Annotated in this window: 35 protein-coding genes and 1 tRNA gene (2 of these 36 only partly in view); 6 read left to right on the top strand and 30 right to left on the bottom strand. The window is 72.0% G+C overall.

Going from position 1 to position 42,519, the window contains the following annotated elements:
• From EDC34_RS05500 to pilG, 5 genes are all read right to left on the bottom strand, one after another.
• Nucleotides 1-3,072 carry the 5' portion of an Hpt domain-containing protein gene (locus tag EDC34_RS05500; protein WP_132982859.1) on the bottom strand. Its footprint begins 2,865 nt before the window's first position, so 3,072 of the gene's 5,937 nt are visible here — the first part of the coding sequence; its start codon is at nucleotides 3,070-3,072; its stop codon lies off the left edge, out of view.
• Between the two features lie 80 nt (nucleotides 3,073-3,152).
• Nucleotides 3,153-5,168: a methyl-accepting chemotaxis protein gene (locus tag EDC34_RS05495; RefSeq protein WP_114959734.1), complete on the bottom strand. Its 2,016-nt coding sequence runs from the start codon at nucleotides 5,166-5,168 to the stop codon at nucleotides 3,153-3,155.
• Nucleotides 5,169-5,201: 33 nt separating this feature from the next.
• On the bottom strand, nucleotides 5,202-5,732 hold the full coding sequence (locus EDC34_RS05490) for a chemotaxis protein CheW (RefSeq protein WP_114959865.1): 531 nt from the start codon (nucleotides 5,730-5,732) through the stop codon (nucleotides 5,202-5,204).
• Between the two features lie 271 nt (nucleotides 5,733-6,003).
• Nucleotides 6,004-6,369 (bottom strand): response regulator transcription factor, encoded by a 366-nt coding sequence (locus EDC34_RS05485; RefSeq protein ID WP_114959735.1) that lies wholly within the window; start codon nucleotides 6,367-6,369, stop codon nucleotides 6,004-6,006.
• A gap of 18 nt (nucleotides 6,370-6,387) precedes the next feature.
• A complete protein-coding gene (gene pilG / locus EDC34_RS05480; protein WP_114959736.1) occupies nucleotides 6,388-6,789 on the bottom strand; it encodes a twitching motility response regulator PilG in 402 nt (133 codons plus the stop codon).
• 167 nt (nucleotides 6,790-6,956) lie between these two features.
• Here pilG and gshB point away from each other — a divergent pair, with 167 nt between their 5' ends.
• Together gshB and EDC34_RS05470 are read left to right on the top strand one after the other, a co-directional pair.
• On the top strand, nucleotides 6,957-7,922 hold the full coding sequence (gshB, locus tag EDC34_RS05475; protein WP_114959737.1) for a glutathione synthase: 966 nt from the start codon (nucleotides 6,957-6,959) through the stop codon (nucleotides 7,920-7,922).
• Nucleotides 7,919-8,806 (top strand): TonB family protein, encoded by an 888-nt coding sequence (locus EDC34_RS05470; protein ID WP_114959738.1) that lies wholly within the window; start codon nucleotides 7,919-7,921, stop codon nucleotides 8,804-8,806. The genes gshB and EDC34_RS05470 overlap by 4 nt, the downstream gene beginning before the upstream one ends.
• Nucleotides 8,807-8,842: 36 nt before the next feature.
• Here the strand turns inward: EDC34_RS05470 and EDC34_RS05465 are convergent, their stop codons facing one another.
• The 4 genes from EDC34_RS05465 to mrcB form a co-directional block, all read right to left on the bottom strand.
• Nucleotides 8,843-9,325, bottom strand: coding sequence for a hypothetical protein (locus tag EDC34_RS05465; RefSeq protein WP_132982858.1), 483 nt, complete (start codon nucleotides 9,323-9,325; stop codon nucleotides 8,843-8,845).
• Nucleotides 9,326-9,392: 67 nt separating this feature from the next.
• Complete coding sequence (gene tsaB, locus EDC34_RS05460) at nucleotides 9,393-10,079, bottom strand: tRNA (adenosine(37)-N6)-threonylcarbamoyltransferase complex dimerization subunit type 1 TsaB (protein WP_114959740.1); 687 nt, start codon at nucleotides 10,077-10,079, stop codon at nucleotides 9,393-9,395.
• Nucleotides 10,076-12,067: a DNA repair helicase YoaA gene (yoaA, locus tag EDC34_RS05455; RefSeq protein ID WP_240311066.1), complete on the bottom strand. Its 1,992-nt coding sequence runs from the start codon at nucleotides 12,065-12,067 to the stop codon at nucleotides 10,076-10,078. Before yoaA ends, tsaB begins: the two co-directional genes overlap by 4 nt.
• A 7-nt stretch (nucleotides 12,068-12,074) precedes the next feature.
• The gene (gene mrcB / locus EDC34_RS05450) at nucleotides 12,075-14,534 is read right to left on the bottom strand and encodes a penicillin-binding protein 1B (protein WP_114959742.1); all 2,460 of its coding nucleotides are present in this window, start codon (nucleotides 14,532-14,534) and stop codon (nucleotides 12,075-12,077) included.
• A gap of 111 nt (nucleotides 14,535-14,645) precedes the next feature.
• Between mrcB and EDC34_RS05445 the strand changes: the two genes are divergently transcribed.
• Nucleotides 14,646-16,736 (top strand): glycosyltransferase, encoded by a 2,091-nt coding sequence (locus EDC34_RS05445; RefSeq protein ID WP_114959866.1) that lies wholly within the window; start codon nucleotides 14,646-14,648, stop codon nucleotides 16,734-16,736.
• A gap of 276 nt (nucleotides 16,737-17,012) precedes the next feature.
• Here EDC34_RS05445 and EDC34_RS05440 read toward each other — a convergent pair whose 3' ends face one another.
• Nucleotides 17,013-18,509, bottom strand: coding sequence for a hypothetical protein (locus EDC34_RS05440; protein ID WP_114959743.1), 1,497 nt, complete (start codon nucleotides 18,507-18,509; stop codon nucleotides 17,013-17,015).
• The gene (locus EDC34_RS05435; protein WP_114959744.1) at nucleotides 18,506-20,665 is read right to left on the bottom strand and encodes a RelA/SpoT family protein; all 2,160 of its coding nucleotides are present in this window, start codon (nucleotides 20,663-20,665) and stop codon (nucleotides 18,506-18,508) included. Before EDC34_RS05435 ends, EDC34_RS05440 begins: the two co-directional genes overlap by 4 nt.
• A 111-nt stretch (nucleotides 20,666-20,776) precedes the next feature.
• Between EDC34_RS05435 and EDC34_RS05430 the strand changes: the two genes are divergently transcribed.
• Nucleotides 20,777-22,558: a chloride channel protein gene (locus EDC34_RS05430; RefSeq protein WP_114959745.1), complete on the top strand. Its 1,782-nt coding sequence runs from the start codon at nucleotides 20,777-20,779 to the stop codon at nucleotides 22,556-22,558.
• A 19-nt stretch (nucleotides 22,559-22,577) separates the two neighbouring features.
• Here the strand turns inward: EDC34_RS05430 and hrpA are convergent, their stop codons facing one another.
• Nucleotides 22,578-26,531, bottom strand: coding sequence for an ATP-dependent RNA helicase HrpA (hrpA, locus tag EDC34_RS05425; protein WP_425477449.1), 3,954 nt, complete (start codon nucleotides 26,529-26,531; stop codon nucleotides 22,578-22,580).
• Between the two features lie 104 nt (nucleotides 26,532-26,635).
• On the opposite strand from hrpA, the gene EDC34_RS05420 reads away from it, so the two are divergent.
• Both EDC34_RS05420 and recQ read left to right on the top strand, forming a co-directional pair.
• Nucleotides 26,636-27,172: a Dps family protein gene (locus tag EDC34_RS05420; RefSeq protein WP_114959746.1), complete on the top strand. Its 537-nt coding sequence runs from the start codon at nucleotides 26,636-26,638 to the stop codon at nucleotides 27,170-27,172.
• Nucleotides 27,173-27,253: 81 nt separating this feature from the next.
• Nucleotides 27,254-29,068 carry a DNA helicase RecQ gene (gene recQ, locus EDC34_RS05415; RefSeq protein ID WP_114959747.1) on the top strand — a complete coding sequence of 605 codons (1,815 nt, stop codon included), beginning with the start codon at nucleotides 27,254-27,256 and terminating at the stop codon, nucleotides 29,066-29,068.
• Between the two features lie 130 nt (nucleotides 29,069-29,198).
• Here recQ and EDC34_RS05410 read toward each other — a convergent pair.
• The 18 genes from EDC34_RS05410 to aspS form a co-directional block, all read right to left on the bottom strand.
• A tRNA-Lys gene (locus EDC34_RS05410) sits at nucleotides 29,199-29,274 on the bottom strand.
• 53 nt (nucleotides 29,275-29,327) lie between these two features.
• Entirely contained in the window at nucleotides 29,328-30,038 is a 711-nt protein-coding gene (gene queC / locus EDC34_RS05405) for a 7-cyano-7-deazaguanine synthase QueC (protein ID WP_114959748.1), read from the bottom strand.
• Entirely contained in the window at nucleotides 30,035-30,172 is a 138-nt protein-coding gene (locus tag EDC34_RS12225) for a hypothetical protein (RefSeq protein ID WP_162797677.1), read from the bottom strand. The genes queC and EDC34_RS12225 overlap by 4 nt, the downstream gene beginning before the upstream one ends.
• Nucleotides 30,169-30,855 carry a 7-carboxy-7-deazaguanine synthase QueE gene (queE, locus tag EDC34_RS05400; RefSeq protein WP_114959749.1) on the bottom strand — a complete coding sequence of 229 codons (687 nt, stop codon included), beginning with the start codon at nucleotides 30,853-30,855 and terminating at the stop codon, nucleotides 30,169-30,171. Before queE ends, EDC34_RS12225 begins: the two co-directional genes overlap by 4 nt.
• Before the next feature lie 9 nt (nucleotides 30,856-30,864).
• Nucleotides 30,865-31,662: a tol-pal system protein YbgF gene (gene ybgF / locus EDC34_RS05395; protein WP_165921017.1), complete on the bottom strand. Its 798-nt coding sequence runs from the start codon at nucleotides 31,660-31,662 to the stop codon at nucleotides 30,865-30,867.
• Nucleotides 31,662-32,195: a peptidoglycan-associated lipoprotein Pal gene (gene pal / locus EDC34_RS05390; protein WP_114959869.1), complete on the bottom strand. Its 534-nt coding sequence runs from the start codon at nucleotides 32,193-32,195 to the stop codon at nucleotides 31,662-31,664. The genes ybgF and pal overlap by 1 nt, the downstream gene beginning before the upstream one ends.
• 101 nt (nucleotides 32,196-32,296) lie before the next feature.
• The gene (gene tolB / locus EDC34_RS05385) at nucleotides 32,297-33,616 is read right to left on the bottom strand and encodes a Tol-Pal system beta propeller repeat protein TolB (RefSeq protein ID WP_114959750.1); all 1,320 of its coding nucleotides are present in this window, start codon (nucleotides 33,614-33,616) and stop codon (nucleotides 32,297-32,299) included.
• Between the two features lie 126 nt (nucleotides 33,617-33,742).
• Nucleotides 33,743-34,687 carry a cell envelope integrity TolA family protein gene (locus tag EDC34_RS05380; RefSeq protein ID WP_114959751.1) on the bottom strand — a complete coding sequence of 315 codons (945 nt, stop codon included), beginning with the start codon at nucleotides 34,685-34,687 and terminating at the stop codon, nucleotides 33,743-33,745.
• A 10-nt stretch (nucleotides 34,688-34,697) separates the two neighbouring features.
• Nucleotides 34,698-35,138: a protein TolR gene (gene tolR / locus EDC34_RS05375; RefSeq protein ID WP_240311067.1), complete on the bottom strand. Its 441-nt coding sequence runs from the start codon at nucleotides 35,136-35,138 to the stop codon at nucleotides 34,698-34,700.
• Between the two features lie 3 nt (nucleotides 35,139-35,141).
• Nucleotides 35,142-35,930 carry a protein TolQ gene (tolQ, locus tag EDC34_RS05370; protein ID WP_114959752.1) on the bottom strand — a complete coding sequence of 263 codons (789 nt, stop codon included), beginning with the start codon at nucleotides 35,928-35,930 and terminating at the stop codon, nucleotides 35,142-35,144.
• Nucleotides 35,930-36,346 carry a tol-pal system-associated acyl-CoA thioesterase gene (gene ybgC / locus EDC34_RS05365; protein ID WP_114959753.1) on the bottom strand — a complete coding sequence of 139 codons (417 nt, stop codon included), beginning with the start codon at nucleotides 36,344-36,346 and terminating at the stop codon, nucleotides 35,930-35,932. Before ybgC ends, tolQ begins: the two co-directional genes overlap by 1 nt.
• Nucleotides 36,339-37,373, bottom strand: coding sequence for a Holliday junction branch migration DNA helicase RuvB (ruvB, locus tag EDC34_RS05360; protein WP_114959754.1), 1,035 nt, complete (start codon nucleotides 37,371-37,373; stop codon nucleotides 36,339-36,341). The genes ybgC and ruvB overlap by 8 nt, the downstream gene beginning before the upstream one ends.
• Nucleotides 37,374-37,576: 203 nt before the next feature.
• Nucleotides 37,577-39,505, bottom strand: coding sequence for a potassium transporter Kup (locus tag EDC34_RS05355; protein WP_114959755.1), 1,929 nt, complete (start codon nucleotides 39,503-39,505; stop codon nucleotides 37,577-37,579).
• 37 nt (nucleotides 39,506-39,542) lie between these two features.
• Nucleotides 39,543-40,127, bottom strand: coding sequence for a Holliday junction branch migration protein RuvA (gene ruvA, locus EDC34_RS05350; RefSeq protein WP_114959756.1), 585 nt, complete (start codon nucleotides 40,125-40,127; stop codon nucleotides 39,543-39,545).
• Between the two features lie 169 nt (nucleotides 40,128-40,296).
• A complete protein-coding gene (ruvC, locus tag EDC34_RS05345) occupies nucleotides 40,297-40,872 on the bottom strand; it encodes a crossover junction endodeoxyribonuclease RuvC (RefSeq protein ID WP_114959757.1) in 576 nt (191 codons plus the stop codon).
• Between the two features lie 31 nt (nucleotides 40,873-40,903).
• Nucleotides 40,904-41,623, bottom strand: coding sequence for a YebC/PmpR family DNA-binding transcriptional regulator (locus tag EDC34_RS05340; protein WP_114959758.1), 720 nt, complete (start codon nucleotides 41,621-41,623; stop codon nucleotides 40,904-40,906).
• 33 nt (nucleotides 41,624-41,656) lie between these two features.
• Nucleotides 41,657-42,190, bottom strand: coding sequence for a GNAT family N-acetyltransferase (locus EDC34_RS05335; protein ID WP_114959759.1), 534 nt, complete (start codon nucleotides 42,188-42,190; stop codon nucleotides 41,657-41,659).
• Between the two features lie 120 nt (nucleotides 42,191-42,310).
• On the bottom strand, nucleotides 42,311-42,519 hold the end of the coding sequence (aspS, locus tag EDC34_RS05330; protein ID WP_114959760.1) for an aspartate--tRNA ligase. The gene runs 1,603 nt beyond the window's last position; 209 of the gene's 1,812 nt are visible here — the last part of the coding sequence; its start codon lies off the right edge, out of view — the gene reads right to left on this strand; it ends in the stop codon at nucleotides 42,311-42,313.

Below are 42,519 nucleotides of genomic sequence, written 5' to 3'. Positions count from 1 at the left end.
CTCCTGACGCGCCGCCTCTTCCGCGGCCTGACGCTCGGCCTCCTCGCGCGCGGCCTGCTCGGCCGCGAGCCGCTCGGCCTCCTGACGCGCCGCCTCTTCCGCGGCCTGACGCTCGGCCTCCTCGCGCGCGGCCTGCTCGGCCGCGAGCCGCTCGGCCTCCTGACGCGCCGCCTCTTCCGCGGCCTGACGCTCGGCTTCCTGACGCGCCGCTTCTTCCGCCGCCTGGCGCTCGGCTTCTTGGCGCGCCGCCTCTTCCGCGGCCTGGCGCTCGGCCTCTTCGCGCGCGGCCTGCTCGGCCGCAAGCCGCTCGGCCTGCTGACGCGCCGCTTCTTCCGCGGCCTGGCGCGCGGCCTCTTCGCGCGCGGCCTGCTCGGCCGCAAGCCGCTCGGCTTCCTGACGCGCCGCCTCTTCCGCGGCCTGGCGTTCGGCCTCTTCGCGCGCGGCCTGCTCGGCCGCAAGCCGCTCGGCTTCCTGACGTGCCGCTTCTTCCGCGGCCTGACGCTCGGCTTCCTCGCGCGCGGCCTGCTCGGCCGCGAGCCGCTCGGCTTCCTGACGTGCCGCTTCTTCCGCGGCCTGACGCTCGGCTTCCTCGCGCGCGGCCTGCTCGGCCGCAAGCCGCTCGGCTTCCTGACGCGCCGCTTCTTCCGCCGCCTGGCGCGCGGCGTCCTCGGCTGCCAGCTGGGCATGATCGACGAACGGCAGGCTGGCTTCCGGCAGGGTGTCGCGCAGAGCCGCCATCCGCGCCGCCAGCGCGGCATACACCGGCACCTGCATCGGGGTCACCTGCAGCGCAAGGGTCGAGGCGCGCACCGCCTCGGCCACCTCGGCCAGCGCGGCCAGGCCAGCGGCATCGGCCGGCTGCTGCGCGGCCAGCAGGCGCTTGACGTAGCCCTCGGCGGGCGCGGTGAACGCGGTCACCGTGGGCACCTCGCTCATCGCGAAGGCGCCGTTGAGGGTGTGGATCGCGCGCAGCAAGGTGCTGTCGGCCCGCGCCTCGCCCGCACGCGCACCGGCCAGCCAGGCCTGCATGGTCTCCAGATGGCCGCCGACTTCGGCGCCCAGGATCTCCAGCAGCACCGGGTCCACCAGCACCACCGCCGTTTCCGGCTCGGCGGCCGCGGCGGGCACCGGCTCCTCGGCCGGCGCGGCGGCGGCATCGGCTTCGACCACGGCCACCGGGGCCGCCTCGATCAGGACATCTTCGCCGGCCGCCAGGCGGTCGGCCACGGCCTCCATCGCCGGGATATTGGCCGCGACCGCGGCCCCGTCGCGCAGGGCCGCATGCAGCGCCGGCAGCAGCTCGCGCGCCTGGCCGACGAAGGCCACCACCGCCGGGCTGGCCGGACGCGAGCCGTCCAGCACGCGGTTGAGCATGTTCTCCACGTGCCAGGCGAATTCGCCCAGCACCTTGGCGCCGACCAGCCGGCCGCTACCCTTCAGGGTGTGGAACACGCGCCGGATCGGGCGCAGGGCCTCGGCATCCTCGGGCGTCAGGCGCCAGGCTGGCAGCAGGGCATCGAGGTTGGAAATCTCGTCCTGGAACTCCTCCAGGAAGATCTCGCGGATCTCGTCGTCGATCTCGTCGCCGGCGGATTCGAACCCGGCCGCCATCGCGGCGCCGGCCGGCACCACGTCCACTGCCACCGCGGTGGGTTTGGCCGCCTCCGACGCTGCACTGGCCTCTGCGGCGAGGCCGGCGGCGATCTCGGCATCCGCATCGGTTTCGGCCGAAGCATCGGCATCGGGAGCGATCGCCGCATCGGATTCGGCACTTGCCGCCGGCGCAGGTGCGGCCGACTCGACCGGTGCCGCGGCTTCGACCGCAGCCGGCAGCGGCCAGTAGCGCAGCGCTTCCAGGCTGGCGCGGGTCTTGTCGAGCAGGTCCAGGCGCTGGCCGAGCGGGTCGTGCAGCGACTCGAGGAAATATTCCATGCTGGCCAGCGCATCGGCCAGGGTATCCAGCGTCTGGCCGCCCGGCACTTGCCGGCGCTCGACCAGCTCGCGCTGGGTGAACTGGCGTAGCGCGTCCAGGTAGCCCGCCGGAACCGGCTGCTCGAGGATGCGCAGGGCGCCGGCGACTTCGGTCAGCAGGCGCGGCACCTGCTCCAGGGTGGCGTGGTCCCAGTCGGTCTCGACAAAGGCGACGAACGCGTTGCGCACTTCCGAGAAATTGCTGATGGCGGCGCGGGTGAGCGCGCCCATGACCTTGCGCGATTCCTGCGCCAGCAGATCGCCGGCCTCGGCATCGCGGCCGCCTGCGCCGAGGTGGGCCACCTGGTCATCCAGCGAATGGTCGATGTAGATCAGCGCGCCGGCCACGTCCATCAGCGCGCCTTCGTCGAACGGACGCGCGCCGCTGGTGATGGCGTGCACGATGCGGCGCTGCTCTTGGACTACGCCGCGGGCGCTGTCCAGGCCGAGCATGCCGAGCGTTTCGCCGATCCGGTCCAGCGCCTCCACCTGCGGCTGCAGTTCCTGCACGTTGCCGTGCCCGGCGCGCAGGAACAGGTCGAGCGCGTCCTTCACCTTCAGCAGGTCTTCCTTGATCGCCGCCGCCACGGTGTCCAGCAGCGCGCGGTTGCGCCCGGCCAGGCTGCCGCGCGCATGCTCGAGTTCGGCCTCGGTCGGCGCCACCAGCAGTGTCGGCAGGGCGTCCTGACCGAGCTCGGACGCACCGCGCGCAACGCGCAAGGCGTTGATCAGCGGCAGCAGCACGATCGGGATGTCGCGGTGGCCGCCCTGCAGGCGCTCGAGGTAATCCGGCAGTTGCACCACCCCGCGCATGAGCACGGCCAGCGCCTCGTCGCGCGCGGGCACGCCGCCGGCGTGCAGCGCCGCGGCCAGCTGCTCCATCTCGCCCGCCACCATCGCCGGGGCCTGCAGCTCGAGCATGCGCAGGGTGCCCTGCACCTGGTGCAAGTGGTCGATGCAGGTCTGCATCGGTGCCGGATCGCCGGGCGCCTCGGCGAAGGCCTCGAGTTCGATCCGCGCCTGTCGCAGCGCCTCGTCGATCTCCGGCTTCACCCAGCCGAGCGCGGTGTGGTCGATGGCATCCCGCAGCGCCGTGGTCATGACGCCGCTCCGGTGGAGCCCGGCGATGCGGTGCTGGCCTGGAGGGTGTTGTTCATCCGGGTCCTCGTCTCAGCCCGGCGTCAAGCAGGCAGCTTGAAGTCGGCGACCGAACGGCGCAGGTCCGCCGCGAGCTGGGCCAGGTTGCCGATCGACTCGGCGGTCTGGCTCGCGCCTCGCGCGGTCTGCGCGGTGATCGACTGAATGGTGTTCATGGTCTGGGTGATGTTGGACGCCGCGCTGGACTGCTCCTGCGCCGCCACCGAGATGCCTTCGATGAGGCTCGAGAGGTCGGACGACACCTTTTCGATCTCGCCCAGCGCGGTACCCGCGTCCTCGGCCAGGCGCGCACCGGCGACCACTTCCGAGGTCGTCTGCTCCATCGACGACACCGCTTCGTTGGTGTCGGCCTGAATGGTCTGCACCAGCGACTCGATGCGCTTGGTCGCGCTGGAGCTGCGCTCCGCGAGGCGCTGCACTTCGTCCGCCACCACCGCGAAACCGCGGCCCGCCTCGCCGGCCGAGGCCGCCTGGATGGCCGCGTTCAGCGCGAGGATGTTGGTCTGCTCGGAAATATCGTTGATCAGTTCCACGATCGAGCCGATTTCCTGCGAGCTCTCGCCCAGGCGCTTGATGCGCTTGGAAGTCTCCTGGATCTGGTCGCGGATGCTGTCCATGCCGGCGATCGTCTGCCGCACCACGCCGGCACCGTTGGTCGCGATCTGCACCGAGCGGCGCGCCACCTCGGCGGAGTCGGCGGAGTTGCGCGACACCTGGTTAATGCTGGCCGCGATCTCGTTGATGCGGTCGGTGGCGGAGTTGATCTCCTGCGCCTGGTGCCCGGCGGCCTCGGCCAGCTGCATGGCGGTGGCCTGGGTTTCCTGCGCGCTGGCCGCCACCTGCACCGAAGTGTCGTTGATGGTGGCCACCAGGGTGCGCAGCTGCTCCACCGCGAAGTTGATCGAGTCCGCGATCGCGCCGGTCATGTCCTCGGTCACGGTCGCCTTCACGGTGAGGTCGCCTTCCGCGAGCGAACCCATTTCGTCCAGCAGGCGCATGATCGCCTCCTGGTTGCGGTCGTTCAGTTCCTTGGTGGTCTGGTAGCGGATGCGCTGGGCGCGGTTCAGGGCCCACAGCAGGCCGCCGATCGAGAACAGCGCCAGCGCGCCGGACAGGATGCTGACCCATACGCCACCGATGATGCTGGTGTCCTTCAGCGAACCGAACGAGGTGAACGCCGCGAACAGGCTCTCGCTGTCGCCCAGCAGCTTGTCCGAGCCGCCGGCCAGCGCCGCGGCCGAGGCCTGCGCACCGATCAGCCTGCGCGAGTCGCCGACGATCGCATCGAGGTCCTTCTTCATGCCCTGCCACAGGGTATTGGCCTGGGCCAGCGGGCCGATCGCGCCGACCGCGGTGACCTTGGCGATGTCCTGGCCGCCGTTGAGCAGCACGTTCATCTGGCGATCGAACACCGCCGCGTCGCGCCCCAGCGCGTCGGCCGCCACCTGGGCGCCGTCGCCGCCGGCGCGCAGTTCCGCGATCCGGCGGGCCATGGTGGCCGAGGTCACCACCTGGTTCAGGGCGGTGAACACCTGCGCCGAGCTGGCGCCGCCCGAGGCCAGGCCGCGCACCACTTCGTTCAGCTGCGCCTGCAGCTGCGGCACCTTGGCGGTGAAGCTGTCGGCACGGCCGGCCAGCGCCAGCACCGCCTGCTGCGATCCCAGCACCTCGTCCGCGCGCTTGGCCAGCGGGGCCCAGGTGGCGTTCACTGTGCCGATCGGGCCGGCCACGTCGGGCGAATCGCCGAAGCGGTCGTTCAGCCACTTGATGTCGGCGTCCACCTCGCCCTTGGTGGCCTTGAGTGCATCGAACGCCTGCGCATTGCCGTCGATCGCCTCGCGGGCCTGGTTGGCCAGGCGCTGCGAATTGAGCTGCAGGCGCGAGGCCGCCGTGCTGGCGCCACCGAGGCGCGAGGCCTTGGTAGTGGCGTACAGGGTATTGCCAGCGAACACCAACAGCGAGCCGACCAGCAGCCAGATCCAGAAGTTGGTGCTGAGATTGCGGCCCTTGCCGGCGGCGGAATCCATCAAATTGCTCATGCGTGCGACCTCGGCTTGCTTGGTGTCCGCTGTTCAGGCGGCGGCTTGGCGGAATTCGGGGGTGCGGGACAGGCGTTCGAGGCTGAACACGCCCCAATCCTGGTCGTTCATGCGGTAGGCGCGATCGACGAAATGGGCGTAACGCCCGTCCATCAGCGCGCTGGCGTCGATCGCCTGCGCCTCGACGAAGCTGCGCTGGCCGTACAGTTCGTCGATGGTGACGGCGACATCGCCGCCCGGCTGGCGCACCACCAGCACGCGCTGGCGCTCGTGCAGCACGGTGCGCTCGCCCTCGAGGAACTGCTTGAGATCGACCACCGGCAGCAGGCTGCCGCGGATGTTGGCGATGCCCAGCAGCCACGGCAGCGCGCCGGGCACGTGGGTCAGTGCCGGCAGCGGCAGGATCTCGACCACCTCGTCGAACCCGGAGGTGAGCCGGTGGCGGCCGACGCGATAGGCCACGCCGCGCCACAGGCCGGGCGCATCCAGCTGCTCGGGCAGGCCGGCGACGTGCGCCAGGCTGCGCTGCTCGTAATCGGCCAGCGCCAGGAACGGGGAGCGCAACAGGCGCGCGGGGCGCACCGGCACGCGCGCGGGCGCGATCGACGCGGTCTCGCCTGCTTCGGTCGCCGTCATGCCACTGGCCTCCAGCGCCTCCGCGCCCGACGCCTGCACATCGGCCTGGACATCGGCCTGCGCGTCGAGTTCCACGTCCGCGTCCACGTCGGCGGCCGCGGACGCGTCATCGACAGCCGCCGGCGATGGCGGCGCGGCGGGTGCCGCGGCGAACGGCGGACGCCCCTTGTGCTTGTGCTTGCCGCGCTTGGCCATGCCTTCAGTGCCCGATCAGTGCGTTGATCCGTGCCACCAGGTCGCTTTCGCGCGGCGGCTTGGTGATGTAGTCCTTGGCGCCCTGGCGCAGGCCCCAGACCCGGTCGGTATCCAGCCCCTTGGTGCTGATGATCAGGATCGGGATGTGCCCGGTCTCGGCATCACGGGTCAGGGTGCGGGTGGCCTGGAACCCGTTCATGCCGGGCAGGATCACGTCCATCAGCACCAGGTCGGGCTTCTCGCGCCGGCACGCGGCAATGCCGTCCTCCGCGCTGGCGGACGCGATCACCTCGTGGCCGTTGCGTTCCAGCAGCTGGATCATCACCGCGGCTTCGGTCGGTGAGTCCTCGATCAGCAGAATGCGAGCCATGAAAGCCTTACCCCCCGGTCAGGCATTGACGTAAGTGCGGATTGCCCCCAGCAGCTCCTCGCGCGTGAAGGGCTTGGTCAGGTACTGCTCGGAGCCGACGATACGGCCTCGCGCCTTGTCGAACAAACCATCCTTCGACGAAAGCATGATCACCGGCACAGATTTGAAGGTCTGGTTGTTCTTGATCAGCGCGCAGGTCTGATAGCCATCCAGGCGCGGCATCATGATGTCCACGAAGATGATCTGCGGGTTGTGGTCGGCGATCTTGGCCAGCGCCTCGAAACCGTCGGTGGCGGTCACGACCTCGCAGCCCTCGCGCGCCAGCAGCGTTTCCGCCGTGCGCCGGATCGTCCGCGAATCGTCGATGACCATCACCCTCAGCCCCTGGAGGTTGATGCCTGCCCCATCCTGCTGCGCCATGCATGCCCCTTGCGCGCTCTTGCGCGATTGCCAACCGCCGCGTCTGCGCGCGTTGCGAGCTGCCTTTATCCAAGCCTGCGGGCAGGCTGTCAAGCATTCGCGCAGCGAGGGCGCCGGCCGCGGCGGGGGCTGCTACCATCCTGCCCTCCCCCGACTGTGAAGCCGCCATGCCGCATTTTGGCCCGCTCGACGTGGTGGTCGTGATGGACCCGATCGCGGCCATCAAGATCGCCAAGGATTCCACCTTCGCCATGCTGCTGGAGGCCCAGCGCCGCGGCCATCGCCTGCACTACGTGCGCCCCGGCGGGCTGGGCGTGCGCGCCGGTCGCGCCGCCGCCACCGTGGCGCCGCTGCAGGTGCGCGATGTGTACGGCGACCATTTCCAGCTGGGTGAATGGGCCGAACTCGACTTCGGCCCCGGCCAGGTGGTGCTGATGCGCACCGACCCGCCGGTGGATGCCGATTACCTGCACGACACCCAGATCCTGGGCCTGGCCCAGCGCCAGGGCGCGCTGGTGGTGAACGACCCGCAGGGCCTGCGCGACTTCAACGAAAAACTGGCCGCGCTGCTGTTCCCGCAGTGCTGCCCGCCGACCCTGGTCAGCCGCGACGCCGGCGCACTCAAGGCCTTCGTGGCCGAGCACGGCGAGGCGGTGCTCAAGCCGCTGGACGGCATGGGCGGGCGCTCGATCTTCCGCGCCCGCGCCGGTGATCCCAACCTCAACGTGATCCTGGAGACGCTGACCGCCGGCGGCCGCCACCTGGCGATGGCCCAGCGCTACCTGCCGGAGATCGCGCAGGGCGACAAGCGCATCCTGCTGGTGGACGGCACGCCGGTGGACTACTGCCTGGCACGCATCCCGCAGGGCGACGAGTTCCGCGGCAACCTCGCCGCCGGCGGCCGCGGCGAAGGCCGCCCGCTGTCCGAGCGCGACCGCTGGATCGCATCCCAGGTCGGCCCGGAAATGCAGCGCCGCGGCATGCTGTTCGTGGGGCTGGACGTGATCGGCGACTACCTCACCGAAGTCAATGTCACCAGCCCGACCTGCATCCGCGAGCTGGACGCGCAGTTCGGCCTGAACATCGCCGGGATGCTGTTCGAGCGCATCGAAGCGCTGGCCGGGGGGCGATGACGGCACCCGGCGCTCCCGCCGTGCCGCCGGCCCCGCGCATCGGCGAGGCCGAGCGCCTGCGCGCCACCGTGGTGCTGTCGCTGCTGCTGCACGCGCTGGTGATCTTCGGGGTCGGCTTCGCGCTGGAGGACGCCGCCCCGCTGGTGCCGACCCTGGACGTGATCCAGACCCGCACCCAGACCCCGCTCACCCCGGCCCAGGCCGACTTCCTCGCCCAGGCCAACAACCAGGGCGGCGGCGAACAGGACAAGAGCAGCCGACCCGGCGCACCCCAGGCCGGCCCGGTGCCGCAGGCGACCGAGGGGCTGGCGCCGCGCCCGCTGCATGCGCAGTCGCCCGCGCCCAGCCCGCCGCAGGACAGCCGGATCGCCGCCTCCACCCGCGGCCAGCAGGCCCTGCCGCAACCGCGCCCGCAGCCGGAATCGCGCCCCGACGACCGCCCGCCCGGGCGCGAGAAGATCGACCACGACATCGAGATGGCGCGGCTGGCGGCCGAGATCCAGCTGCGTTCGGCCGAATACGCCAAGCGCCCGAAGCGCAAGTTCGTCTCCGCCAGCACCCGCGAATACGCCTGGGCCCAGTACCTGCGCGCCTGGGTGGACCGGGTGGAGCGGGTCGGCAACCTGAACTACCCGGACGAGGCGCGCCGCCGCCACATCGGCGGGGTGGTGGTGATCAGCGTCGGTGTGCGCCGCGACGGCAGCGTGGAAAGCATCCGGATCGTGCAGTCCAGCCACATCCCGATGCTGGATGCCGCCGCCGAACGCATCGTCAAGCTGTCGGAACCGTTCCCGCCGCTGCCGAAAACCGCCGAGGACCCGGACATCCTGCACGTCACCCGCACCTGGCAGTTCCTGCCGGGCGGCACGCTGGTGGACCGCTGACCCCGGCGCCGTCACGGCACCGGGCCGCCCGCGGCCTCAGCGGTACATGCAGTCGACCAGCGCGTCCTCGTGCTTCACCAGCGCGTCGAGCGCCTTCTCCCACAGCCCCGCCGACTGCCCGAGCGGGACGTAGCCGCTGCCGTCGGCCTGGGCCAGTTCGAGACTGGATTCGGTGGCCTGGAAGTAGCCGTCGCCTACCTCCATCGCCAGCTTTGTGCGCAGCGTCTGGTTGGCGAAACTGGCGCGGAACCCGGTCAGCAGGGTGACCTGCAGCCGTCCCTGCTCGGCGTCCACCGCCTCCACGCTCACGCCCTCCTGCGCGGCCAGGCAAGCCTGCGCCTTCGCCACCAGCTGCTCGCGGCTGCCCGGCACCACGTAGCGCGACCCGTCCACCTTCAGGATCGGCTTGGCCTCCTGGCCGGTGTCGACTTCCAGTGTCCTGCCCTTGAACGGCACCTCCTCGGCGGACGCCGACGCCGCGGCCAGCGCCGCGACCAGCATCAGGATCCGAACCTTCACTCTCCCCCCCCTTGCACGTGGAACCTGCAGGGGAGAATAGCCAAAAGTCACGGCGTGGGGCGTGAACTCAGCCGCGCCGCGCCTGCTGCTGGGCCAGGGTGAGGGCGACCTCGTTGCGCAGGTAGGCCGGCTCCACCTGCTCCGGCGGCAGGCCTTCGCCACGGGCGAAGGCGGCAGCGGCCAGGTGTGCCACGTCGGCCGCATGCGGCAGGGCGGCGTCATCGGCCGCATGCAGGCGCGCGCCCATGCGTGCGCCCAGCATGCCGCCTGCGACCGCAAAGCCGGTGCCGGCACCGTGCCAGTCTTCGCCTTCGGGCAAGATCACCGCCTCCGGCGCGGCCACCTGCTCCGGCGCCAGCGGTTGCAGCCCCTGGCCATCCCACCCGAACGCGCCCAGATACACCTCGCCCATGCGCGCGTCGATCGCGGCCAGCCGGCGCGGGCCTGCGGCCTGCAGCGCCAGCGCGGCCAGGGTGGACACCGGCAGCAGCGGGCGGTCGAGGCCGAGCGCGATGCCCTGCGCGATCGCCACCGCCAGACGCACCCCGGTGAACGCGCCCGGGCCGCGCCCGAGCGCGATCGCATCCAGCTGGCGGCGCCGCAGGCCAGCCTCGGCCAGCAGCGCCTCGGCCCAGGGCAGCGCCAGCTCGGCATGCCGGCGCGGGGCGATGGCGAAGCGCTCGCGCACCTCGCCGTCGATGTAAAGCGCCACCGAACAGGCTTCGGTGGCGGTTTCGAAGGCCAGTAATTTCATCGCCCGGGATTATCCGCGAAGAACGCCTGCACGTCGGCCAGCGCACGGGTGCGCGGCAGCGGCGGCAGCGAGTCGAGGAAGATCCGGCCGTAGGATTTGCCCAGCAGGCGCGGGTCGCACAGCACCAGCACGCCGCGGTCGGTTTCGCTGCGGATCAGGCGACCGGCGCCCTGCTTGAGCGCGATCACCGCCTGCGGGATCTGCTCGTCATGGAATGGGGTGCCGCCGGCGCGGCGGATCGCCTCCAGCCGCGCCTCGAACACCGGGTCGTCCGGCGCGGCGAACGGCAGCTTGTCGATCACCACCACGCTCAGCGCCTCGCCGGCCACGTCCACGCCCTCGCGGAAGCTGGCGGTGCCCAGCAGCACGCCGTTGCCGGATTCGCGGAACTGCTGCAGCAGGACGTGGCGCGGCGCGCTGCCCTGCACGAACAGCGGCCATGGGCCATCGGCCAGCGCCGCGGCCGCCTCGCGCAGGGCGCGGTGCGAGGCGAACAGCAGGAACGCGCGCCCGCCCGAGGCCTCCAGCACCGGCCGCACCGCCGCCAGCACGGCCTGGCCGTAGTCGCGCATCGCCGGCTCCGGCAGGCTCGGCGGCAGGTAGCACAGCGCCTGCCGCGGCCAGTCGAACGGGCTGGGCTGGATCAGCTCGCGCGCGCCCTCCACCCCCAAGCGCTGCGCCAGATGGTCGAACCGGCCCGCCACCGCCAGCGTGGCCGAGGTGAACACCCAGGCCGCATGCGACTGCTCGCGGTGCGCGCGCAGCGGGGCGGAGACGTCCAGCGGCGTGCGCTGCAGGCGGAACCCGCGCGGGGTGAGTTCGTACCAGTGGACCTCGGGAGAGTCCTGCATGGAGGGCGAGGCGTCGGCGTCGAACGTCGGCTCCGACCCCGCGCGTCCGTTCCCCAGCCAGCGGCGCAGCCGCCCCAGTTGCTCCTGCGCGCGCGCGTGGCAGGCCTCCAGCCCGGGCGCCGCCTCGCGCAGCGGCGCAAGCGCGGCGTGCAGGCCCTGCAGCGCGTCCTCCAGGGTGTCCAGCGCCGGCTCCACGTCCACCCCGTCGCGTGCGCGCCAGGCGGTGCCGCGCTGCGGCAGGCTGTCCATCGCCGCCCGCAGCGCGCGGGTAGCCTGCTCCAGCGCCTGCGCCGGGGCCTGCAGCGCCGCCAGCGCGCCGGGCACGCCCTTGGCCTCGGCGATCGCATCGCGCGCCAGCTCCACCAGCGGGCGTGCGCCCAGTCCCTCGCCGAAGAACTGCGCCGCCAGCTCCGGCAGCTGGTGCGCCTCGTCCACCACGAACGCCTGCGCGCCCGGCAGGATCTCGCCGAAGCCTTCCTGCTTCAGCGCCAGGTCGGCCAGCAGCAGATGGTGGTTGACCACCACCAGGTCGGCTGCCTGCGCGCGCTGGCGCGCCTGCACCACGAAGCATTCGCTCCAGAACGGGCATTCGGTGCCCAGGCAGTTGTCGGCGGTGGAGGTCACCAGCGGCAGCAGCGGCGAGTCCTCGGCCAGCGATTCCAGCTCGGCCATGTCGCCGCTGCGGGTGCGCCCGCTCCAGGCCACCACGCGCTGGAACTGGCCGACCTGCTCGCGGGTGGTGAACCGCGGCTCGCCTTTGGCCTGCTCCAGCCGGTAGCGGCACAGGTAGTTGGCACGCCCTTTCAGCAGCGCGGTCTTCAGGCCCACGCCGAGGGCCTGGCGCACCCGCGGCAGGTCGCGCTGGTAGAGCTGGTCCTGCAGCGCGCGGGTACCGGTGGAGACGATGGTCTTCAGCCCCGACAGCAGCGCCGGCACCAGGTAGGCGAAGGTCTTGCCGGTGCCGGTGCCAGCCTCGGCCAGCAGCACCGCGCGCTGTTCGAACGCCTCCGCCACCGCCGCCGCCAGCCGCTGCTGCGCCGGGCGCGGACGGAAGCCCGGCAGCGCCCCGGCCAGCGCGGCCTGTTCGCCGAGCGCCTCGATCGTGGCGCGGGCCAGCCGCGATTCCGTTCCGGTCACGGCCCGGTCACGGCGTGGGCTGCGCCGGGGCCGGCGCGGGTGGCGGGGTCTTGGCCGGATCACCACCGCCGAAGAAATGCCGGAGGGCATCCCCGGCCCGCTGCAGCAGGTTGCCGCCGGGCACGTCGGCGGGCGGACTGACCGGATTGCCGAATTCGTCGAGTTCCACCGGCGGCGCGTACTGGCAGGGCTGGTAGGCCGGTGCATATCCCGCCACGAACGGGAACCGGCGCGCGCCCGGGCAATCCGCGTCGGTGCTCTGCCCGTCCAGCACCCAGCGCCATTCGATGCCGTCGGACGACAGCCGCAGCGGCGCGCTGGGCAGGCGCCGGAACACCTCCGACCACACCCGCATGCCGCCGGTGGCGCCGTACAGGCCGGTGGGCTGGTTCTGGTCGTTGCCCACCCACACCACCAGCAGGTGGTCGCCGGTGTAGCCGGCGAACCAGCTGTCGCGGCTGTCGTTGCTGGTGCCGGTCTTGCCGGCCGGGGCCAGGTGGCCCAGGCCTTGCGCCAGCAGCGCGCGCGCGGTGCCCGCGGTCACCACGTACTGCAAGGCATTGCCGACCAGGCGCGCGGCCACCGCGTCGCCCTTCTGCGCCGGCGGGGCGTCCTTGTCGTAGCGCTTGAGCGCGCGCCCCTGCGCATCCAGCACGCCGCGCACCGCATGCAGCGGCTGCACCTCGCCGCCGGAGGCGAGGAACTGGTAGAGCTGCGCCATCGCGTACGGGCTCTGGTCGATCGCGCCGAGGATCAGCGAGGGCTGCGGCGCGGCCTCGATCCCCGCCAGCGTGCGCAGAAGGGTAGCCAGCCGCGGCAGCCTCACCGCCATCCCCAGCCGCACCGTGGCCTGGTTGTAGCTCTGCGCCAGCGCGTCCATCAGGGTGACATCGCCGTGGCTGCGCCCGTCGGAATTGCCCGGGATCCAGCGCCTGCCGCCGCCCAGCCCCACCGTCACCGGGGCATCGCTGAGGGTGCTGGCCAGCGACCACTGCGCCGGCTGGGCCAGCGCCAGCAGATAGACGAACGGCTTCAGCAGCGAGCCCACTGGCCGCCGCGCATCCACCGCGCGGTTGAAGCCGGGTTCGGTGTACTGCCGGCTGCCCACCACCGCCAGCACGTCGCCGTCGTGCACGTCGGTCATCACCAGCCCCGCCTCCAGCGGCGGGCGGCCGCGCGTCTGCAGCGCGTCCAGGGTGTGCGCCACCGCGCCCTCGGCATAGGCCTGCGCGGACGGCGACATCCCGGTCATCACCGCCAGCCCGGCGCCGGAGATGGAATCGGCCGGGTAGTCGCGCGCCAGCTGCTTGCGCACCAGATCGACATACGCCGGGAACCGGTTGGCGGCGAGGTTGCCGGCGTTGCGGGTGACCCCCAGCGGGGCCTGCAGCGCGCGCCGGTATTCGGCCTCGCTGATCAGGCCGGTCTCGCGCATCTGCCCCAGCACGACGTTGCGGCGCTCCAGCGCGCGCTCGGGATTGCGCCGCGGGTTGTACCAGGACGGCCCTTTCACCATCCCGATCAGCAGCGCGATCTGCTCGGTGGACAGGTCTTTGAGATCGCGTCCGAACCAGAACTCGGAGGCCGCCGCGACCCCGCGGATCGACTGCGCGCCGCGCTGGCCCAGGTCCACCTGGTTGAGGTAGGCCTCGAGGATGGTGCGCTTGTCGTAGCGCGCCTCCAGCAGCAGCGCGAACAGGATCTCCTTGAACTTGCGGGTGAAGGTCTGCTCGCGGCCGATGCCGAGCAGGCCGCTGCGTGCCAGCTGCTGGGTCAGGGTGCTGCCGCCCTGACGGGTCTCACCCCCGGAGGTGAGGTTGACGAACGCGGCGCGCAGCATGCCGCTGAAGTCGATCCCGATGTGGTGGTTGAAGTCGCGGTCCTCCACCGCCTGCAGGCCGGTGATCAGCAGCTCCGGCACTTCCTCCAGCCGCACCAGCCGGCGCTCTTCCTGGTTCTGCCCGTACAGGGTGGCGATCCGCGCCGGGTCCAGGCGCGCGCTGCGCAGGGCCTGGCGGCGGCGCAGGTCGCGGATCGAGGCCACCTCATCGCCCGAGAGCACCACCTCCAGCACCGAGGGCGGCACCCGCCCGTCCACGTCGGCATAGCCACGGCTGGAAATCCGCCAACGCCCGCCGTCGCGCGCATAGGTGCCGGCGCGCTGGCCGTCGCCCTCGTGGTAGGCGGCGGCATCCAATTCCAGCTTCAGGGTCTGCGCGTCCAGCGCCAGCCCCTGGCGCAGCACCAGCGGGCGCGCGTACACCCGGGTCGGCACCTGCCAGCGCAGCTGGCCGAAGCGCACCCCGACCTCGTGGTTGAGGTACAGCAGGTAAGGCACCAGGAAGCCCAGCAGCAGGGCCACCGCCAGCAGCCCGGCGACCAGCAGGCGCCGCCGCCAGGGCGAGGCGCCAGTGTCGCCCGCCGCGTCGTCGTGCAGGTCGTCGTCTTCGTCTTGGATGCGGGGCATGGGCTGGGCGCGGGCGCGCGGATGCGACAATGGGGACCGTTTCGAGTCTAACCCAGCCCCTCGCGCCGGCCGCCTCCGCCGCGGTGGCCGGTCATGCAGGAGTTCAGCCGGATGCGATGGCGCGCGGATGCGCAATTCCAGTGGCGGCGCATGCTCGGCCTGGCCCGGCGCGGCTGGGCCAGCCTGCGCACACGCGGGCTGCGCGCCACCCTCGCCCGCCTGCACCGGCAATGGCAGCCGCCGCTGCGCCAGCCGCTGCCGCTGTACCTACTCGCGCCGGAGGCGTGCGCACCGCTGGCACTGGCCACCTCCGACACGCCGCGCGCCAGCCTCGTGATTCCGGTGCACGGCGGCTTCGCGCACACCCTGCGCTGCCTGCGCGCGCTGGTGGCGCATCCGCCGGCGACGCCGTTCGAGGTGATCGTGGTGGACGATGCCTCGCCGGACGACACCCTGGCACAGCTGCGCCGGATCACCGGTTTGCGCGTGCACGCACGGCGCGAAAACGGCGGCTTCATCGCCGCCTGCAACGACGGCGCGCGGCTGGCGCGCGGCGAGTTCCTGGTGCTGCTGAACAACGACACCGTGCCGCAGCCGGGCTGGCTGGAGGCGCTGCTCGGCACCTTCGACGCACATCCGGACGCGGGGCTGGTCGGCGCGCGGCTGGTGTATCCGGACGGGCGCCTGCAGGAAGCCGGCGGGGTGGTGTTCGCGGACGGCTCGGCGTGGAACTACGGACGCGGCGAGGATCCGCAGGACTGCCGCTTCACCTATCTGCGCGAGGCCGATTACGCCAGCGGCGCGGCGCTCGCGCTGCCCACCGCGCTGCTGCGCCAGCTGGGCGGGCTGGATGCGCGCTATGCGCCGGCCTATTACGAGGACACCGACCTCGCCTTCGCGGTGCGCGCCGCCGGACGGCGCGTTCTGTACCAGCCAGCGGCGACCGTGGTGCACGTGGAAGGCGCCACCGCCGGCACCGACCCGAACGCCGGCATCAAGGCCGCGCAGACGCGCAACCGCGGGGTGTTCGCGGCGAAATGGGCCCGCGCACTGGCGCAACAGCCCGCGCCCGGCACCCTGCCGACCCCGGCGCTGCTGCATGCGCGGCAGCCGCAGGTGCTGGTGATCGACGCCAACACCCCGCGCCCGGACCACGACTCCGGCTCGCTGCGGATGTTCGAACTGTTGCGCCTGCTGCGCGAGGAAGGCGCGCACGTGGTGTTCTGGCCGGCCAACCGGCAGGCCGATGCCGGCTACACCCGCGCCCTGCAGCAGCTGGGCGTGGAGTGCTGGCACGCACCGTGGGCGCCGCCGCTGCCGGCCTGGCTGCGCGTGCATGGCGCGCGCTTCCGGAGCGTGCTGGCCAGCCGCCACTACGTCGCCGCCGAATGCCTGCCGCTGCTGCGCAGGCACGCCCCGCAGGCGCGGCTGCTGTTCGACACCGTGGACCTGCACTTCCTGCGCGAGCAGCGGCAGGCCGAACTCTCCGGCGACGTGGGTGCGCGCCGCGCCGCCGCGCGCACCCGCCGCCAGGAGCTGGCGCTGGCGGCGGCGGCCGATATCACCCTGGTGGTCAGCGCGCACGAGCAGGCGCTGCTGCAGGCGGCGCTGCCCGGCGCACAGGTGGAGGTGCTCTCCAACCTGCACCGCGCGGGGCCGCCCGGGCCGGGATTCATGGCGCGACGCGATCTGCTGTTCGTCGGCGGCTTCCGGCATCCGCCCAACGTGGATGCGGTGTGCTGGTTCGTGCAGGCGGTGTGGCCGCAGCTGCACGCCGCCGATCCAACGCTGCGCTTCCACTGCATCGGTGCCGAGGCGCCGCCGGCGGTGCAGGCGCTGGCTTCGGTCGCGGGCGTGCAGGTGCACGGCCACGTGCCCGACCTGCAGCCCTGGCTCGACGGCTGCCGGGTGGCGGTGGCGCCGCTGCGGGTGGGGGCCGGCGTGAAGGGCAAGGTGAACCTGGCGATGGCGCAAGGCCTGCCGGTGGTGGCCACTCCACTGGCCGCCGAAGGCATGCAGCTGCAGGACGGCCACGACGTGTTGCTGGCAGCCGATGCGGTGGAGTTCGCACAGGCGGTGCTGCGCCTGCACACGGATGCCGCGCTGTGGCAGCGCCTGGCCGACAATGGCCGCACGCACGTCGCCCGCCACTTCTCGCCCGAGGTCGCGCGCCCGCGGGTGCGCCGCCTGCTGCTGGACTGAGCGCCCGCGGCGGCGAAATGGTGCGCGCCGAAAAGCGGCAATCGGGATGCCGCCCCGCCACGAACCCTCCCCCGTCCGTCTTGAGTCTGCCGAAGGAGGAACGGGGCTCACTCGCCCGTCCGTGGCTCGACAGGCTCACCACGAACGGGAACCGGGAAGCGCGCCCGCCACAGCGGCGAGCACGCTACAGGTGGGCCATACGCGGCAAAGTTTCCCCCCGTCCGTCCTGCACCTGGCGGAGGAGGAACGGGACACGCACGCCCGGTCTGGCAGCGCTCAGTGCAGGTCCTGCTGCACCCGCTGCAGGCGCTGGGCCAGTGCGGCGATGCCGGGCACGCTGGCATCCACTTCGCGCGCGCGTTGCAACGCTTCACGCGCGCCGGCCACGTCGCCGCCGCGCAGGCGTTCGTCGCCCACCGCCAGCCAGCGCTCGGCCAACCGGCGCTGTGCCGGCAGCAGGCCGGGGTCGTTCGGGGCCAGCAGACGCCAGACATCCAGACAGGCACGCGCGCGCGCCAGGTTGTTGTCGCGCAGGCCGGCGGACTGGCAGTTGCGCGCCGCATCGCGCATCGCGTCCGCGGCGGCCAGCACGTCCGGGTCCTGCGGGGCCAGCGCGCGCGCGGCGCGCAGGCGGTCCCAGGCGCTCTCGCCCGGCGGCGTGAGCCAGTGCCCGCGCGCCTGGGCGCGCTCTGCCTGCTGCAACAGGCGATGCAGGTGCGCGCGCGCATGCGCGGTCAGCGGCGCGCTGGAGGCCGGCGCTACGATCGGGCCCGGATGCAGGCGCTGGCGCAAGGCCTGCAGGCGATCCTCGGGCACGCCGGCGGCCGCCGCCAGCTCCAGCAGGTGGCGCGCCTGCGCGGTACGCCCGGCGCCGGCATCGCTCTTCGCCGCGTGCAGCAGGGCATCGCCGAGAGCCTGGCCGCACGGCTCCGGTAGCGGCGCCGGCAGCACCGGGCGCAACCCGTCGCAGAGCCGCGCCGCGGCTTCCGGCTGGTGCCGGGCCAGGCGCGCGCGCGCCTGGCGCAGGCGCTGTTCCACCGCGCGCGCCAGCCCGGCATGCAAGGCGGGCAGCGCGGGGAAGCCGGGATCGAAACGCTCCGCGCGCCGGATCAGGTCGGCGGCCTGGGCCAGGTCGCCGCGCGCCAGCGCCTCGGGCGCCGGGCGCAGCAGGTCCTGCAGCGCATCCTCGCGGCCTTCGAGCGCACGCTGGCTGCGCGGCGCACGCTGCAGCATCTGCTGGTACAGGGGCAATGCGGCCTGCGCGTCATCGTCCAGCCGCCCCTGCATCTGCGCCTGCCGCGCGCGCGCATACAGCGCGTCGAGGTCATCCCGCGTCTGGCGGGCGTCCAGCTTCGCCTGCAGCGCGTCCACCCTCGGCTTCGGTGCCTGCAGTTCGCGCGCCAGCTGCAGGGCCGCCTGCGCACCCGGCAAATCGCCCGCCTGCAAGCGCGCGTCCGCACGCGCCAGCGCCGCCTGCGCCACCCGATCCAGGCCGTCGCGGGCCTCCATCTGGTCGGGCTGCAGCGCCAGCGCGGCCTCGAACAACTCGCGCGCGCCGCTACCGTCCACCGCGCTCAGGCGACCCGCGCGCAAGGCCTGCTCGGCGCGCTGGCGCAGGGCGTCATAGCGCGGGTCCGGCCACAGCCAGCGGCCGAGCGGATCGCGCAGCATGACCAATGCCGCGAACAGCAGCAGCGCGCCGACGGCGGCCAGCACCAGCGTCCGCGCGGTCCGCGGCAGCATCTGCCAGCGCGTGCGCAGGGCGGGCCTCATGCGCGCCGCGCGGACTCCACGCCCGGCAGCGATTCCAGCCGCGCCAGCAGCAGCCCCAGCTGCTCGAAGTCGGCGATCCGCGCCTGCAGGCGGATGCGCACGCGCGCCGTGCCGGCGCGCAGTGGTTCGGTGTGCAGGCCGAGCACGTTCACGCCCAGCTGCGCCAGCAGGGTGGTGATGTCCTTCAGCAGCCACTTGCGGTCCACCGCCTCGATCCGCAGCGCCACCTCCTGCGCCGCCTGCGCGCGCCCCCATTCCACCGGCAGCACCCGCGCCGGCTCCTTGCCGGCCAGGCGCAGGAAGGCCGCGCAATCGGGGCGATGCACGCTGACGCCGCGTGCGCGGGTGAGATAGCCGACGATGGCCTCGCCCGGCAGCGGCTGGCAGCAGCGCGCCACCTGCACCAGCAGGTTGTCCACGCCCTGCACCGTCACCGCGCCGGTGCCGGGGGCGGCGGGCGCTGCCGGGCGCGGCGGCGGCGCGGGCGGCGCGGGCGGTTCCTGCGCGGCTTTCTCCAGTTCCAGCAGGGCGCGTCCGACCTGGCCGGGACCGACATCGCCCAGCGCCACCGCCACCAGCAGGTCGTCCTCGCTGTGCAGGTTGAATCTGGCCAGCACCGGCGCGAGGTCGGCGTGCAGCAGGCCCATCCGGCGCAGGTCGCGGTCCAGCAGCTCGCGGCCTTCGCGCAGGTTGTGGGCGCGGTCGAGCTTGTTGAACCACGCCCGCACCTTCTCGCGCGACCGGCTGCTGGCGAGGAAGCCGGCGCTCGGCTGCAGCCAGTCGCGCCGCGGCTCGGCCACTTTGCCGGTGAGGATCTCCACCCGCTCGCCGGTGCGCAGGACATAGGTCAGCGGCACGATCCGCCCGTCCACCTTGGCGCCGCGGCAGCGGTGCCCGACCATGCTGTGGATGGCGTAGGCGAAGTCGAGCACGGTGGCGCCCTGCGGCAGGTCCACCACCTCGCCCTTCGGGGTCAGCGCGTACACCCGGTCCTCGACCAGCTCGCTGTCGATGCCTTGCAGCGGGCTGGGATCGCCCTCGCCGGCGGCCTCGGCGGCCTGCTCCAGCAGCTTGCGCATCCACGCGATGCGCTTGTCCATCGCCGCCCCGCCGGCGCTGCCGCCTTCCTTGTAGCGCCAGTGCGCGGCCACGCCGAGCTCCGACTGCGCGTGCATCTCGCGGGTGCGGATCTGCACCTCCAGGGTCTTGCCCTCGGGGCCGATCACCGCGGTGTGCAGCGAGCGGTAGCCGTTCGGCTTGGGCCGCGCGATGTAGTCGTCGAACTCGCTGGGGATCGGCACCCACAGCGCATGCACCAGCCCCAGCACCGCGTAGCAGGCGGGGATGTCCTCCACCAGCACCCGCACCGCGCGCAGGTCGTACAGTTCCTCGATCGGCAGCCCCTTGCGCTGCATCTTCTTCCAGATGCTGTAGATGTGCTTCGGGCGCCCGGCCACGTCGGCCTGCACGCCCTGCGCGGCCAGTGCCTGCCGCAGCTGTTCCAGCACCGCGGCGATATAGCGCTCGCGCCCGGCGCGGCTGTCGTCCAGCGACTGCGCGATGCGCAGGTAGTCGGCCGGTTGCAGGATGCGGAACGCGAGGTCCTCCAGCTCCCACTTCAGCTGCCAGATGCCCAGCCGGTTGGCGAGCGGGGCGTGGATGTCGCGCGTCAATGCCGCCAGCGCCTGCTGCTCCGCGGCCGGCAGCCGCCACGCCGCGCGCATGCGCGAGAGCTGGCGCGCCAGCACGATCGGGATCACCCGCAGGTCGCGCACCAGCGCCAACAGCAGCCGGCGCATGCCCTCGGGATTGCGGCCGCCGCCGTGGTCGCGGTGCAGCGCCCACACCCGGCTGGCGGCGCGCTGGCCTTCCAGCAGCGCGCGCAGGCGCTCGGGCAGGGCGATCGCGGCCTCCGCTGCCAACGCCTCCACGTCCACCATTGCGTCCAGCAGCGCGGCGGCCAGCACCTCGGGGTCGGCATTGAGGGTGGCCAGGATCGCGAGGGTATCGGCCAGCACCTCGGGGCGGTCGCGCATCGGCGCCCCCGCCTGCGCGCGTGCCAGCCACAGCTGCGCCAGCGGCGCGGGCAGCGCGTCCGCGGGCAACCGCGCCAGCGCATCGGAAAAACCGGCAGGGGCAAGGGCGGCATTCGACATGCGCCTACAGTAGCCGCAGGCCCCGGCAGCGGCCAATGTGCGCCCGGCATCGTCATGCCGGGTGGCCTAGACTGTCCGGGTTCCAACCACTCCGGTGCCCTCACCGCTTCCATGCCGCCCCACACCGACCGGCTGTCCGCGCGCCAGCACGTGCGCTCGCTGGCATCGCTCGTGCGCGAGGTGTTCCGTACCCGCGACGGCGCATTCCTGCTGCTGGCACTGCTGGTGGGCCTGCTGGCCGGCGGGCTGACCCTGTTGCAGGAACACCTGGCCCACGCGCTGCAGGCCTGGTGGTACCGCCTGCCGGACGAAACCGTCCACCTGAGCGCATTGCCGCACGTGGCTCCGCCGCTGCTGCTGGCACTGCCACTGTGCGGACTGCTGGTCGGGCTGATCGGCCTGTATGCGCACCGGCGCCGCCGGCAGCTGGTGGACGCGGTGGAGGCGAACGCGCTGCACGGCGGGCGCATGTCGATGCGCGACAACCTGATCGTGTCCGCGCAGACCCTGCTGTCGAACGGCAGCGGCGCCTCGGTGGGGCTGGAAGCGGCGTACGCGCAGATGGGCGCGGGTGCCGGCTCGCAGCTTGGCCGCGTGCTGCGGCTGCGCCGCGCCGACATCCGCACCCTGGTCGGCACCGGCGCGGCGGCGGCGATCGCGGCCGCGTTCGACGCCCCGCTGGCGGGTGCGTTCTACGGCTTCGAGGTGGTGATCGGCGCCTACAGTCCAGCCGCGCTGGCGCCGGTGGCGGTGGCGGTGCTGGGGGCGGTGGCGGTGCGTGCGGCGCTGGGCGAGCAGCTCCCCATGCTGCCGGCGCCGGCCGGGATCGGGCTGGAGTTCGAGGATTACGCCCTGTACGCGCTGATCGGAGTGGCCAGTGCCCTGGTCGGGGTGGCGGTGATGCGCCTGGTCGGCCTGATCGAATCCGGGGTGAAGCACAGCGGCCTACCGTCCTGGCTGCGCCCGGCCATCGGCGGCCTGCTGCTCATTCCGCTGGCCATGGTGACGCCGCAAGTGATGTCGGCCGGGCACGGCGCGCAGCACCTGGACCTGACCGTGCAGCAGCCGCTGCAATGGCTGGCGATCCTGCTGGTGCTGAAGTGCCTGGCCTCGGCGATCTCGCTTGGCTTCGGCTTCCGCGGCGGCCTGTTCTTCGCCTCGCTGTTCACCGGCACCCTGCTGGGCGCGGTGTTCGCCAAGCTGGCCGCACTGGCGCTGGGGCAGCCGCCGCTGAACGAGATCGGCGCGGCGCTGATCGGCATGGCCGCGCTGTCGGCGGCGATCGTCGGCGCGCCGATGACGATGGCGATGCTGGTGCTGGAAAGCACCCACGATTTCGCCCTCACCAGCGCCGCGATCGCCGCGGTGCTGGTCTCCAGCGCGGTGACCCGGCGCATCTTCGGCTATTCGTTCTCGACCTGGCGCTTCCACCTGCGCGGCGCCGACATCAAGAGCGCGCGCGACATCGGCTGGGTGCACACGCTCACCGCCGGCAGCATGATGCAGCGCGCGCCCGAGATCCTGCCGGCCACGCTGACGGTGGCGCAGGCGCGGCAGCAGCTGCCGCTGGGCTCGGTACCGCGGGTGGTGCTGGTGGACGAACACCAGCACTACGCCGGCATCGTCGTATTGGCCGACCTGTATGCCGACCGGGTCAAGCCCGAGGCGCCGGTGCAGGATTACGCCCAGAACCGCGACGTGGCGCTGCCGGCGCATGCCGACGCGCTGGCGGCGATGCGCCATTTCGACACCACCCAGAGCGACGAACTGGCGGTGGTGGACGGCGACGGCCACGTGCTCGGGGTGCTGTCGGAACGCTTCGTGCGCAAGCGCTACGCCGAGGAACTGGAACGCCGCCAGCGCGAGCTGCTGGGCGAGCGGGTGGACGATTGAGGACGGGCCGCGGTGCGCCTCACCCCCGCAGGCGCAGCTGCTGGATGCGCGCGGCCAGGCGCTTCGCGGAGACCCCGCCCTTGGCGCCGAGCTCCTGCGCGAACAGCTGCACGCGCAGTTCCTCCAGCTCCCAGCGCAGCGCGCGCGCCTGCGGGTCGTCCGGATCGGCTGCCGCCAGCGCCTGCTGGAACGGCGCCAGCTCCAGCATCCGCGCCTGGTCCTTGCCGGGGTCGCGCTGGGCGCGCTCGGCGCGCAGCGCCAGCGCCTTCAGATAGCGCGGGTATTCCGCCAACACGTCGGCCGGGGTGTCGCGCAGAAAGCCCGGCGCGGCCAGCGCCTCCAGCTGCGCGCGCATGTCGTCGAGATTGGCGCGCGCCCAGCCGACCAGCTTCGATTCCAGCCTGGCGCGCACCTCCGCGACCAGGCCGAGGATGGTCTCGGCCTGGCGCAGCCGCTGCATCGCCTCGCCGAACAGCGCGCGGCCAATGGCATCGCGGCGCTGCCCGAACGCCTCGGCGTCGCGGATCTCCAGCAACCCCTCGGCCGTGAGCGCGGCGAACGCGCCCTCGACCAGGTCCGCGCGCAGGCGGTCGGCATCCTTCAGCCCGTCCGCACGCGGCGCGGCAGATTCGATGGCCGCATACAGCAGCGAGAGCTTCGGCTGCACCGGCAGCTGCTTGCGCGCCTGCTTGAGCTTGTCGGCCAGCGCGAGGGCCAAGAGCCGGCGCACGCCCTGCGGATGCAGGCGTTCGGCCACCTCGCGCTGGGCGTGCAGGGCCAGCGACACGCTGTCGCCCTCGTCCTGCAGGGCCGGATACGCCGGCACCCCGCCGGCACCCGGAACCGACACCGGGATTGGCGCGTCTGGGAACGCGGTCAACCCGGCCTGCGCCATGCCCTGCGCGGCGTGGCGCGCGAACGCCCGCGTGGCGCGTTCGCCGAAACGGGCGCGCAGCTCGTCGAGGTCGCGCGATTCGGCCAGCACCGCCTTGCCGTCCAGCAGGCGCAGGTTGGCGCGCAGGTGCGGCTCCAGTGCGGCCAGGTCGAAATCGGCGGCGGCGACCTCGACACCGGTGAGCTTCTTCAGGAAGCGCGCCAGCGCGCCTTCCAGGCTGTCGGCGTCCGGCTGCGGGAAGGCCTCCGCGAACGCATGCGCGAAGTCCGGCGCCGGCACGAAATTGCGCCGCAGCGCCTTCGGCAGCGACTTGATCAGCGCCGTCGCCTTGTCCTCCACGAACCCCGGCGCCAGCCACGACAGCCGCGCCGGATCCAGCGCATTGAGCAGGTGCAGCGGCACCGCCACGGTCATGCCGTCATCCGGCTCGCCCGGCGCGAAGCGGTACTGCACCGCCAGCCGCGCCTCGCCCAGGGTCAGATACGCCGGGAAGCGTACGGCATCACTTTGGTCCGCCACCAGCAGGTCCTCGCGCGACCATTCCAGCGCGGCTTTCTCGTCCTTCGCCAGCTTCGCGTACCAGGCATCCAGCGCCTGCGCGTTGTGCACGTGCGGCGGCAGCCGGTCCAGGTACCAGCGCGCCTGCCAGTCCTCGTCCACCACCAGGCCGACGCGGCGCTGTTTGGCCTCCTCCTGCCGGGCCAGCTCCAGCGTGCGCAGGTTGCGCGCGAGGAAGGCGCTGCGGGTGTTGATCTCGCCGGTCAGCAGCGCCTCGCGCACGAAGATACCGCGGCTCTCCTCGGGGAACAGCGCGCCGTAGTGCACCGGTTTCTTCGGCGCCAGCACCAGCCCGAACAGGCTGATCTGCTCGCTGCCGACCACCCGCCCCTGCGCGCGCGACCAATGCGGGTCGTGGTGGCGGCGTGCCAGCAGGTGCGGCAGCTCGGCGATCGCCCAGTCCGGCTCGATCGCGGCATTGGTGATCGCCCACACCTTCTCGGTGTCGAGCAAGGTCGCGGTGAGCAGCCACGGCGGCGGCTTGCTGGCGAGTTTCGAACCGGGGAACAGCTGGAACTTGCGCCCGCGCGGCCCCTCGTACTGGCCCTTGTCGGTGCGATGGCCCAGCTGGGTCGGCAACCCGGCGATCAGGGCGCGATGCAGCGCGGCGTAGGAGGCTGCGGAAAGGGCGTCAGGTTCGCTGTTTGCGGAAACCGAACCTGCCTCCCTTTCCGGCCACAGCTCCTCGCACTGCAGCTTCAGCTGGCGGTGCAGCTCCCACCATTCGCGCAGGCGCAGGAAGCCGAGGAAGTGCCTGTCGGCCCATTTGCGCAGCTGCGACTGCGTCATTTCCTCGTGTGCGTTGCGGTAGGCGTGCCACAGCTTGAGGATGCCGATGAATTCGGATTTCGCGTCGGCGAACTGCGCGTGCGCGACATCGGCGGCGGCGCGCGCATCGGCCGGGCGCTCGCGCGGGTCCTGGATGCCGAGGAAACTGGCGATCACCAGCATCTCGCGCGGTACGCCGTGCGCGTGCGCGGCCACCAGCATGCGCGCCAGCTTCACGTCCACCGGCAGCTTCGCCATCGCCTTGCCGATGGCGGTGAGCTTGCGGTGGGCATCCACCGCGCCCAGCTCATTGAGCTGCTGCCAGCCATCGGCGATCGCGCGCGCGTCCGGCGGTTCCAGGAACGGGAACTTTTCGATCTCGCCCAGGCCCAGCGCCAGCATCCGCAGGATCACCCCGGCCAGCGCCGCGCGGCGGATCTCCGGGTCGGTGAACGCAGGACGCGCGGCGAAGTCGGCTTCCGAATACAGGCGAAAGCAGGTGCCCGGCGCGATCCGGCCGCAGCGGCCGGCGCGCTGGTTGGCGCTGGCCTGCGAGACCGGCTCGATGTGCAATCGGTCCAGCTTCTGGCGCGGGCTGTAGCGCTTGACCCGGGCCAGGCCGGGATCGACGACGTAGTGGATGCGCGGCACCGTGAGCGAGGTTTCGGCCACGTTGGTGGCCAGCACGATGCGGCGCTGCGGCCCGGGATGGAACACGCGGTCCTGGTCCTTCGCCGACAGCCGCGCGTACAGCGGCAGCACTTCGGTGTGGCGGTACTTGCGGCGCTCCAGTGCCTGGTGGACATCGCGGATCTCGCGCTCGCCGGGCAGGAAGACGAGGGTGTCGCCGATGCCCTTCTCGCGCATGATCTCGTCGCAGGCGGCGACGATGCCGTCCACCAGCGTGCGCTGCCCGGCGTCTTCGCCGTCCTCCGCGCTACTCCCCTCGAGCGGTCGGTAGCGCACCTCCACCGGATAGCCACGGCCCTCCACGCTCACCACCGGCGCGCCGCCGAAGTGGGCCGCGAAACGCGCGGTGTCGATGGTCGCCGAGGTCACCACCAGCTTGAGGTCGGGCCGGCGCGGCAGCAGCTGCTTGAGGTAGCCGAGCAGGAAGTCGATGTTGAGGCTGCGCTCGTGCGCCTCGTCGATGATCAGGGTGTCGTACCTCGACAGCCAGCGGTCGCTCTGGATTTCCGCCAGCAGGATGCCGTCGGTCATGAACTTCACCGCGGTCTGCTCGCCGACCGCCTCGTTGAAGCGCACCTGGTAGCCGACCGCGCCGCCCAACGGCACCTGCAGTTCCTCGGCCACGCGCCGCGCCACCGAGCGCGCGGCCAGCCGCCGCGGCTGGGTGCAGCCGATCATCCCGGCGGCGCCGCGCCCGGCCTGCAGGCACAGCCGCGGCAACTGGGTGGTCTTGCCGCTGCCGGTCTCGCCGGCCACCACCACCACCGGGTGGCGGCGGATCAGATCGATGAGTTCCTCGGCATGCGCGGCGATTGGCAGCGCCGGGTCCACCGCGCCCGGCGCCGGCAGCGCGGCGACGCGGCGTTCACGCGCGGCCAGCGATGCTTGCAGGCACGCAAGGAATGCCGCGCGCGGCGCCTCCGCACCGGGCTGGGCCTGCCACTTCGCCAGCAAGCCCAACAGGCGGCCACGATCGCGCGCCAGCGCGGCCTCGATGGCGCGCCGGGCGTGGCGTGGGTCGGCGGGAAGCGCCGGCATGGGGGCGTGCTCGATAGGCTTCATGTATCGCGGGCAGCGGGCATTCCGATTTCAGATCGCAGGGCAACCGGCGTATTGTCGCCGCAAGCCCACCCCAAGCCCACCACGGGCACGACGAGGAGTCCGCCATGGCCAAGAAGAAGTCCGAGCACAAATCCGCCAAGACCGCCGCGCATGCCGACGGCAGCCGTGCGATCGACATCGGCATCGCCGCCGGCGACCGCCGCAAGATCGCCGAGGGCCTGGGCCACGTGCTGGCCGATGCCTTCACCCTGTACCTGAAGACCCACAACTTCCACTGGAACATCAGCGGGCCGATGTTCGACAGCCTGCACCTGATGTTCGAGACCCAGTACACCGAGCAGTGGAACGCGCTGGACGACATCGCCGAGCGCATGCGCGCGCTGGGCTACAACGCGCCCGGCTCGTACCACGAGTTCACCCGCCTCAGTTCGATCCGCGAGGAGCCCGGCCAGGCCGCCGCGCCGGCCTGGCACGACATGGTGCAGCAGCTGGTGGACGGCAACGAGGCGGTCTGCCGCACCGCGCGCAAGGTGCTCAAGACCGCCGACGACGCCGACGACGACCCCACCGTGGACCTGCTGACCCAGCGCCTGCAGACCCACGAGAAGTACGCCTGGATGCTGCGTTCGCTGCTGGAATAAGCCGTCCCCGACGGGCCTGCGCGCGGGGCCGGATGGTCCGGCCCCGCTCCCTTGTCTGGCCCGGCTTGCTACCCTAGCCGGATGTCGTCGTCCGCCCTTGCAACGCTCCGCCGCGTGTTCGGCCATTCCGGATTCCGCGGCGAACAGGGCGCCATCGTCGAACACCTGCTCGCCGGCGGCGACGCGCTGGTGCTGATGCCCACCGGCGGCGGCAAATCGCTGTGCTACCAGCTGCCGGCGCTGCTGCGCGAAGGCACCGCGGTGGTGGTGTCGCCGTTGATCGCGCTGATGCAGGACCAGGTGGAACCCCTGCGCCAGCTGGGGGTGCGCGCCGCGTTCCTCAACTCCAGCCTGGAGGCCGCCGAGGCCGCGGCGGTGGAGCGCCAGTTCGCGGACGACGCGCTGGATCTGCTGTACGTCGCGCCCGAGCGCCTGCTCACCCCGCGCTTCCTGGGCCTGCTGGAACGCGTGCGGATCGCCCTGTTCGCGATCGACGAGGCGCACTGCGTCTCGCAGTGGGGCCACGACTTCCGCCCCGAGTACCGCCAGCTCACCCTGCTGCACGAACGCTGGCCGGAGGTGCCGCGGATCGCGCTCACCGCGACCGCGGACGCACCCACCCGGCGCGAGATCGTGGAGCGGCTGGCGTTGCAGGACGCGCGCCAGTTCATCAGCTCGTTCGACCGCCCGAACATCCGCTACGCGGTGGCACCGCGCGATGGCGGCCACCGGCAGCTGCTGGAGTTCCTCGCGGAGCACCGCGGCGAAAGCGGGATCGTGTATTGCCTCTCGCGGCGCAAGGTTGAGGCCACCGCCGAACTGCTGGCCGGGCACGGCCTGCGCGCGCTGGCCTACCACGCCGGCCTGGACGCCGAGACCCGCGCCGAGCGCCAGCGCCGCTTCCTGCGCGAGGAGGCCATCGTGATGGTGGCGACGATCGCGTTCGGAATGGGCATCGACAAGCCGGACGTGCGCTTCGTCGCCCACCTCGACCTGCCGAAATCGCTGGAAGGCTATTACCAGGAAACCGGCCGCGCCGGCCGCGACGGCGAGCCGGCCGAGGCGTGGATGGCCTACGGGATGGGCGATGCCGTGCTGCTGCGGCGGATGATCGAGGACGGCGAGGCCAGCGACGAGCGCAAGCGGCTGGAGCACGCCAAGCTGGACGCGCTGATCGGCTATTGCGAATCCACCGGCTGCCGCCGGCAGGCGCTGCTGGCCTACTTCGGCGAGCCCCATCCCGGCGCCTGCGGCCGCTGCGACAACTGCCTGTCGCCGCCGCGCACCTGGGACGCCACCGAGGCGGCGCGCAAGGCGCTGTCCTGCGTGTACCGCACCGGCCAGCGGTTCGGCGCGGCGCACGTGATCGACGTGCTGCGCGGCGCGGATACCGCCAAGGTGCGCCAGTTCGGGCATGCCGCGCTCAGCACCTACGGCATCGGCCGCGAGCTCGATGCCGCCCAGTGGCGCGGCGTGTTCCGCCAGCTGGTCGCCGCCGGCCTGCTGGACACCGATCTCGACAGCCATGGCGCCCTGCGCCTGACCGCCGCCGCCAAGCCGCTGCTGCGCGGCGAACGCACGCTGCACCTGCGCGCCGAACCACCGCGCCGCGAACGCCGCCGCGGCGCGACCGCCGGCGAACGCCGCACCGGCGCCGCCACGATCGAACTTCCGGCCGACGCGGCCGCCCGCTTCGCCCGCCTGCGGCAGTGGCGGGCGGACGCCGCGCGCAGCCAGAACGTACCCGCCTACGTGATCTTCCAGGACGCCACCCTGCGCGCGATCGCGCTCGCCGCCCCGCGCGACGTCCGCGCCCTCGCCGGCATCGGCGGCGTCGGGGCCGCCAAGCTGGAACGCTACGGCCGCGAGGTGATCGCGACGCTCGCGCAGGCGTGAGCGCGTCGAGCCCTGATCCGGACCGACTGCTCGAGGACTCAAACGCTCGGAGGAAATGGTGGGCCGTGTTGGAATCGAACCAACGACCAGCGGGTTGAGTCCGATTCGGAGACCGACTGCCGCGAGGAAATGGTGGGCCGTGTTGGAATCGAACCAACGACCAGCGGATTAAAAGTCCGATGCTCTACCGACTGAGCTAACGGCCCACGAAAGGATCGCCGCGGCGTTGCGCCGGGGCGCGCATTCTAACCGATGCCGGCTAGCCGATGCCCGCCCCCGGCACGTAGCGGGTGGGATCGGGCAGGCCGGCATCCGCGAAGCCCTGCGCGCGCAGGCGGCAGGCGTCGCATTGGCCGCAGGCGCGGCCTTCGGCATCAGCCTGGTAGCAGCTCACGGTCTGCGCGAAGTCCACGCCCAGGCGCAGGCCTTCGCGCGCGATGTCGGCCTTGCTCATGCGCATCAGCGGCGCGTGCACGCGGAAGCGGCTGCCCTCCACCCCGGCCTTGGTGGCCAGGTTGGCCAGCGCCTCGAAGCCGGCGATGAACTCGGGGCGGCAGTCCGGATAGCCCGAATAATCGACCGCGTTGACGCCGCAGAACAGGTCGGTGCTGCCCAGCACCTCGGCCCAGCCCAGCGCCACCGACAGCATGATGGTGTTGCGCGCCGGCACGTAGGTGGACGGGATGCCCTGCCCGATCACGTGGCCGTCGGCATCGGTGGGCACGGCGATGTCATCGGTCAGCGCGGAACCGCCGATGCTGCGCAGGTCCACGTGCACGGTCTTGTGCGCCACCGCGCCCAACGCGCTGGCGACGCGCGCAGCGGCGTCCAGCTCGGAGGTGTGGCGCTGGCCGTAGCGCACGCTCAAGGCATACGGCGCGAAGCCGGCCTCACGGGCGATGGCGAGCACGACGGCGGAATCCATCCCGCCGGAGACCAGGACGACCGCAGGTTTTGAAGATTCGATCATTGCCGGGGATCCTTGGAACCGTCATTCCCGCGCAGGCGGGAATCGCGCTTGATGGTGCTGCCGCGATTGGCTCGGGGGAAGCGAAGAGCAGGAGCGACTCCCGCCTGCGCGGGAATGACGCCGAAGGCGCTCATTTCCCCGGCTCCTCGCCCCACAGCAGCTTGTGCAGCTGCACCTGGAAACGCACCGGCAGGCGGTCGGCCACGATCCAGTCGGCCAGCTCGCGCGCGGCGAGCTGGGTGGCGCTGGGCGAGAACAGCACGTCGCAGACCTCGGGCAGACGATGCTCGGTCACCACTGCGCGCGCCCAGTCGTAGTCGGCGCGCGAGCAGATCACGAACTTGACCTGGTCGCGCGCGGTCAGCAGCGCCAGGTTCGCCCACAGGTTGCGCTGCACCTCGCCCGAGCCGGGGGTCTTGATGTCCAGCACGCGCGACACCCGTGCGTCCACCCCGGCGATGTCGAGCGCACCGGAGGTCTCCAGCGAGACCACGTAGCCGGCGTCGCACAGCTTCTCCAGCAGCGCGAGGCAACGCTTCTGCGCCAGCGGCTCGCCGCCGGTCACGCAGACGTGGCGCGCGCCGTGGCGGGCCACCTCCTGCAGGATGGCGTCGATCTCCCACCACTGCCCGCCGTGGAAGGCATAGGCGGTATCGCAGTACTGGCAGCGCAGCGGGCAGCCGGTGAGGCGCACGAACACCGTGGGCCAGCCGGCGTCGCGGGCCTCGCCCTGCAGCGAGAGGAAGATTTCGGTGAGCTTGAGGCGCTCGGCCTGGCCTGCCGCCGATGCGGCGGCCGCATCGGCGACGTCGTTCATGCGGGCATTTTAACGGCTGCCGGCCACCTGCATCGAGCGCAGTCGGTCCTCGGCGGTACGCGCCACGTCGGTGCCGGGATAACGCTGCAGCACCTGCCGGAAGGTGGCGCTGGCGGCATCGAACTGGCGCAGCCCGTACTGCGACAGCCCCAGCTTCAGCAGCGCGCCGGGGGCCTTGTCGTGGCTGGGATAGCGGTCCAGCAGGGCCTGGAACTGCTGCGCGGCGAGCGCGTAGTTCTGGGTGACGTAATAGCTTTCGCCCAGCCAGTACAGCGCGTTCGGGGCCAGGTTGCCGCCGGGATAGGTGGCCAGGAAATCGCGCAGGCGACGCGCGGATTCCACGTAGTCGCCCGCCTTCAGGGCATCCAGCGCGTAGCCGTAGGCGCTCTGCTCGTCGCGCCCCGGGGTGGCGGCCGGTGCGGGCGGCGGCGCAGTGGCGGCCGGGCGCACCGGGGCCGGGGCAGCCGCCGCAGGCGCGGCCGGGGGGGCGGCCACCGGCGGCGGGGCCGTGCCGGCCTGCCCCGATTCCAGGCGGTCGAGGCGGCCGCTGAGGTCGAGGTACTGCGCGCGCTGGCCCTGCCGGGCCTGTTCCAGCTGATGCTGCAACTCCTCCAGCTGGCCGCGCAGGTCCTGGACCTCGCTGCGCAGCTGGCCGATCTGGTTCACCAGCTCCACCGAGTTCTGATCGCCAGCCGCGCGCTGCTCGAGGGCCGCCACGCGGTCGGCCAGGCTGGGGGCGCGCTGGGCGAATGCCGCCGGCGGTGCAAGCAGCACCGCCGCGGCCAGCAACACGACGCGCGAACGCATCACTTGTCGGTGTAGATCAGTTCGACGCGGCGGTTCTTCGCCCAGCACTCCTCGTTGTGCTCGGCGCAGACCGGGCGCTCCTCGCCGTAGCTGATGACGGTGAGCTGGGTCGGGGAGCCGCCGTTGGCCTGCAGCGCGGCCGACACCGCATTGCCGCGACGCTCGCCCAGGCCCATGTTGTACTCGCGGCTGCCGCGCTCGTCGGCGTTGCCTTCCAGGCGCAGGCGCGCGGACGGACGGTCGCGCAGGTACTTGGCATGGCAGTTGATGATGGCCTGGAACTCCGGCTTCAGCGCGTCCTTGTCGAGGTCGAAATAGACCACGCGCTGGCGCAGGCAGGCATCGGTGTCGAGGTCGGCCGGGGTGTACATGCCGGAACGCGGCGCCTCGACCGGCGCGGTGGTGGCGCCGGTGTCCACCGGGGTCTGCACCGGCGGGGTCTCCTTGACCTTCTTGGAGCAGCCCACCGCCACGGCGGAAGCCAGGGCGGCGACGGTCAGGACGCGGGCGATGTGCGGAATCGAAACAGCCATGGTGGGGTCCTCGGTACGGTTGGGTTGGATCACGGGATCAATCACGGAACGAATCGCGGAAAACGACAGCAAGAATCCGGAACGCACGCCGGCGGCCGGCATCAGCGCTTGCGCAGCGGCGACCAGGCCGGCTCGCGCACGTCGCCCTCGGCGAGGCCCAGGCGCTGGCGCACCCGGCCATCGGCGGAGACTGTATAGAGTACGCCGCGACTGCCTTCGCGGGCGGCGTACACCAGCATCGCGCCGTTCGGGGCGAAGCTGGGGGATTCGTCCAGCGAACCGGGCGAGAGCATGCTCCAGCGCGCGCTGCCGGTGCTGCGGTCCATCAGCGCGATCCGGTACACGTTGCCGGCGCCCTGCGCGGTGGCCAGCTTCTTGCCGTCCGGCGACAGCGACGGGCTGGCGTTGTAGCTGCCCTCGAAGGTGACCCGGCTGGCGCTGCCGCCGCTGGCCGGCATCTGGTACACCTGCGGGCGGCCACCGCGGTCGGAGGTGAAGTAGAGCGTGCTGCCGTCGGCGCTCCACACCGGCTCGGTGTCGATGCCGTACTGGTTGGTGAGCTGGGTGAGGTGGCGGCTGCCGAGGTCCATCACGTAGATGTCGGGGTTGCCGCCCTTGGACAGGCTCATCGCCAGCCGGGTGCCGTCCGGGGAAAAGCTCGGCGCGCCGTTGATGCCGCGGAAGCTGGTGATCTTCTCGCGGCTGCCGGTGGCCACGTCCTGGATCCAGATCCCGGAATTGCCGCCCTCGAAGCTGACGTAGGCCAGCTTGCGGCCGTCCGGGCTCCACGCCGGGGACAGCAGCGGCTCGCTGGAATTGACCACCGCGCGCGGGTTGTAGCCATCGGCGTCGGCCACCATCAGGGCATAGCGGGTGTTGCGGCCGAGGCCGCTGGCGGTGACGTAGGCGATGCGAGTCCAGAACGCGCCCGGCACCCCGAGGATCTTCTCGTACACCGCGTCGCTGATCTGGTGCGACACGTCGCGCATGGCGCTGGCCGGCGCGGTCAGGGCCAGGCCCAGCAGGCGCTGCTGCTTGGCCACGTCGAACAGCTCGAACTCGGTGCGGTAGCCCTCGCCTCCGGGGATGCAGCGCCCCACCAGCAGGAAATCCTGCTTGAACATGCGCCAGGTGGGATAGGCCACCTCGCTGCCCTGGGTCGGCCGCTCCGGCAGGCTGGCCGGGTCCGGGCTACGGAACTGGCCGGAGCGGGCGAGGTCGGCGCGCACCACCGCGGCCACGTCGGTCTGCCCGCAATCGCCGCCGAACGGCACCACCGCGATCGGCAGCGCGGCCGCGTTGCCGCCGACGATGTCGATCTCCAGCCCCTTGGACTGGCCGAAGGCCGCCAGCGGCGACAGCGCCAGCGCGCACAGCAGCAGGGCGAAGCGGGCGGGCGAACGGCGTCGGGATGCAGGCATGGGCAAGGCGAGGAGTCCGCGAAGATGAACAGAGTGTCGGATAACGATAGCAGCAGGATGAACGCAGGCAGACCGTGAAGGCGGCGTCGCGGGCGGCGGGCGCGGACGCACGCACGCCCTGACCGATCAGCGGTCCTCGGCCACGAAGTTGAGCTCCAGGATGCGGCTGAACACGCTTTCAAAGCCCGCATACGGCAGCGGCGAGGCCTTCAGCACCGCCGCCTCCACCGAGCGCCGGCCGAGCGCGTCGTAGGGGCAGCCGGGCGAGATGTCCACGCTGGTGACTTCCCCGCCCGGGATCTGGTGGATGGTCAGGCGGCAGCGCTGGCCCAGCGGCACCGACTCCGGGCGGGTCCACTGGCGCGCGATCGCCTGCTGCAGCGCGGCGGCATAGCGCGCCTGCAGGCCGGGATCGGCGCCGCGGTTGCCCGGCGGCGGCGGCGCCGGGCTGGCCGCGGCGGTGCGCGCATCCGCCAGCTGCTGGGCGCGCATCTCGGCCTGGGTGCGCTCGCGCGCGACCTGCTCGCGCAGCCGCCGCAATTCCTCGATCTGACGCAGCCGCTGGCGCTCCGCCTCCGCCTGCCTCTTCGATTCCAGCTCGGCCTGGTCGGGCTGGCGGCGCTTTTCCTCCTGCTCGCGCGGGACCTTGGCCACCTGCGGCGAGGGCGCGTCGCGCTGGACTTTTTCCTGCTCCACCGGCGACGGCTCCGGTACCGGCGGCGGCAGCGCTTTCTGCGCCGGCGGCGGGACCGCTGGGGTGTCCTCGGGCAGCGGCTTGGGCAGCGGCTTGGGCAGCGGCTTGGGCAGCGGCTTGGGCAGCGGCTCGGGCAGCGGCTCGGGCAGCGGCGCCGGCGACGGCGCCTGGGCCGGAGCGCGGCGCAGGGCGCGCTGCAGCGGCGCGCTGAGGTCGGAAACCGCCACCAGGTCGGCCTCGATCGGATCGCCCTGCGCACTCAGCGCGACGTTGCGCTGCGACCAGCGCAGGCCGGCGAACAGCAGTGCGAACAGCAGCGCGTGCAGCAGCACGGCCTGCGCGATCGCGATGCCGGTGTCGGCGCGGGTCTGCTTCACGCGCGGCCCGTCATTTCTTGGGGTCGCCCATCAGGCCGGCACGCGGGACCTTGGCGTCGCGCTGCAGCAGCGAGAGCACCTCGTACACGGTCTGGTAGCTGACGTCGCGGTCGCCGGCGACGTACACCGGTACATTCGGATCGGCCTCGACGAAGGCGCGCACCTTGGCCACCAGCTGCGCGGCATCCACCGCCTGCGGCCGGTCCAGCCCCTCGTAGGTCAGCGCCAGCTGGCCGTCCTTGCGCACCTGCACCACCACCGGCTGCTTGCGCTTCTGCTCCAGCGTCTTGGCATCGGCCTGCGGCAGGTTCACGTCCACGCCCACGTTCAGCAGCGGCGCGGTGACCATGAAGATGATCAGCAGCACCAGCATCACGTCGATGTAGGGGACGACGTTGATCTCGGCCTTCAGGCGGCGCTTGCGGCCGCGGCGGGCGTGGGCCTGGGCCACGGCTCAGCCTTCCTGGGCCTGGCGCTGCAGGACCGAGGCGAACTCCTCGCCGAAGGTGTCGTAGCGCACCGCCATGCGCTCGGCGCGGGTGGCGAAGCGGTTGTAGGCCCACACCGCCGGGATCGCCGCGAACAGGCCCATCGCGGTGGCCACCAGCGCCTCGGAGATGCCCGGCGCGACGGTGGCGATGGTCGCCTCCTTCATGCTGGCCAGGCCCTGGAACGAGATCATGATCCCCCACACGGTGCCGAACAGGCCGACGTAGGGGCTGATCGAACCGACGTTGGCGAGGAACTCGAGGTTGCGCTCCAGCCCGTCCAGCTCGCGCGAGGTAGCCGCGCGCATGCCGCGCTGGGCGCTTTCCAGCGGTGCGCGCGGGTCGCCGCCGCGGCGCTGGCGGGCGCGGTTGAACTCGCGCATGCCGGCTTCGAAGATCGCCTCCATGCCTTCGATCGCACGGTGGCGCTCGCTGGCGGCGGCATACAGCTTGGACAGCTCGACCCCGGACCAGAAGGTTTCCTCGAAGCGGTCGGCCTCGCGCTCGGCGCGGTCCAGCACCCGCTTCTTGCGCAGGATGATGACCCACGACGCCAGCGAGGCCAGCAGCAGCAGCGCCATCACCAGCTGCACCGGCAGGCTGGCGTGCAGCACCAGCTGCAGGATGTCCAGGCCGTGGTCTGCCGGCGCGGCGGTGGCCGCGGGCGCACCGCTGGCCGCCAGTTCCACCGGAGTGGCCGCGGCGGTGTCGGGCAGGGCTTGCGGCAACGATTGCAGCAGGGCGGACGGCAGCATCAAGGACTCTCCGGGGATGGCATGAGGTGCGGCAACAGGAACGCGGGGATGCGGCAGGGGCGGAAGTCCGAGCCGCGCAGGGCGGCGATCTTCACCTGCGCCGCGACCAGCAGCGTGCCCGCGCGCTCGATCCGCTGCGCCAGCACGAGGCTGGCGCCGCCGCATTCAAGCAGGGCCACGCTGACCGAAAGCTGATCGTCCAGGCGCGCCGGGGCGCGGAAATCGACCTCCATCGCGCGCACCACGAACACCAGGTCGTGCGCGCGGCGCAGGGTGTCCTGGTCCAGCCCGGCGGCGCGCATCCACTCGCTCCGCGCGCGCTCCATGAAGGCCAGGTACTGCGCGTGGTACACCACGCCGCCGGCGTCGGTGTCCTCCCAATACACGCGCACCGGCCAGGCGAAGGGCTCAGCCATCGCCGGCCTCGAACAGCCCCGGGGTGCCCGCCTTCGGCTGGAACCCGAGGTGACGGTAGGCCTTGGGCGTGGCCATGCGGCCGCGCGCGGTGCGCACCAAAAAGCCCTGCTGGATCAGGTAGGGCTCGACCACGTCCTCCAGCGTGCCGCGCTCTTCCGAGAGCGCCGCGGCCAGCGATTCCACCCCGACCGGGCCGCCGTCGAAGGCATCGATGATGGTGCCCAGCAGGCGGCGGTCGAGCTCGTCGAAGCCCTCCGGGTCCACCTGCAGCATGTCCATCGCCGCGCGCGCGGTGGCGGCGTCGATGCGGCCGTCGCCCTTGACCTGGGCGAAGTCGCGCACGCGCCGCAGCAGGCGGTTGGCGATGCGCGGCGTGCCGCGCGAGCGCCGCGCCAGCTCGCCCGCGCCGTCGGCATCGCAGGCGATCCCGAGGATCTGCGCGGAGCGGCGCACGATCCGCGCCAGCTCCTCCGGCGAGTAGAACTCCAGCCGCTGCACGATGCCGAAGCGGTCGCGCAGCGGCGCGGTCAGCAGGCCGGCGCGGGTGGTGGCGCCGATCAGGGTGAACGGCGGCAGGTCGAGCTTGATCGAACGCGCGGCCGGGCCCTCGCCGATCATGATGTCGATCTGGCAGTCCTCCATCGCCGGGTAGAGGATCTCCTCGACCACCGGCGACAGGCGGTGGATCTCGTCCACGAACAGCACATCAAACGGCTGCAGGTTGGTCAGCAGCGCGGCCAGGTCGCCGGCCTTCTCGATCACCGGGCCGGACGTCACCCGCAGGTTCACGCCCAGCTCGTTGGCGATGACGTGCGAGAGCGTGGTCTTGCCGAGGCCCGGCGGGCCGAAGATCAGCACGTGGTCCAGCGCCTCGCCGCGGCCCTTGGCGGCCTCGATGTAGATCTGCATCTGCTCGCGCACCGGGGCCTGGCCGAGGTATTCGTGCAGGCGCCTGGGGCGGATGCTGGCGTCCAGCGCGTCTTCTTCGCGACGGGCGGCGGGGGCGACGAGGCGGTCCTGGCTCATGCGCCTATGGTATAGGAGCCGCCGCGGCCGGCGGCCCGCGCGGGGCCGCCAGGGAGCCTCTGATCCACTCAGAGGTTCCCGCCGGCCATGGATGGCCGGCCACGCATCGACCATGCAAGTGATTGATGCGTGTGAGCCGAGTCCGGACCTGGGCCGGACTCGGCGTGGGCTGACAACGCCTGGATGGCGTTGTTCAGGCCTTCCTAGATTTCGACCTGCGCGCCCAGCTCCACCAGCCGGTTGCCGGGGATGCGGAAGAAGTTGCTGGCCGGGGCGGCGTTGCGGTGCATGAACGCGAACAGCTTGTCGCGCCAGATCGGCATGCCGCGGTGGCGGCTGGCGACGATGCTCTCGCGGCTGACGAAATAGGTGGTGTCCATCGGGTTGAACACCAGATCGCACTGGTCGCAGGACTGCATCAGCGCCAGCGGCACGTCCGGGGTCTCCATGAAGCCGTAGCGCACGATCACCCGGTAGAAGTCCTCGCCGCCGATCGATTCGATCTTCAGCCGCTTGCCCTTCGGCGCATACGGCACGTCGAGCGTCTCCACGGTCAGGAACACGTTGTGCTGGTGCAGCACCTTGTTGTGCTTGAGGTTGTGCAGCAGCGCGTGCGGCACCATGTCCGGGCTGGCGGTCAGGAACACCGCGGTGCCCGGTACCCGCACCGGCGGCGCCAGCATCAGCCCGGGCAGGAAGGTGTCGAGCTGGATGCCTTCCTTGCGCACCTCGGCGCTGAGCAGCTCGCGCCCGCGGCGCCAGGTACGCAGCATGGTGAACAGCAGCACGCCCAGCACCAGCGGGAACCAGCCGCCGTCGGGGATCTTGGCGCCGTTGGCGATCACGAACGCGCACTCCACCGCGGCGAACACCACGCACAGCGGCAAGACCCAGCGCCGCCAGCGCGGCCAGAGGGCGTAGGCCACCATCGCCAGCAGCAGGGTGTCGATCAGCATGGTCAGCGACACCGAGATGCCGTAGGCGGTGGCCAGCGCGGTGGAGGTGCGGAACGCCAGCACCAGCGAGACCACCAGCAGCATCAGCGTCCAGTTGATCCCGGGCACGTAGATCTGGCCGATGGTGTCGCTGGAGGTGTGCTTGATCCGCATGCGCGGGATGTAGCCCAGCTGCATGGCCTGGCGTGCCACCGAGAACGCGCCGGTGATCACCGCCTGCGAGGCGATCACGGTGGCGGCGGTGGCCAGCATGATCATCGGCCAGCGCGCCCAGTCCGGCACCCCGATATAGAAGGGGTTGCGGATGGCGCTCGGGTCCTGCAGCACCAGCGCGCCCTGGCCGAGGTAGTTCAGCATCAGCGCCGGCAGCACGAAGTAGTACCAGGCCAGCCGGATCGGGCGCGCGCCGAAGTGGCCCATGTCGGCGTACAGCGCCTCGCCGCCGGTCACCGCCAGCACCACCGCGCCGAGGATGAAGATGCCGTGGAAGTGGTGCTCCATGAAGAACCTGGCCGCCCACCACGGGTTGAACGCCTTCAGCACTTCCGGCGCGTGCAGCATGTTGAGCACGCCGATCGCCGCCAGCGAGGCGAACCAGACGATGGTGATCGGCCCGAACACCTTGCCGACCTTGGCGGTGCCGTAGCGCTGGGTGGCGAACAGCGCCAGCAGCACCAGCACGGTCAGCGGCACGATCCAGTGGTGCAGGCTGGGCGCCACCACCTCCAGGCCTTCGATCGCCGACAGCACCGAGATCGCCGGGGTGATCACGCCGTCGCCGAAGAACAGCGAGGCGCCGAAGATGCCGAGGATGCCGACGTAATACGCGGCGCGCGAGCCGCGGCGCAGGGTGCGCTGGGCCAGCGCCATCAGCGCCATGATGCCGCCCTCGCCGTCGTTGTCGGCGCGCATGATGATGGTCACGTACTTGGCGGTGACGGTGACCATCAGCGCCCAGAACACCATCGACAGGATGCCGAGCACGGTGTCGTGGTCGGCGGTCAGCCCGAAGTGCGGCGAGAACGCTTCCTTCAGCGTGTACAGCGGGCTGGTGCCGATGTCGCCGAACACCACCCCGATGGCGCCGACCACTAGCCCGAACAGGCCGGCCTTGCCGCTGTCGCCATGCCCGCCGGTGGCGGGCTGCGCGGTGGAGGAAGCTGGATGAGTGGCCATGAAATCCCCTGTCCGTGCGCGCGCGGGCGCCGCCGGTTCAACGCAGCGCGGACTGTAGCGCTTTCCGGATGATGGTTTCGGCTGCATCGCCGTCGCCGGCGACCTTCTTCGCCATACGCTCGGCCTCGGCCGGCTTGTAGCCCAGCGCCTGCAGCGCGGTGATCGCCTCCGCCAGCGGATCGCCAGCCGCCACCGCGGCACCGGGCGCGCCGGCCGTGAGATCGGCGGCGCGGTCGCGCAGCTCCACCACCATGCGCTCGGCGGTCTTCTTGCCGATCCCGGGGATGCGGGTCAGCGCGGTGACGTCGCCGGCCTGCACCAGCCGCGCGAACTGGTCCACGCTGGCGCCGGACAGCACCGCCAGCGCGATCTTCGCCCCGATACCCGACACCTTCTGCACGTCGCGGAACAGGCGGCGCTCGGCCTCGCGCAGGAAGCCGTACAGCGCCACGCTGTCCTCCTTCTGCGCGTAATGGGTGAACAGGAACACCTCGCGCCCCACCTCCGGCAGGTCGTAGAAGGTGCTCATCGGCGCCTCCAGCTCGTAGCCGACGCCGTGCACGTCGATAACGATCCACGGCGGCGCCTTGTGGATGAGGATGCCTTTCAACCGTCCGATCATGGCGCCGCTCCATCCCGCAGCCGTCCATGGCGCGACTGCATCGCTTCGGCATGCTCCGGCCCGGCCATCCCTGTCCGGGCGCTCAGCGACGCGCGAGGCAATGCCTCGCAATCGCGTCGCTTCGCCCACGGCGGCGCCTTGTGGATGAGGATGCCTTTCAACCGTCCGATCATCGCCGCCCCCTGCCCTTGCGTCCCCACGCCTCGCGTGCCGCCACGCCCAGCCGCTGCGCGCTGGCGCGCACGTGCGCGTGGGTGATGGCCACCGCCAGCGCGTCGGCGGCGTCGGCCTGCAATTTGCCGCTCAGCCCCAGCATCGCGCCGACCATGTGCTGCACCTGCGCCTTGTCGGCGCCGCCGCTGCCCACCAGCGCCAGCTTGATCTCCTTCGCCGCGTATTCGCTCACCGGCAGGTCGCGCGCCACGCAGGCGGCGACCGCGGCGCCGCGCGCCTGGCCCAGCTTGAGCGCGCTCATCGCGTTGTTGGAGAGGAACACCTGCTCCACCGCCACCTCGTCCGGCCGGAACTGCTCGATCAGCGCCCACAGCCCATCCAGCAGCTTGCGCAGGCGCAGCGGGAACGATTCCGCGTCCAGCAGCACCAGCGGCTGGTGGTGCACGTGCGCCACCCTGCCGTCCGCGGCCACGTCCACGATGCCCACGCCGGTGCGCTGGGAGCCGGGGTCGATCCCGAGGATCCGGACCGGGGCCGGGCGCGGCGCGCTGGCGGACGGGGAAAGCGACATGGCGATCGGGGCCGGCGGGCGGCGCGGCGCGTCAGCCCAACCCGGCCGCGTTGGAATACACGTTCTGCACGTCGTCCATGTCCTCCAGCCAGCGCAGCAGCTTCTGCACCTGCTCGGCGGCCTCGCCTTCCACGACGGTGTCGTTGTCCGCGCGCATGGTCACCTCGGCAAAGCCTGGGGGCAGGCCCGCTGCCTCCATCGCCGCCTTGACCTGCGGGAAGGACTCGGGCGAAGTCAGCACGTCGATCGCGCCGTCTTCCGGGTACACCACCACGTCGTCGGCACCGGCTTCGATCGCGGCCTCGGTGATGCGCTCCTCGTCCGCGCCGGGGGCGTAGCTGAGCACGCCGAGCTTCTTGAACATGAACGCCACCGAGCCTTCGGTGCCGAGGTTGCCGCCGAACTTGCCGAACGCGTGGCGCACGTCCGCGACGGTGCGCACGCGGTTGTCGGTGAGGCAGTCCACGATCACCGCCACCCCGCCCGCGCCATAGCCTTCGTAGCGGATCTCCTCGTAGGTGACGCCTTCCAGCTCGCCGGTGGCTTTCTTGATGGCGCGTTCGATCACGTCCTTGGACATGTTCACGTCCAGCCCCCTGTCGATCGCCGCGCGCAGCCGCGGGTTGCCGGCCGGGTCGCCACCACCGGCGCGCGCCGCGACCGAGATCTCGCGGATGATCTTGGTGAAGATCTTGCCGCGCTGGGCATCCTGCGCGTTCTTGCGGGCTTCGATGGAAGGACCACGTCCCATGGCGGTATCCGGGCGGTTGAACGAAGGCGCGGATTATACGGCCGGCGGCGCGGCGGGGCGGTGGTACATGAATTCACGGTCGCGCTGGGCGCCCACGATGAAGGCGTACTCGCCGGCGAAGGCGAACCCGTAGCGGGCGTAGAAACGCTGGGCGCCGAAGTTCTCCGACCATACGCTGACCCACAGCGGGCGCGGGCCGTCGCGCAGCAGCCAGGCCATCGCGGCGTCCATCAGCGCGCGCCCGGTGCCGCCGTTGTGATGGCTGGCACGCACGTACAGCCGCTTCAGTTCTCCGTCCCCGGGCCGCACGTCTGCATGCGGCAGGCCACAGGGGCCGGCCTGGGCATAGCCGATGGCGCGACCCGTCTCGTCCTCGGCGATCCACAGCGCATAGCGGGGATCCGCCAGCGTCTTCTCGTAGGCGGTGATGCCGTGGCTCTCGTCCAGGAAGGCGCGCAGGTCCTCGGGTGTGTACAGATGCCCGAAGGCCTCGACGAAGGTGGCCGCGCCGAGCTCCGCCAGCACGGCGGCATCGGCGGGCGTGGCGCGGCGGATACGTGCTTTCATCCACTCACCCCCACGATGGATGGCGCCGGGGAACTGCGGAAAGCGGGCCATCGATGGCCTGCGGCGACGCGTCGAACAGGAGGTTCGCACGCGTCGGGTCGCAGCCTCCGGCGTCAGCCATCAGTCCTTGTCCCTCACCTGCACATGCACCTCCGCCAGCTGCGCATCGTCGATCGGCGATGGCGCGCCCGTCATCAGGCACTGCGCGCTGGTGGTCTTGGGGAAGGCGATCACGTCGCGGATCGAGTCGGTGCCGGCCATCAGCGCGGCGATGCGGTCGATGCCGAAGGCGATGCCGCCGTGCGGCGGCGCACCGTACTTCAGCGCGT

The organism is Thermomonas haemolytica, from assembly GCF_004346265.1.
Classification (GTDB): Bacteria; Pseudomonadota; Gammaproteobacteria; order Xanthomonadales; family Xanthomonadaceae; genus Thermomonas; species Thermomonas haemolytica.
Note: the sequence above shows the minus strand (reverse complement) of the source record. Positions and strands in the feature narration are given on the sequence as shown.

Excerpts from the sequence above, each read along its gene's own strand:
- EDC34_RS05495 (WP_114959734.1), bottom strand. The coding sequence starts at position 5,168 with ATGAGCAATTTGATGGATTCCGCCGCCGGCAAGGGCCGCAATCTCAGC.
- EDC34_RS05485 (WP_114959735.1), bottom strand. The coding sequence starts at position 6,369 with ATGGCTCGCATTCTGCTGATCGAGGACTCACCGACCGAAGCCGCGGTG.
- pilG (WP_114959736.1), bottom strand. The coding sequence starts at position 6,789 with ATGGCGCAGCAGGATGGGGCAGGCATCAACCTCCAGGGGCTGAGGGTG.
- gshB (WP_114959737.1), top strand. The coding sequence starts at position 6,957 with ATGCCGCATTTTGGCCCGCTCGACGTGGTGGTCGTGATGGACCCGATC.
- EDC34_RS05470 (WP_114959738.1), top strand. The coding sequence starts at position 7,919 with ATGACGGCACCCGGCGCTCCCGCCGTGCCGCCGGCCCCGCGCATCGGC.
- tsaB (WP_114959740.1), bottom strand. The coding sequence starts at position 10,079 with ATGAAATTACTGGCCTTCGAAACCGCCACCGAAGCCTGTTCGGTGGCG.
- mrcB (WP_114959742.1), bottom strand. The coding sequence starts at position 14,534 with ATGCCCCGCATCCAAGACGAAGACGACGACCTGCACGACGACGCGGCG.
- EDC34_RS05445 (WP_114959866.1), top strand. The coding sequence starts at position 14,646 with ATGCGATGGCGCGCGGATGCGCAATTCCAGTGGCGGCGCATGCTCGGC.
- EDC34_RS05440 (WP_114959743.1), bottom strand. The coding sequence starts at position 18,509 with ATGAGGCCCGCCCTGCGCACGCGCTGGCAGATGCTGCCGCGGACCGCG.
- EDC34_RS05435 (WP_114959744.1), bottom strand. The coding sequence starts at position 20,665 with ATGTCGAATGCCGCCCTTGCCCCTGCCGGTTTTTCCGATGCGCTGGCG.
- EDC34_RS05430 (WP_114959745.1), top strand. The coding sequence starts at position 20,777 with ATGCCGCCCCACACCGACCGGCTGTCCGCGCGCCAGCACGTGCGCTCG.
- hrpA (WP_425477449.1), bottom strand. The coding sequence starts at position 26,531 with ATGAAGCCTATCGAGCACGCCCCCATGCCGGCGCTTCCCGCCGACCCA.
- EDC34_RS05420 (WP_114959746.1), top strand. The coding sequence starts at position 26,636 with ATGGCCAAGAAGAAGTCCGAGCACAAATCCGCCAAGACCGCCGCGCAT.
- recQ (WP_114959747.1), top strand. The coding sequence starts at position 27,254 with ATGTCGTCGTCCGCCCTTGCAACGCTCCGCCGCGTGTTCGGCCATTCC.
- queC (WP_114959748.1), bottom strand. The coding sequence starts at position 30,038 with ATGATCGAATCTTCAAAACCTGCGGTCGTCCTGGTCTCCGGCGGGATG.
- EDC34_RS12225 (WP_162797677.1), bottom strand. The coding sequence starts at position 30,172 with ATGAGCGCCTTCGGCGTCATTCCCGCGCAGGCGGGAGTCGCTCCTGCT.
- queE (WP_114959749.1), bottom strand. The coding sequence starts at position 30,855 with ATGAACGACGTCGCCGATGCGGCCGCCGCATCGGCGGCAGGCCAGGCC.
- ybgF (WP_165921017.1), bottom strand. The coding sequence starts at position 31,662 with ATGCGTTCGCGCGTCGTGTTGCTGGCCGCGGCGGTGCTGCTTGCACCG.
- pal (WP_114959869.1), bottom strand. The coding sequence starts at position 32,195 with ATGGCTGTTTCGATTCCGCACATCGCCCGCGTCCTGACCGTCGCCGCC.
- tolB (WP_114959750.1), bottom strand. The coding sequence starts at position 33,616 with ATGCCTGCATCCCGACGCCGTTCGCCCGCCCGCTTCGCCCTGCTGCTG.
- tolQ (WP_114959752.1), bottom strand. The coding sequence starts at position 35,930 with ATGCTGCCGTCCGCCCTGCTGCAATCGTTGCCGCAAGCCCTGCCCGAC.
- ybgC (WP_114959753.1), bottom strand. The coding sequence starts at position 36,346 with ATGGCTGAGCCCTTCGCCTGGCCGGTGCGCGTGTATTGGGAGGACACC.
- ruvB (WP_114959754.1), bottom strand. The coding sequence starts at position 37,373 with ATGAGCCAGGACCGCCTCGTCGCCCCCGCCGCCCGTCGCGAAGAAGAC.
- EDC34_RS05355 (WP_114959755.1), bottom strand. The coding sequence starts at position 39,505 with ATGGCCACTCATCCAGCTTCCTCCACCGCGCAGCCCGCCACCGGCGGG.
- ruvA (WP_114959756.1), bottom strand. The coding sequence starts at position 40,127 with ATGATCGGACGGTTGAAAGGCATCCTCATCCACAAGGCGCCGCCGTGG.
- ruvC (WP_114959757.1), bottom strand. The coding sequence starts at position 40,872 with ATGTCGCTTTCCCCGTCCGCCAGCGCGCCGCGCCCGGCCCCGGTCCGG.
- EDC34_RS05340 (WP_114959758.1), bottom strand. The coding sequence starts at position 41,623 with ATGGGACGTGGTCCTTCCATCGAAGCCCGCAAGAACGCGCAGGATGCC.
- EDC34_RS05335 (WP_114959759.1), bottom strand. The coding sequence starts at position 42,190 with ATGAAAGCACGTATCCGCCGCGCCACGCCCGCCGATGCCGCCGTGCTG.